Raw genomic sequence first — 57,671 nt, 5'->3', positions numbered from 1 at the left:
ATGATGTAAGCTGCATTCATAATTTCTAAAACCTCTGTATCATCAGCTTCTAATATTGCAATTGCATCTTCTTTCGTAATCATTTTCTCTTCTACTACGTCGTATGCAAGTTTTTTCCAATCCCTTTTTGTTTGTACTTGTTTCATTTCATCTCTTCCCCTCTTTTGTTATATACGTAAATAAAGCATGATATGTTGCCATTATCCCTTCTTTTCCCGTGAAGTCTCTTTCGTATATACGAAGCATCGTACGAAAGAGTGAAGGGCTTTGACAGTAAGACTCTTCATTACTATTGGTTGCCCCTACTTTTCGAATAGAATGTAGAAACTCCCTAACTTCTGTAAAGCTTTCTATGTAACACGTTTCAGAAACATGTACATTTCCTAATGGATTTTTGCATATATTCACTAACTGTTCTTTCGAAACGAATCGTTGTCCTATTGAAGTACAATTGTGTATCCCCTTTTCTTTCTTAGCACGCTGAAAAGACGTATGCAATTCTTGAAAAGTCGTATTACCAAACGTGGAAAATAATAATATTCCTTCTTCAGACAAATAGTTAAATAAATTTTTCACTGTCTCTTTTAAATCATTAAGCCATTGAAATGTAGCATTTGAAATGATGACATCATATGGATTTTCTAATTTTAATTGTTCAATATCTTCACATCGAAACATCACATTCCCCAAACTTTTTCTAGTTTTCGCGACTGCAATCATCTCATCAGCAAAATCCACAGCTGTAATATGAGCTTTCGGAAATAAATTTGATAATTGCTCTGTTACATATCCTGTCCCGCATCCAAGTTCTAAAATACGTATCGATGATGTTTCACTATATCGTTCCTTCAATGTAGAAAGTAACGAATGCGCCATCTTTTTTTGTACATTTGCATATTGATCGTAGGATACAGCCGCCCCGTTAAACCGTTTTTGCAGTAACGTTTTGTTGATCATGTCGTATCCCCTCTACAAATCGAATAATTTCATTTGCGCAATATTCAAAATTCGTTACACATAATGCATGCCCAGCACCGCTTACTACTTTTAGATTGGCATTCGTATTATTCGCCATACTATGGGCTGCAGACAATGGACATATTACATCCTGCTCTCCATGAAGGAGTAACAGCGGGGCTTTCATATCTATTACTTCATTTCTCATATCTGTTTCTATTAAATAATCTAAGCCTAATTGTAAAGACTGAATCGAGTCTCCTTTAAACTTCTGCGCAATCTCTTCAAAACTCGTATTCTCCCTCAGCTCACTTTTTATAAACATATTTTCATAGAAACGCTTCAAAGTATCTTCTTTTTTTCTCGTTAAATTCTTTTTCATACGTTCTACATGCAAGGAATTCCATCCACTTGTATAGTCACTTGTATTGGTAAATTTAGCGGTACCACCAATTAGTACCATACCTTGGGCCTTAATCTTTTTATAAGCTTGTACTGCCGCTAACGCTCCTAGTGACCATCCAACTAAAATTACATTTTCATCCTGCGCTACATCTATTATTCGCCCCGCAAATTCACTTTGTTCTTTCACGTTACGCCAATCTATACATTGAACAGAATATCCTTTAAAATACGGCAGAACCAAAGTCCAAACACCTTCTTCCATTCCCCATCCTGGAATAAAAATAAGCTTTAGCTCTTTCATACTAAAAACCCCTCTTCTTTGCCAATGCGTATAATATGCTGAATAGCCCATTTTAAATCGGCTATTGTATGTTGTGACGTAACTGCAAAACGGATTCGAGAACTACCAACTGGAACAGTCGGCGGACGAATTGCAATGGCTGCGATACCTACCTCTTGTAACCTTTCACTAAACCGTAAAGTATTTTCATTTGACCCAACTACAATCGGTACAATATGAGTTGAGCTATTTCCAATATCAAAACCAGCTTCTTGTAAATGCGTCCTGAAATATGCACCATTCTCTATAAGTCGCTCTCTTCTTTCGTTATCTTCTTTCACAATTTCAATTGCTTTTCGGATCGCCCCTAATGTTCCTGGTGGTAAAGCTGTAGTAAAAATCAAGCTTCTCATCATATTTTGTAAATACTCTATATAAATGGAATCACCCGTTAAATACGCACCATAACACCCTAAAGCCTTACTAAACGTCCCCATATGTATATCAATTTTTTGAGCAATATCTTTTTCTACATGAGATAATCCTGCTCCACCGATTCCATATATTCCACTTGCATGTGCTTCATCAACTATAATGATCGCCCCGTATTTCTCTTTCAGCTGAACTAAGCCTCTCAAATATGCAATATCTCCATCCATACTAAAAATCGTATCTGTTACGATTAATTTTCTCTTTTCTGGTGACGCTATTTGCAACATCTTTTCTAAATGATCCAAATCATTATGACGATATCTTTTATGCTCTGCTCCGCTTAATATAATTCCATCAACAATACTTGCGTGATTTAATTTATCACTAAAAACCATATCGTGACGACAGGCTAAAGCAGATATAGCACCTACATTTGCTATATACCCGCTATTTACGATTAATGCTCTTTCAGTACCTTTCCAATCACATATACTTCTCTCAACCTCTTCATACAGTGGATAATTTCCTACAACGAGACGAGATGCTGTCGCTCCAGTTCCGTATTTTCTTGTGCAGGCAATAGCAGCTTCTTTCAACCTTTCATCTCCAGCTAACCCTAAATAATTATTTGATGCTAAATTTAGCATCCTTTTCTCATTTCGAATAAGCCATGTCTCTTCCGCTTTCTCTGTTACATGTAAATTACGATACTGCCCTTGCTCCTTTAATTGTTCTACTTTAGATTGAAGATGCGTGCGCCACATTTGATTCATTTTGGATGAGCTCCTCTAATTTTGAAATCATAATATGTTCTTTTACCGATTCCAATAATTCTTCCCTTGTAAACTCACCTTCAAGGAATGGTAATAAACCTAAAACAGGTACTCCACTTAACTCCTCAATCATTTCTTTGTTTTCTTGCACTCTTTCTTTTTCACATTCTTTACAACCAGACAAAATTACACCCGCTACTGTTAAACCGTGTGCCTTTGCATAAGAAATTGTTAAGACAGTATGATTAACTGTCCCTAGTGTCGGACGCGCTACTACAATAAGAGGGAGCTCTAATTCTTTTGCAAAATCAATCACTAAAGCGTCTTCTGTATATGGGACGGCAAGCCCACCAGCTCCTTCTACCAATAGGCTATTAAACTCTTTTAGTAGTTCATTATAGTGAGCAGTAATTTCTTTTAACATTACCGTCCTTCCAGCTCTTTTCATAGCAAGTCTCGGAGCAAGTGGTTCTTCAATGGAATAAGGACAAATTTCATCTTCTTTTGTCGGTACACCCGATAATGCTTTTAATCTTGCTGCATCACCCTCAGGATTTGATGCAACATGTCCACTTTGCAACGGTTTATATACACCAACATTATGTCCACGCTCTCGAAATATACCTGCCAATGCTCCTGTCACTACCGTTTTGCCAACTTCTGTATCCGTTGCTGCTATAAAGAAACCACTCATTACTCTCCCTCCGTAACATCCGAGATTGCTTTATATAAAATGCGTAACATCTCATCAATCTCAGCCACCGTAGATGCAAGAGGAGGCATAAATACAATCGTATTACCGAGTGGTCGCAATATCATGCCCAGCTCTCTTGAACGTTTACATACTTGAACGCCGACTCTTTCTGTCCATTCAAACGATTCTTTCATTTCCTTATTCTTCACAAGTTCAATACCAACCATTAGCCCACACTGACGAATATCTCCTACGTGCTTATATTCATTAAGAGCTTCTAATTGTGCCGCTACATATTCTGCTTTATGCGCAACATCTTCTATTAAATTAGTTTTTTCATATAGTTCTAAATTTGCAATTGCTACGGCACACCCTAACGGATTCCCTGTATAACTATGACCATGGAAAAACGTTTTTTGTTCTTCATAGCCTCCTAAAAAGGCATTATAAATTTCATCTGTCGTTACCGTAATTGCCACCGGTAAATAACCACCTGTTAAACCTTTTCCGGCTGTTAAAATGTCTGGCGTCACATCCTCGTGTTCACATGCAAACATTTTCCCGGTACGCCCAAATCCAGTCGCTACCTCGTCTGTAATAAATAATACATTGTATTTTGTACATAAATCGCGAAGCCCTTTTAAGTATCCTTTTGGCATTGTAATCATCCCACCAGCACCTTGCATTAATGGCTCCACAATAATAGCTGCTACTTCTTCATGTTTTTCTTGTAGCATTTCTTCCATTTCTTCTAAATGTTTCTTTACAATTTGTTCCTTATTATCTCCATAAGGAGAACGATATGTATATGGATACGGCATTTTAATTGCCTCAAATAATAGTGAACTATACACTTGGTGAAACAAGTCTATTGCTCCTACTGAAACAGCACCTATCGTATCACCGTGATATGCTTCTTTTAATGTAACAAATCTTTGTTTTTTCGGTTTTCCTTTATGCTGCCAATATTGAAAGGCCATCTTAATTGCAATTTCAACGGCGCTAGAACCAGAGTCTGAATAGAATACTTTCTTCAAACCTTCTGGTACAACTTCAATTATTTTTTCTGCTAATAAAATAGATGGAACGTTAGCAAGTCCTAGCATAGTAGAATGAGCAATTTTATTTAATTGCTCGCGAATTGCCTCATCTAGTTCTGGTACTTGATGCCCATGAACATTTAACCAAATAGATGAAACACCGTCCCAATATTCATTTCCATTTACATCGTATAGCTTTCTTCCCTCTCCACGTTCAATAATGACAGGATCTTCTTCTAAATAATCTTTCATTTGTGTAAATGGGTGCCATACGTAATCTTTATTCTTCTTCGATAATTCTTCATATGTATAAGACGATTTTTCACTCGTGTTACTATTAACAGCCACAATTGTCACCCCTAATGTTAACTTATTTATAAATATAGTTAACATTAAAAACAAATGACTGTCAATTATTTTTAAATCAAACAGTTCTCAAAAAAGAACAACTTATCATACGATAAGTTGTTCTACTTTCCATGTTGTATCTTTCCAATTTCTAAAATAATCTCTTCATCTTTTTTTCCTTCTGTATCAATTCCAAGTTGCTTAGCATGCTCAATTAACAAATCATGGCGCTGCTCAAATCTAGCGGTATCTACTTCTTTTGTAACCTCTTCTTTTGTTTTCCCCTCAGTAGAAACTCCTAGTTTAGTAGCTGCTTTTTCCATCGATTTCTTCTCTTCAGTTTCTTTCACTTTCTTCACTTCTGACTGCTGTATTTGCTTTTGTTTCGACTGCTCTGATTCAGCTGCAAAAGCTGTGTAAATTCCAGCACTTCCGCCAACGACTAGTAAGGTGGTAAAAAGAATTATTTTTTTCTTCACTCTTTCCTCCCCTTTCAAATTCATTATAACGCACATTTTTACAGTATGAAAAACATTTCTCCTTTATTTCCCTAAAAAAATATCGAATGTTTTTATTGACATGTATGATGAATATATGATAAAAATTTAACTAACATCATATGAATCGGCGTTGATAGGATTTAGTAGTATTTCGTTTTCTGATTTCAGAGAGCTGGTGGTCGGTGCGAACCAGTACAGAGCGATTTATGAATTACCCCCTGGAGCTTCTTTTACGAAACGTGAGGAGTAGTGAAAGACGGTTTAGACCGTTATGTCTAAAGAGTGGTGAAATGAAACTGTTTCACAATTTAGGGTGGTACCGCGAATTTTTCGTCCCTGCATATATTGCAGGGGCGTTTTTATTTTATGAGCGCATATCATATGACCCTTTATTTTGTGATACACTCCTTTCACAAGCTAGGGTGGTACCGCGATTTCTTCGTCCCTGCATAATTATATGCAGGGGCGTTTTTTTATCCAATCATTTCCGTATCATATTGAGATGTTGACAATTACCGGTAATTTGTCACAAAATTCTAAATTTTAGAAGGAAATATACAATATTGGCGAATTTTATATAAAAAAGAGCTATTTTAAATTACTTAGGAGGGGAAAACAATGGTTTCAAAAATTGAATCTGTTCTTTTAACAATTTTTATTTTTTTCTGTATTGGCTTTAGTGTTATCAAATTAGAAGTTTCACCACACATCCCAATTTTATTTGGTATCGTTCTTTTATTAGCATTTGGATTTATGAAAAAAATCTCTTGGTCTACTATGGAAAAAGGAATGATAAGTAGTGTTTCAGCTGGTATTCCATCTATTTTTATTTTCTTACTTGTAGGCGTATTAATTAGTGTTTGGATCGCAGCTGGAACAATTCCAACTTTAATGGTATACGGATTCCAGCTTGTATCTCCTAAAATTTTCGTCCCAACTGTTTTTGTTGTTTGTGCAATTGTTGGAACGAGTATCGGTAGTGCATTTACAACTGCCGCAACTGTAGGACTTGCCTTTATGGGAATGGGTAGTGCTCTCGGATACGATCCAGCTCTGATCGCTGGTGCAATTATTTCTGGTGCATTCTTTGGAGATAAAATGTCTCCTTTATCTGATACAACAAACTTAGCTCCTGCTGTAACAGGTGTAGATTTATTTGAGCATATTCGCAACATGCTTTGGACAACAGTTCCTGCTTTCATTATTGCTTTTATCGCATTTTTCATTTTAGGAAGCGGTACTAGTGGAGACGTTGACTTCACAAACTTTATTAGCACGTTAGAAAAAAACACAACGATTTCTATCGTTACACTTATTCCAATTTTATTACTGTTCCTATTTGCATTTAAAAAGGTTCCAGCAGTTCCAACATTGCTTGCAGGAATTGTGGTAGGAATTATTATTCTCTTTATTTTTAAACCTAGCACTTCTTTAGCTGATTTAATGAAAATTATGCAAGACGGTTACGTTTCTAAAACTGGTATTAAAGACATTGATAGCTTACTATCTCGTGGTGGTCTACAAAGTATGATGATGTCGATTGCACTTATTTTCCTAGCTCTTTGTATGGGAGGATTACTACAAGGAATGGGCATTATCACGCAGCTGATGAATATCATCTCTAGCTTCGTAAAAAATAGCACACGCTTAATTATTTCTACTGCTTCAACTGCAATTGGTGTAAACTTCTTACTTGGCGAACAATACTTATCAATCGTTTTAACAGGACAAGCATTCGCTAACAAATACGATGAAGTCGGTTTAGAACGTCGTAATTTATCACGAGTATTAGAAGATGCAGGTACAGTTATTAACCCGCTCGTACCATGGGGAGTAAGTGGCGTATTCTTATCGAACGTCCTTGGCGTTCCGACATTTGATTACGTTCCATTCGCAATCTTCTGTTTAGCTTGCCCGGTCTTAACAATTATTGTTGGTTTCACTGGATTTGGTCTTTCATGGAAGAAAGAAAAAGCAGTACCAGTTTCATAATATAATAAAAAGGATTACCTTAATCGGTAATCCTTTTTATATTTCTCCGCTATCTATTCGCTTTCTTTCTTCTAAATAGCATAAGTAATCCCGCTCCAACAAACGCCAGACCTGCTCCAATTGTAGAAGCAACACTTGTACCTGTTTTCGGTAAATCACGTTCTTCTTTACCTTCACTTACTTTCGTTGTTTCTTTTTCATTTTGATTATCTGTTGTAGTTTGTCCAGATCCCACGTTGTTTCCATCTTGTTTTGGTTCATTAACAGTATTACCTTCATCCGTTGGTGGTGTCGTTGGATTTCCTCCGTTATTGCCTTCACCTGTTGGCGGTGCCGTTGGATTCTCTCCATTATTGCCTTCACCTGTTGGTGGTGTCGTTGGATTTTCTCCGTTATTGCCTTCACCTGTTGGCGGTGTTGTTGGATTCTCTCCACCAGTTTCCTTATCATCATTCTTCTTCGTTATATCAATTGCATATTTAGCAAATTCATTTTCAGATGGTCCAACATATGATATTTTCCCATCTTTCTTTATATGATTTTGTGCATTTGGTGAAGAATCAAATGTTGTATTTAATTTATCTGCAACAATCGGCTTAAACGTCCAATTTTGATCTGCTGCTGGATCAATAACTGGTGTTTCTTGCATATACTTCACAATGATTTGACGTGTTTCATCTTGTGATTGGTATACAACTTCCCCTTTACTTACACCTGGGAACGTTTGGCTACTTCCACGATAGTTATTTGTAGCGACGATGAACTCTTGATTATCAGCTACTGGCTTCCCTTCATACGTCATATTTATAATACGATTCGTATTTGCATTTACAACTTTTCCATCTTTATCGTATTTCGCCGGTTGTGTTACATCAATTTCGTATTTTAGACCATCTAAAATATCAAAATTATATGTAGGATAACCTATATTTACTAGTGGCTGCTCTTCTGTTTTCGCTGGATCAATTTTATTAAACTGACCAGCAGACATTTCAAGCCATTCTTTTACTTGTGCCCCGTTTACTTTTACAGCATATAACGTATTTGGATATACATATAAATCCGCTACGTTTTTAATTGCTAATGTCCCTGCTGGAATATCCGTATAATATGTAGCACCGTTTCGGCCACCCGCTTTAAATGGTGCTCCTGCAGATAAAACCGGAATACCTTTAAACTTTTCGTACTCTGGTTTTTTAAGTTCTTCTTCTACATACCATTTTTGTGCATTTGTCACAAGTTGTACAGAAGGATCATCTTGTACTAATGAGAAATAACTATTAATTGGCGCTGTCGTTTTTCCTACAGCTGTATTCACATAATCAATTGTCGCTTGATGATCATCCTTAATTTCATTAACTAATCTTTGATCAGATTGTACTAATGGGTTCCCTTTACTATCAGCAATTGGACGAAGTTGCGGCTTCGATTGCTCTTTTTGTACTTCCCATTTTCCGTTTACCTTTTTCAATTGCATATCAATAATACCCAGGTTACTTCCAAAGACACCAGGCATTACAACAGGAACACCATTAAATACATCCTTCACTTCAGTATGTGAATGTCCCATTAATACTGCATCTACACCAGGAACCTCTGTTAAATAATATGAAGCATTTTCCATTTTGGGGCTACGGCCGCTCTTATCGACACCTGAATGGGCTAATGCAACAATAACGTCCGCACCTTGCGCCTTCATTTCTGGAACTAACTTTTCCGCTGTATCAACAATATCTTTCGCTTTTACTTTTCCTTCTAAATTTGCTTTATCCCAGTTCATAACTTGAGGTGGAACAAATCCCATTACACCAATTTTCACCTTTTGTTTTTGACCAGATTCATCCTCTACTTCTTTTTCAAAAATATGATATGGTTTATCAAAGTAATGCTTGTCATTCTCATCATTACCATCATGATCATCTATATAAACATTTGAGTTAATAACAGGGAACTTAGTTTTTTTAATCACTGACTTTAAATAATCTAAACCGTAGTTAAATTCATGATTCCCAAGAGAGATGACGTCATACTTCATTAAATTCATTACACGATATAATGGATGAACATAGTTAGGATCAACAGAATTCTCCTTCTCCTGATCTTTTATTTTATTCGCTACATAATCTCCAAGCGGTGTCCCTTGTAATGCATCTCCATCATCAAATAGGACAGAGTTTTTCGCTTCTTCACGTGCTTTATTAACGAGTGTTGCAGTTTGCACGAGACCTACTTTATTATCTGTTTTCGTTTGATAATAATCGTAATTCATTAAGTTAACGTGAATATCTGATGTTTCTAAAATTCGTAAGTTAACTGTACTCTCCCCAGCTTTTTCCTCTGCTTGAGCTGTTGTTGGCAACACTTGCGGTGCTATAACGCCAATAGCAAGTGTTGCTCCAGCTAGCATTTTTTTTGACTTTTTCACAAAAAATCCCCCTTATACAATTACCCCAAAATAATGAAGTGAATCTCTATCAGTCTCTAACCACATACCTTTTTTCTTCTATTAGAGCGATAATCTTCACCTTATCTGACATTATCATATCTAAAGTACTTTCATACCGTCAATATTTTTTGACACACTTCTACAAATTTTCTGTAAAGTTTTCATAAATATATAATATGCCCTTACATTGCTTATACTGCTGAATATGATACAATTACCAATTACAAGGAGGATGAATTTATGAAAAAAATCATCTTAACAATTGTTTGTCTCCTCCTTCTAATCATTTCTTATTCTTATTCTGAAAAGAACGATGAGACAAAACAAAAAGAAATTGAAAGAAAAACAGAAAAAACATCTGCTCCCAGTTGGATTGATAAGCAAACGAATGATTCCTTTTATCACCTCGTATTAGGTGATTCACTTGCAAAAGGATATGGATCTACACAAGGGGGATTTGCCGAATTAGCTTCTAAACAATTAGAAGGACAAATTCATAAACCAATTACGGTAGAAAACCTCGGTGTAAATGGTCTCACTACAGATCGTCTCGTTAAAAAAGTCCAGTCAGAAGAAGTTCAACAAAAAATTAGGGAAGCAAATATAATTACTATTAATATTGGAGCAAATAATTTATTCCGCTTAAATCGTGATGTAGGTGTTATAGATGGTATTAAAATGTTAAATAAAGAAAAAGCCCGTTTTGAAACGGATGTAAAAAACATTGTAAAGACCGTTCGAGATCAAAATCCGAATGCTTTACTCATTCTATCTGAACTCTATAACCCTTTACAACTAGATGACTCCATCGCAAGTTATGCAGATATGTTTTTAGATGGTTGGAATGATTCTATTTATTCTATTTCAAAAGCACATCAACCGTCGATTGTTTTACCAATTCGCAAATTAATATCGAAGGATAAAAAAGATTTACTATTTGACCAAGTACACCCAAATGATAACGGTTATACGATTATTGCCGATACATTTACAAAGCAAGTGTTATCCTACAAATATTAAGGCTACCATGAAACAATTCTATTTTTATACCTTGTCTTTTTTGTTACAATGATAGTAGAAGGGGGCCGTTATATGGAATCACGCGAGTGGGAACGTATTGTTGATCATCTTCTTTCGCTAGTGCCTCTTTTTTATCGCAAATTTATGCTTCCTGGAGAGTTTTCTTCTCAAAGACATATGCCGCCATCACATACGCAAGTGTTACTGCTTTTGCATGAAAATGGTACATTAGCAGTTTCAGAAATTGGCAAGCGGCTAGCGATTTCACGGCCTAACATGACCCCTCTATTAAACAAACTTATTCAAGAAGAGCTAATAGAGCGTCATTATAGCGAAAAAGATCGAAGGGTCATTTTAATTTCCCTAACAACTGAAGGGAAAATGTTAGTAAGTCAGTATCAGCAATTCATTTTAGGAAAACTAAAAGAAAATTTTCAAACATTATCTGAGGAAGAGCGTGAAAAGCTCATTTATTCTCTTAAAACCATTCAAAATTTAATTTTGAAAACAAACGCATAAAGCTGCTTCTAAATAGAAGCAGCTTTATGATTCGTAATAATTACCATAGTATACATTTGAATACGGCCATGTCGTTAAATATGGTTTTTGTTCTTGCGTAGGCTGTTGTTGTGGTATTTGTGGTATTTGCTGTAATTGTCGTTGTCGATATAACTCGTATTGTCTACTCATATCATAAACCGGATAATAATTTACATATGGGTATACTTGCGGTACGTAATAATAATACATTCATTCTCTCCCCCTTTTTCTTAAACATATTCAAAGGAGAAAATGAATGTGACATTCTTTATATTTGAACAAGTGGTTCTCTCACTTGTTTCTTTCTTTTCTTCAAACGTAACTTACGATTCTTTTCATATAAATAATGCACAACGAAATATGAAATTACCCCAAACACAATTCCTATTATCGTCATACCAATTAATACATATACTTCACTCTGTAATAAGCTCTTTAACATCGTAAAAATATGGCTCGAAAACAAATCTGATATCGTAAATGGTTCATGATGTATTTTCTGTACATCAAATGGATAAATCATTTTCCCTAACGCATAAGCAAACGGAAATAAAAATACTGGGAGAAACGATATTTTCCCAATAATATTACCAATGACCGCGGCTGGAAAAGATCCTTTTGCTAACCTGACAATTGGATAAAATATTAAATATACGAGCGATGCCGTATAAATTACCAACATTTCTAAACCAAATCCAATCGCAAAACCTAACGACACTTTCTTTGCTCCTTCTGGTGATCGAAGCAACTTATAATATTGAAACTTTAATATTCTCCACATCCGCTGAAAAAACGAATATGTTTTCTTAGTTGTTTTCAAATTCATCATCTCTTTAACTATATTTTTTCTATCTAGTATGTCCTTACATGATATGAAAAACAAATGTAGTTTACTCTTTTTATTATAAATGATATAGAGATGGTTAACCAAATATACATACGACATTTCAATATAAAAAAGCACACCTCTAATTGTTATTCGTGTCTAAAAATTTGAGGTGCACTTTAGTTGGACGGCTTTTTTCTTATTTATTCCCCTAATGTTTGTCCCATGTCATTTATTTTTATATCAAGACGAAAAAAGCACTTGTTGCCTTTAATCGACAACCCAGTGCTTTAAGTTCATCTGTTTTTAAGTAGCATAGATTTCTAAGTTTTGTAGTAACAGTTTGACAGCCTTTATATGTTGTGACAACTACTACGTTAAAACTTACGAGTTTGTACGAGTTCATTAGTTTTATGTCCATTCCATGTGTTTATATTCATCATCCAGTAAAATGTCATCTCGCCTAAGCTCGTACTTCGTTTTTCTATTCTATCATTGCACACAGTACTCCATGATGGTACAACCATCATGGAGTATGTACTTTTTAATAGCTTATTCTTATTCTTTTTCTTTCCACTCCAATAATAAATTCTTTTCTGTTAGCTTGCCTTATGTGCTTATATATCGTTTCAACTTTAAACATTAGATGGTTAGATGCTCTTAATTACCTCATTAACAGATTCACTAAACATATCAGGGTCTTCATTTTTTATATCAATCAATAATTCTTTAATACTAATCGTAATTGATGGATCAAATCCCGAAAGTACTTTTCCATATGCTAATCTTACTTGAGGGTGATTAAGAATTCTATAATGTAAAATTTCTACCCATTCTTTAGCTGAGTTAATCATCTTTGGAAAAGCTTTAACAATACATACAAGTCCTTCTTCTATGTTATTTTTATATAAGCTCTCTATTCCATGAATCAAACCAAACATAACCTCAAATTGCTCAGTCTCATCATCCAGAACTAAACATAAATCTGTAATAACAGAGACGTCATTGTACTCTATTACTTCCATTAATGACTCATTAAAATCTCGTATCTCATTTTCATTTTCTAATAAACGATTATCATATAGTCTTTTTAAATGACTCTTAATATCCAAAGGTAATCATCCTTTCCATGTTTTATTTATCAAATAAATGCGGATACAGCTCTTTGTTTCTTTTAATAACTTCTCTTAAACCTTCTCTTATCTCAGCAGTATATAAACCATCTTTTATATAAATTTTTCGAGCATCCAAGATATCATGAGATAAGGCCTCACGAAAGCTAAGGTTTAAATACGCCTGCGATTTTTCTCCTGATAGACCATATGTATATGTTTCACGATGTCTCCCACCAGTTCCAGGATGAGGTTGTTCCATATTCATACTCACACCATCATTCCTTTTTATACCAGCTTGTTTCATTTTCTGTGCAGAAGGCATATGATGTGGAGTAATATTATCAAAAGCAGTTCCTTGTTTCACAAGTTGTTTATAGGTTCCAACTTTTCCTTCATTAGTCAATAGAGCTTTATCCGCACCATTAACTCCATTGACTTTCTCCACAGGTACTTTTTTAGCTTTATTCACAGCCTCAGTAGCCTTAGCAGTCATTTTAACTCCTTTTCCTACTTTAGCTATCTTTCCAAAGGGTGTAAGGCCGGCTACAGCCATGACACCTGCCCCAGCACGTTCCCACCCCGAAAGTTTTTCGCCAGTAGATGGATCAATACCATCCCAAACACGACGAACATCATACTCCCCACTTATTTCACCCGCTATATCCCTAGCTAGTTTTTTACCATCAAAACCCTCTTTTTCTGATGATAGTGGTCCACACATTGCACCTTTTTCCATTGTAACATCTTGATTATCTGTATTGCGGAATTTCTCAGCAATTCGTTTCAAATCTTCTTCTACTTTTACAAGTGAATGAATAGATTTAAAAGCTTTTGGTCGCGCATCATTGAACATTTGAATGAACTGTTGATTGGAGGCACCAATCCACTGAAAACACAATTGATCTATTTCATTACATAATTTATTATGTATAGATTCTAATGCGATTCGAGTATTACTTGCACGATTAGCAACTTCTTCTAGCATTTCAGGTGTTACTTTAATTTGAACCATTTTTTTCCTCCCTCTCCCAATTAAAATTATGAGATAAAAAGAAAAAATGTAAATACGGAAACTTCAGGCTAACCAAAAGTCTTTATATAACATAAAACCTGCTTAACAACAAATGAAGCCTATGTGTATGTGAAGTAAAGGAAAGAGCCTTCCTGGTGAACAGGGCCCAAAAGGTTAGATAAAAAATTAAGTAGCTATTTCTCTAATGGATATCCCTCGTCTATCCATATAATTAAGTACATTCAGTGTATACTGAAGGGAATATGTTTTTATTTCATTTACTTTTTCTTCTAGTAAGAATTTAACCATAAAAAAATACACCTCCAATTGTTATTCGTGTCTAACAATTGGGGTGCACATCATTTAGGAAGGCTCTTCTACATTTTTAAATAAACTTACTAATAATGCTTTTTGCGCATGTAATCGATTACCAGCTTGCTCAAATACGATAGACTGTGGTCCATCTATAATTTCTCCTGTTACCTCTTCTTCACGATGGGCAGGTAAACAGTGTAAGAAACGATATGTTTGCTTCGCATGCATAACAAGTTCTTTATTGATTTGGTAAGGTTGAAATAAAGTATATTTCTCTTCTTCTCCCTCTTGCCCCATGCTCATCCAAACGTCAGTATAAATGAAATCCGCTTCACTCACCGCTAGTTCAGGGTTATGCAAAATTTCAATTTCAGCTCCTGTTTCTTCAGCAATCGCTAACGCTTTTTTTACAATTTCCTCATTCGGTTCATACCCTACAGGCGTTGCAACAGTCATATTCATTCCGACTTTCGCACTCGCTAACAACAATGAATGACATACGTTATTCCCATCACCTACGTAAGCCAATTTAATTCCTTTAAATGTCTTCACTTCTTCATAAATCGTCATTAAATCTGCCAACGCTTGACATGGATGATGATCATCCGTTAATCCATTAATTACAGGTATGCTCGATTCTTTTGCAAGCTCTTCTACATCCGCATGTGAAAATGTACGTATCATAATCCCGTCAATGTAATGAGATAACACTTTCGCAGTATCTGAAACGCTCTCCCCTCTTCCAATTTGCATCTCTTTCCCACTTAAAAACATGCCATGTCCTCCGAGCTGTACCATTCCTGCTTCAAAAGATACGCGAGTACGAGTTGAATGTTTATCAAAAATGAGCCCTAATATTTTTCCTTGTAATAAAGGCTCCTGCTTATTCTTTTTTAAATATATAGCAAACTCAATTAAAGAAATGATTTCTTCTTGCGTCAATTCTTCTAGTGTTAAAAGATCTTTCGTATTTAATTTCGGTACTTGTACAGTTGACATGAAATTTCCCCCTTATATGATTGATGCATTTTTTGTACAAACCACTTTTTTTATCATATATACTGCCTGTTCTAGCTCTTCATTCGTTACAATAAGTGGTGGTAATAGTCTTATAACATTAGGCCCTGCTTGTAATACGAGAAGTCCTGCTTTTTCTAGTTGTTCTATGACATTTGCAACCTGATGCTTGCATTCGATTCCAATCATAAGTCCCTTACCACGAATATTTTGAACACATTCAACGTGTCGTAATTCTTCTTGCAATTTCTTTAATACGTACTCGCCCTTTTCCTGTACCTCTTTAAAAAACGATTGTTCCTTAATGAATTGCAATACTTCTTTCGCTGCAGTCATAGCAATATAATTCCCACCGAAAGTTGAACCGTGTGCCCCGGCAGTAAAAGAAGAACCTAGTTCTTTTCGGCCAATCATCGCTCCAACTGGAATACCATTCCCAAGCGCCTTTGCGATGGTAACGATATCAGGAACTATTCCCATTTGCTCATAAGCGAATAGTGTTCCTGTTCTGCCTATTCCAGTTTGTACTTCATCTATAATAAAAAGAGCATTGTACTGATTACATAGTTTTTCAATTTCCTTCAAAAAGGATGGATCAGCTAATATTACTCCTCCTTCTCCTTGAATAACTTCTACCATTACCGCCGCAACTTCTTCATTCATTACTTCCTCTAATGCTCGTATGTCGTTAAATGGTATATGTAAAAAAGACGGAAGTAATGGACCGAATCCTTCTTTCACTTTATCTTGCCCTGTTGCACTCATCGTTCCAAATGTTCTCCCGTGGAAAGATTGCTCACATGTTACTACGAGAGATTTTCCAGTATGCTTACGTGCTAGCTTTAAAGCCGCTTCATTTGCCTCCGCCCCGCTATTACAAAAAAACACATGATCTAATACTGTATCTTCTGTTAATAATGATGCGACCTCTTCTTGTAAGGAGTTCGTAAATAAGTTAGATATATGCCATATATTTCCAAGTTGCTTTTCTACCGCCTTTACAACCGTAGGATGACAATGTCCTAAGTTACATACTCCAATACCAGAAGTGAAATCTAAATATTGCTCACCACTTTTATCAATAACTTTCGCCCCATTGCCCTTTAGAAATTCAATTTCTCTTCTTCCATATGTTTGAAAAAGATGGCTTGTCATACGATACTCACTCCTTTCGTTACCGTCGTTCCAATACACTCTCCGGTAACTTCAGCAAAGTCTTTTGTACCATTCACGACACTTACCTTTTGCACTCCCATTTTTAATGACGCTAGTGCCGCCTGTACTTTCGGAATCATCCCGCCTGTAATAACCCCTTTTTCAATAAAAGTATCAATTTCAAATTCGTCCGTTTTCTTTACTAATTTTCCTTCATGTAATATTCCATCTACATCTGTAATAAAAATGAGTTCCTTTGCAGATAATGCTGCCGCAATTCCAGCTGCAGCATTATCCGCATTTATGTTATAAATCTCATTTTCATTTATCCCGATTGGAGCAATAACAGGAATATAATTCATATTTATTAACCCTTTTAGTAAGGCTGTTTCGACATAACTTACTTCTCCCACATATCCTATCTCCTTGCTGACAGGTTGAACTTGAAGTAAATTGCCGTCACATCCTGAACAACCTACCGCAAGTAAATTATGCTTTTGTAAATTCATTACGAGTTTTTTATTCGTACTTCCACATAGCACCATTTGAACAATATCCATAACTTCTCTTGGTGTTACTCGTAACCCATCTCTTTTCTCTACTTTGATGTTACAATCTTTTAATTTGGCATCAATTTCTGGACCACCACCATGAACAATCACTACCTTATACTTTTGTTGCAATTTCTTTATACAATCAAAAAACACATCATTTAATTGATCCAACATACTACCGCCGCATTTCACTACAATATAATCGCTCATCTTCCCTCTCCTTATGTACGATAACAAGCGTTTATTTTCACATATTCATAGCTTAAGTCACAGCCCCAAGCTGATCCGTTCTCTTCTCCTAAATGTAAATACACATCAATAATAATTTCATGTTCTTGTAATCTCTTTTTCATTTCCTCTTCAGAAAACATTTGAGGTTCACTATTTTTTAACACAGCGATAGATTGAAGAGTAATATCAATTGTATTCGGATTAATCTCTACTTCACTTTGTCCAATACTGCTAATAATTCGCCCCCAATTTGGGTCTTCACCATATATCGCTGTTTTCACAAGACTCGAACCGACTATTTGCTTTGCAATTTTCTTTGCTTCTTCATTTGTTCTAGCCCCTAACACATTTACTTCTATTAACTTCGTAGCACCTTCACCATCTTGTGCAATTTTTTTCGCTAAATCTTCACATACCTTTTGTAAAGCAACTAGGAAAGTTTCCCAGTCTTCATGTTCCATATTCATCGTTTTCGTTTCTGATAATCCACTTGCCATAACGATGACCATATCATTTGTAGAAGTATCTCCGTCCACCGTAATTTGATTAAACGTATGATTCGTAATTTGTGATAATGCTGTTTGCAATACTTCATGCTCTATATTGGCGTCTGTTGTAATAAAACTAAGCATCGTTGCCATATTCGGTTTGATCATCCCTGAACCTTTTGCGACCCCAGCAATGATCACTGCTTCCCCATCAATTATCATCTCATAGCAAGTTTCTTTCGTTATAAGATCTGTCGTTAAAATTGCTTCACAAAAAGAATAAGCTTCACTTACTTCCTTTGTTGGCACAAGAGATTCAATTCCCTTTCGAATGATATCCATCGGTAAAGGTACTCCAATTACACCTGTTGAAGCGACTGCGACGTACTTTTCTTTTACTCCAAAGTGTTCCGCTCCTAATGTTCGCATCTCATAAGCATCTTGCAATCCTTTCATCCCCGTACAAGCATTTGCATTGCCGCTATTTACAACAATTGCTTGTAATTTCCCTTCTGCTGCTATGCTCTCCTTCGTTACTTGCAACGGCGCTGCTTGTATTTGATTTGTTGTATACACAGCGGCACATGATGCTGGCACCTCACAAACGATTGCACCCAAATCCTTTTTCACCTTTTTCAGACCATTTGCAGTACCGATTGCCAAAAAGCCTTTTGGTGTAACAATTGAACCATTTGTTAATTTTGTAATAGACGATGCTTTAATCATAATTTCCCCCTTATGGATAAAGCGGCATATGCTGTAAACCCGTTGTCTCTTCTAGTCCCGCTAATAAATTTGCATTTTGAACTGCTTGCCCTGCCGCACCTTTCATCATATTGTCTATAACAGAAACGACCGTAACTCTTTCTGTTCTTTCATCGTAAGCTATCCCAATATCACAATAATTTGAGCCCCTTACTTCTTTCGGACTTGGAAATTCTCCTTGCGAGCGAACTCGAACGAAAGCTGAGTATTCATACGTTTCTTCATACAACTTTTGAAGTTGCTCTATTTTCATTTCCTCTTTCACTTTCGCATAAAGTGTAACCATAATCCCTCGTGATATCGGTATTAAATGTGTACTAAACGTGATTGGCTTCGTTTCACGATTCCACTCTGTAAGCATTTGCTCAATCTCAGGAACGTGCTGATGTTGATTAACTTTATAAATGTGTAAGTTATCGTATAACTCAGGAAAGTGAGTCATTGTTGTTGGCGTTTTGCCCGCTCCAGATACTCCTGATTTCGCATCAATAATAATCGAAGCTTCTTCAATTATGCCGCTACGTACTAACGGCGCTACCGCTAATAATGCAGCTGTAGCAAAACATCCTGGGTTTGCAATTAAATTTGCATTTTGGATCTCATGCCTTTTCCATTCACTTAATCCATATACTGCTTTCCTAAGAAGTTCTTCCTGTGCAGCTGGCCTTTTATACCACAATTCATATGACGAGGGATCTATCATACGAAAGTCTCCAGATAGGTCAATTACTTTTAAACCTACTGCCAATAATTTTGGTGTTAACTCTGCCGATACTCCCGCTGGGGTTGCTAAAAATACAATTTCAGCTTCCTTCTCTATTTTCTCCGCATCAATTTCTTGTAACGTATGGACAAGAACATTTCGAAAATGCGGGTATACATTTGTTATAAATTCACCGACTTGTGAAAAAGAATGGAGAGATGCTATCGAAAAATATGGATGTTGCTCTAATAACCGAATTAACTCAATACCTCCATATCCAGTTGCTCCAATAATTGCGACTTTCATAAGCTCCTCCTCATATCTATTCTTTAAATTAAGTTTGATTATAATATTGCATAATTATAAAGTCAATTAAATATTTATAATTTTAAAAAACTTCAAAATATTAATCTCGCTATAAAAGCAATATACACAAGTGGATTTTTATGCAAAATTAGTGCATAGTAGTATTTTCATTTCACTTCAAGTACAATAAAACAATACATGTATACATACAGGCGGGGAAAAACATGAATAAAAAATTAATTGAGAAAATGATTATAAAAAGTTTTCGGCAATATCAATGTAATCCTGTTTCAAAAGAGGATCAGGAAATGCTAATTAAACATATTCAAATGATAATTCATTTAAATACTGAAATTGATGTATACGAGGCTGTTGAGGATATCGTTTACGATTATGTGACTGGAAAATAAAAAATAGGAGATTTCCATATGGAAATCTCCTATTTTTTACTTAATGATTTGCCTGCAACGCGTTCAAATAAACCTGGGAATAATGCGTAGAGCTTTGGCCCCATTCCCATCCACTTCGGCAAGTTTACTTCACGTTTTTTCGTTTGCATCGCCTTTACGATTTGTTCTGCTACATATGTTGGTTTTAACATGTAACGTCCCATATTTTTCACATATGTACCTGATTGATCGGCTATTTCAAAAAAGTTCGTATCTATCGGTCCTGGGTTAATTGCTGTTACATATACATTTGTGTTAGATAACTCCATACGTAAACTATTCGTAAATCCTAATACAGCGTGTTTTGTTGCTGCATAAGCACTCGACTTCGGAGTTGCAATTTTTCCAGCCAATGAAGCAATATTAATAATTTGTCCTTCGTTCCTTTTTACCATATTAGGTAATACCGCTTTCGTACAAGCTACTAATCCAAATACATTTACTTGAAACATATCCTTTACTTCATCCATTGAAGCATCTTCAAACGTTTTAAAAATACCAAACCCAGCATTATTTACCAATATATCAATACGTCCTACTTCTTGTAATACCTTTGAAAAAACAGATTGTACTTTCGTTTCTTCACTTACATCTAATACATAGTAATAGCAAGGCGTATTATAAGTTACTTTAATTTTGTCTGCTAATGCTTGTAGCTTCTCTTCTGTTCGAGCCATTAATACCGGCGTCGCCCCTTGCTCTGCAACCTGCATTGCCACTTGCTCTCCAATTCCACTAGAAGCACCTGTAATGACGATTACTTTTTCTTGTAAACGTCCCGTCATTGCTGTCACCTACTTTGCATAATAAATCAATTGTTGTGAAGATTCATCAATCATCACCTGTTGATTATATGCTAAAAAGTCTAATTGTCCAACAGTTTCTGAGATAGTAAGTGGTAATTGCTCTTTATATAATACCGGAAATAGTTTTACACACACCTCAAATGCTGTCATTGGCTTTTCCTTTAATAATTCAAGCACTTTAAAAGCACGTGTCTCTTGCTTTTGTAATCTTGTTTCAATAAGTTGTTTCACATTCAGAACATCTTCCCCATGCCCTGATAAAATCCGTGAAATATTCATTTCACTTAAACGTTTTAACGTTTGATTGTACTGCAATAAAGGATGAGCTCTTTCTGTTTGCCCTTCATATGGTGGTTCTAATATTGGATTTGAAGAAATATGACTAATGAGAGCATCCCCACCAATTAATATTCCATCAGATTCTCTATATAATGAAATATGAGTGGAAGCATGACCCGGGGTTTCAATCACTGTAAATCCAGGTAAGGAATCTATACGATCTCCCTCTCTCACGGTATGTGTTAACGATCTATTACAAGAATATTTAAGTGTCTTCGTCGTCAATAACGCCTCACCATTCAGAAATACTGCTGGAACGCCGAACTGCAAGGCTGTCTCTTTAAAAAATTCATGATACCTCTTTAAAAATTCAGCATTCTGTGTAATCCACGGTTCATTCCAAGGATGTCCGATAATCTTTACTTTTTCAGAAAATGTATTTAAAAGTCCGCAATGATCCGCATGGTGATGCGTAATCACTACCGTTTCAATATCTTCTATCTTATATCCTAATGCACCTAATTGACTTTCTAGTGCTTTCTTTGCTTCTTCTGTATTTGTCCCTGTATCAATTAACGTTAATGTTTCTCCCTCAACTAAAAACACATTCACTGTCTCAACTGCAAATGGAACAGGAATCTCCATTCGATGAATCGCCGTCATGCTTAGCCCCCCCTGTCTTTTTCCGGTTCAAAAATGAATACCTCTTCAGTTTACAACTTCCCTATAAATTTGTCATTATTTTCAGATAAAAAGAGGTCTTTTCCATAAAAAAACGAATGTATGTACATTTATAAGTATTTCTAACCAAATTTAAAGGAGGCACATCATGTCTATGCAAAACATTTCCTTTCTCGGTGCAGGCTCTATTGCCGAAGCGATTATTGGTGGCTTATTAAACGCAAATGTTGTTAAGGGAGAACACGTCACTGTAAGTAATCGTTCTAACGAGACAAGATTACAGGAGTTACATAAAAAATACGGTGTCAAAGGTACACATAATAAAAAGGAATTACTTGCTGATGCAAATATTCTTTTTCTAGCTATGAAGCCAAAAGATGTCGCAGAAGCGGTTATTCCTCTTAAAGAATACATAAATAATGACTTGCTTATTATTTCATTATTAGCAGGTGTTTCTACTCATTCAATTAGAAACCTACTTCAAAAAGACGTTCCGATTATTCGTGCAATGCCAAATACATCTGCAGCCATTTTAAAATCCGCTACCGCTATCTCACCTTCAGAACACACAACGGAGGAACATATTCGCACTGCAACATCTTTATTTGAAACGATTGGTCTCGTCTCTGTTGTAGAAGAAGAAGATATGCATGCTATCACTGCATTATCTGGAAGTGGACCAGCTTATATTTATTACGTGGTAGAGGCACTGGAAGAGGCAGCAAAAAAAATTGGTTTAAAAGAAGATGTTGCAAAATCTCTTATTCTTCAGACGATGATTGGTTCTGCTGAAATGCTAAAAGCAAGCGAAAAACACCCTTCTATTTTGCGAAAAGAAATTACTTCTCCTGGCGGAACAACTGAAGCAGGTATTGAAGTATTAAAGGAGCATAATTTTCAACAAGCATTAATCTCATGTATTACACAAGCAACGAAACGATCACACGATCTTGGAAAAACATTAGAAGAAATAGCAAAAGAAAAATAAAAAACGGAGCTCAACTTTATTTGAGCTCCGTTTTTACTTTAATCATATGATATGCTTTTAGTTATTACTCTTACCAAAAATCTCTTCTTGCAAACGACGACCTGTCGGTGTTGCTGCAAGGCCACCTTCTGCTGTTTCACGAAGTGCTACTGGCATCGTTTGTCCAATTCTAAACATCGCCTCAATGACTTCATCACATGGAATTGTACTAGTTACACCAGCTAATGATAAATCAGCTGAAATCATGGCATTCGCAGCTCCTGCTGCATTACGTTTTACACAAGGTACTTCTACAAGCCCTGCAACAGGATCACATACTAAACCAAGCATATTCTTTAATGAAATCGCCATCGCTGTAGCTGCTTGATCTTGTGTTCCACCAGCCATCTCAACTGCTGCTGCAGCTGCCATTCCACTTGCTGAACCTACTTCAGCTTGGCAACCTCCTGCCGCGCCAGAAATACAAGCATTATTCGCAACAACCATACCGAAAGCTCCTGCTGTAAATAAAAATTCAATCATTTCTTCGCGTGTCGGCTGTAATTTTTCTTGCAGTGCAAACAGTACACCTGGCACTGTTCCAGCAGATCCTGCTGTTGGTGTTGCACAAATAATTCCCATCGCCGCATTTACTTCATTTGTCGCAACAGCTTTACTCACTGCGTCCAAAATCGTATCTCCAGATAAGCCTTTTCCACTCTGCATATACGCTTGGACTTTCACAGCATCCCCGCCAGTTAAACCAGTCGGTGATTTTACACCACGAATACCGCGTTCTACTGCTTGTTCCATCACGACTAAGTTCTTTTCCATTCCAGCAATTACTTCTTCACGTGAGATATTTCTTGTTTGCATTTCACATTGAATCATAATTTCTGCGATTTTTACATTTTGCTCTTTAGCTTGCGCCACTAGTTCCGCTGCGTTCCGAAACATGGTGTGTCCCCCCTGCAATTAATCCATAATAGTTACTTGACAAATATTTTGTTGCCCATTTATTTCCGCAATTACTTCATCTGCTAATAATTCATCTGTTTCAATGACCATAAGCGCTCTTCTTCCTTTTTCTTTACGAGAAACACTCATTGTACTTATGTTAATCTCATGCTTAGCAAGGATTGAAGCTACAGCTGCGATAGCACCAAAGCGATCGTTATTTACAATAAGTAGTGCTGGACTCGTGCCTGTTAATTGAAGATCGAATCCGTTTAATTCTACAACTTCAATTTTACCGCCACCAATTGAGCAAGCAACAACTTCAATTTCCTCTTCACCTTTATACAGACGAATTTTCGCTGTATTTGGATGCGGAGCATTTGCATCTTCTTCAATGAATTCCACTTCAATCCCGCGTTCTTTTGCAATATCTAACGCACTTGGAATACGTAAATCATCTGTTTCAAATCCTAGTATTCCACCGATTAGCGCTACATCCGTACCGTGACCACGGTATGTTTTTGCAAATGAACCATATAATGAAATGCTAACTCTCTCTGGTTCATGACGAAACAGCTGACGAGCAACTTGCCCCATTCTTGCCGCGCCTGCTGTATGTGAACTTGATGGACCAATCATAACCGGACCAATAATATCAAACACTGAGCGATACTTCATCATAACTCCCCCTAAACCTCTATGAAAAAATTATTTACTATTCTATTAAGCTACCGAATCGGTTGCTGTTCCAGTCGTACCACGAATTTGTTCCGCTGTAAGAATTGGATAGTTTTTGAATAACAGTGAAGCAATATATCCTGAAATAATACCAGTTATAATAATAAATAAGAAACTTAGCATTACCTGCATTTAAAAATAATATAAGATAGTCCACAATAAAGTCTGGTAGCAATCCAAAGTTTAACACAGAACCCCTTACAAGCATAGCATAAACAAGTGAAACTCCCATTGCTTTCATACCTTTTGATATTTTTAAGCTAAAAAGGGAAAAAAGACTTAGTACAAATAATAGTAATATCCTTCCTATTATAATTTCCATGTTGCTCTCTCACGATTTAGTCAACTTCACTTGTTATGACAAATGGCTAAAACGCATGTAGCCTACAATAAATTATAATCTGCCCTCATTATAGCTTGTTTTTAATAAAACGCTTACTTTTAATGAATTTTAAAAGTTCTGAATAAAAATCCATTTTCGCTACTTGTACCACTCGTATGTCGTCTGACTTATATAACAGTTTTTCTAAATAATCGGTATTATGTATTTTTATCCTATATCTTCACATCATTAAAACTTTCTGTGTCATCCTATATAAAAATAAAATGATAACAGTTTTATTTTTAATTTTTTTTAGAAATAAAAAAAATGGCAACCTATCGTCACCATTTTTTCACAACATTATTATCTTTCTACTGGAAATGATTTTAAATCCGTAGCTATTTCTGTATTAGAAAATAGCTCTCTTGCCTCTTTCAATAATTCCTTATATGTATCTCCTTGATAACGAGAACTAATATGAGTCAATATTAAGCGTTTTGCATTTGCCTGAAGTGCAATACTCGCAGCTTGCTTAGATGTGGAATGAAAATAATCATACGCTTGTTGTTCATCTTCTGCCGCAAAAGTCGCTTCATGAACAAGTACGTCAGCATCTTGCGCAAGCTCTCTACTCGCTTCGCAATATCGTGTATCGCCTAAAATTGTAATAACTCTTCCTTTTTGAGGTGGGCCAATAAAATCTTTTCCATCTAACACTGTGCCATTCTCTAATTCAACTACTTCACCATCTTTTAAGCGTTTAAAAACTGGACCAGGTTTCACACCCATTCCCAGTAACTTATCCACTAAAAGAGCTCCCTGTATATCTTTCTCTACAATTCGATATCCGAAGCATTCAATTCCATGTGATAACCTTTTTGTTTCTACACAAAATTCATTATCCTCAAACACAATACCTTCTTCCGTAATCTCAACGATTTCAAGTGGATATTTAACGTGTGTCGTACTTACTAATAATGCCACTTCAATAAATTGTTTAATTCCTTTTGGTCCGTACACTGTTAATTTTGTTGTTCCACCTTGAAACGAACGGCTACCCAATAAACCCGGCAATCCAAAAATATGATCGCCATGTAAATGCGTAATAAATATTTTTTCAATGCGGCGTGGACGTACAGACGTATGTAGTATTTGATGTTGCGTCGCCTCGCCACAGTCAAATAACCAAGTCTGTCCTCGTTCTTCTAACAACTGCAAAGCAATTGCTGAAACATTCCTTCCTTTTGAAGGAACACCTGCACCAGTCCCTAAAAATACAAATTCCACTTTCTTTCCTCCAGCTCTTTATATAATCTATCTTTCATCTTACGGAATGTTATTTCAAATGGCAAATTGAATTTGTATAACCAATCATCTAGACAACTATATAACACGAACATTATACTTAAAAAATTAGCTATCGTTCGTATTTTGTGGTAAAATGATTGTAATACATTTTAAGGGAGCGTTTTATTATGAAAGAAGTATTTCGTTTACAAACTGATTTTTCATCTTCATTTGATCGCTGGGTAAGTTCTTTCGTTTCTGATCACCCAGCACAATTAGAATGGACGACTTTAAAAGAATTAATCCATGAATATACAACATCACATACAAATGAGACGTTACCAACATATATTTCTTCAGCTTTAACATATTACGCACAACGCGTTTCAACAACAAGTAACTCAGAAATTGTTATTTTTGAAAATCCTACAATCTCATAATCTATAATAAAAAGCACTGGTTACAGTGCTTTTTTATTTATACTTACTTAACAAACAATCATCTTCTGTCCGAAAATCTGTATACATACTCCGATCAAATTCATCTAAAATTATCTTTCCACTTGATTTATTAAATAATCCTTTTGCTTGTAGCGCAATTGAAGCAACTATATTGTATTTTTTTTTGTAAATATCTTATTTTTATTTAATATCTATAAGTAAAACAGTTTTTATTGGTTGAAAAACTTTGTGTAATGATATTTTTTATAAGATATTTGTTAAAAAGTTATAGCTAATATTAAAGAAATATTAATATTATTAAATCTATATATTTCATTTTATTTAGTGTGCTATATTTTTTAAGGGCTTACAAGTAAAAGAATAGGAGGAGAAAAAATGAAAAAATAACAGTTCTAACTTTAACGGCAGGAATTGCCTTGTCAAGCTTTGCAGCATCAGCAGCAGCAAAATCTAATCATGAAGATAGACCCTGGTCAAATGTATATCGTGTTTACAGTCCTAATGATGAAACACCATCTCAACCTAAATATAATAAAACGGCTTATTATATGAGGGTAGACAACATGTCGGGATTAGATGGATATTTCAATGCCTGGGCTGCATTAAAAGATGGTACTGATGTTTCGGATGGTCATTCATACAAAATGCGTGATGGTCAAGAAGAATTCTTATACAATTTAGCAGTTGAGAAATATAATTCTGGTATCAAGGTTAAAATTGATACCAGAAGATGGGCTGAGGGTACAGCAAGCGGTGTTTGGAGCCCGGATAGTATTCGTAAATAATTATATAAAAAAATGAACTTATAAATATAATACTTTATATTCTTGTAAGCCTTTCCTCGTAACATTACATATTTTAAATGTTACGAGGAGTATATTTGAATTTTTAAGAGGTGAAACATGGGTACTTATTTTAATGAAAGAATGAATAATAGGAATTTTTATTTTTCGCTTATGTTAGGAATAGCCTTATCTTGTGTATATATATTATATTATGTAATTCCACTAGCCGATAAAAAGGATGTTATCTTCACTCCATATACAACTTGGATGGGAATTAATAGTATTGTAACACCTTCCTTTTTATTTTTCTTTATACTTCCAGTTATTGCAAGTTTACCTAGTTCATCGATCTTTCAGGAAGATAAAAAAAATGGATCTTTTTTGTTTGTAATTATAAGAAGTAATTATAAAATGTATTTTCTTAAGCTGTTTAGTAAAACCTTTTTTATCGGTGGCTTTGTTGTTATTATTCCATTGATTTTAAACATTTTTTTATCATTTATGTTTCTTCCAAATGTAAATCCTGACGAAGTTTTAAATTCCAATATAGGGATGTATGAGCGAGCGACCTTTTTTATTAACATTTATTTCACTCATCCTTTTATTCACATGATGTTATATACAGTTATTGCTTTTGTTTATGGAGGAGCATTTGCTTTGTTTTCTCTTAGTATGTCCTTTTATGCCAAGCATACTTTTGTAACTTTATTAAGTGCTTTTTTATTACAACTTTTTTTAATGATAATTAATTTATTTTATCCTATGTCCCTCGCTCCTATATATTTCTTATCTGAATCCCATATATATCATGGAGCCAATATTATTGTTTCTATTTTAGTGTTAATAGGGATTTTTATTTTATCGATAATTTTATTTTTAAGAGGAGTAAAAAGACATGTTATTTTATAACCTTTTAAAAATGTATTTATTAGAGTTGTTTCAAAAACGAGGGTTATTTGTGATTAATATTTTATTTCTTATAGTTGGTGTGTCTATTCACCTCATTAGATCATTTTACTTTTTATCTAATGATTCTTTGTTTTCATTTCTTAGTACTTCAAGAGATATGAAAATAGTGTTATTTAGTTATCTTCCATTATTGTTGCTTTTTTTCTATTCATTTAATTATACGGATAAGAATGTTTATATGTATTTTAGACATAACACTCGTCAATCATATTGTTTTCATTTAATCATAAAAATTGTAAGTCTAACAATCATCTATTCAAGTATCTATCTGTTAATTGTAGGAATTAATTTTTTTATTGTGAAAGAAAAAATAGTGATTTGGTTGCTCCCATCTTCAAATTGGTTAGTAATTACATATTTTATAGTATCGTTATGGCTAGTAACTGTAGCAATATGCATTTTTGCACAAATACTAGTTTTTTTCATTAAAAATAAAGCTATTTGTATTTTTACTATTTACTTCCTTATTACGATAGATCAGTTGTTAGAAAAAAAATATAATTTCTCTTTATTTTGGTCAAAAGGTTTGATTTTTCAAGAAAAAGATTGGTTTCTAATAGATATAATCTTGATGAAATTGGGTTTTATGTTAGGGATTATTAGTATTTCATTTGCTATATTGAATATTTGTTTACATCGGATGGACTTATATAACGGAAGTGATTAATTACGATGAAAAATAGTATTTTTTATAAATTGGTAAAAAGGGATTTAATATTAAGCATTCATATTATGAAATTAAGATTTATAATATCATTTATTATTTATAGTGTGTTGGTTTTGGGAGAGGTATTTTTATTAAAGCAATCAGCCCTGTATAGAGAACTGCCTTCAAATGCTATAACAATTCTTGATGTTTTATCTGAATTACTAAAAGGGATATCTTTTAAAGAAGTTGAAATGGGGCGATTCCAGCTTCCAGTAACATGGCTTATATTACAATTATCTTATTGTTTTATATTAGGTACTTATGTAAGAGCTGATTTTATACAACAGACACCGTATCTTTTAGCAAGGAAAGTGTCTAGGTATCAAGTATTGTTTAGCAAATTTATTAGTACAGGTATACTAACTATTTGTATAACTTTATTATTTTATATTGCCGTGTTCTTCTGGGGAGGTATTTTTTGTTCTTATCAATTTAACTGGGGGATATATACAGAAAATATTAATCCTAAAATTTATAATCATTTAAAAGAAACCATTTTTGTTATAAAAAGCTTTACTTTACAACTAATAACATCTTCCTTATTAGTTTGGGTTTATTTAATTGTGTCTACTAAATTCAAAAGTGTTATTTCATATATATTGATTATAGTGATTATTACCATAACTATATTTATACCGGTTATATGTAATCCATTCGATAGTATGTTAATCCGTAAGAGTTTATTTTACGTTAATAATGAACATTTTCTATATTCTATTTCCTATTTTCTTTTGTGCACTTTTTTTCTATGGATAAGTGGTTATTGGGTAGGGAAAACATTTGAATTTGTTAATAGAAAGGATGATTCTGATGATATACATTGAGGCCAAGCATGTTTCTAAAATGCTAAAAGGTAATATTATTTTAAATGATGTTAATTTTGAATTAGAAAAGGGAAAGATTTATGGTTTTAAAGGGAGAAATGGTTCAGGTAAAACAATGCTTTTTAGAGCTTTATTAGGATTGATGAAAATAGATAGTGGTGAAATATTAATAGATAAAAAAATAATTGGTATTGATCATCCGTTTCCTGAAAATACAGGCATTATCATTGAATATCCAGGATTCATTCCAGACTATACAGGATTTAAAAACTTAAAACTATTAGCTTCTATTCAAAATAAAATAACGGATAAAACAATTAGTGAAACAATGGAGCTCGTAGGATTAAATCCAGAAGATAAAAGAAAAGTAAAAAAATATTCACTTGGAATGAAACAAAGATTGGGTATAGCACAAGCAATTATGGAAGATCCTAAGTTATTAATTTTAGATGAGCCTACAAACGCTTTAGATGAAAATGGAATTAGGGATATAACTAAAATCTTATTAGATTTAAAGTCTACAGGTACAACTATATTAGTTGCGAGTCATGATAGTGAAACATTAAATTTAATTGCAGACAGAATATTCCTAGTTGAAAATGGTAAAGTATCACTATCTTCAGAGATGTAGAGGGAGAAAGATATGAATAAAAAACGATATGTTTTTATGATTATTTGTACATTTTTTATATTAGGGGCATGTTGGAGATATCAGGTAGTAAATAATTTAAATGAATCTTATATTGTGAAATCAGAGAATATTAATCTAGGTCAATCATTTAATACAGATATATTTAAATTTAGCATTAATTCTTTCAAGAAGAAACAAGTAATTGATGATAACGGAAATAAAGAAGTTCATTATGTTTTTGATATTGAGGCAACAAATAACACGCAAACGGAACAAACAATTTTTACAGATTTGCATATATTAGCACCTTTAAAAGGTGTTAACAAGACGAATGGAATGTTTAATGAGAGTACAAGGAAAACAATAGTTTCATGGGAGAGTTTACAAAATCATAAAGGCATTGTAACAATGAAAATGAGAGAAAGCTGGGGTGTTGCACTTAGTACACCGGTGAAGTTAGTATATCTAGGCGAAAAAAATGGTAAGAAAATAAAATACATATTAGATTTACCTAATAATTAAAAGCCTAATTTGCTTGTTGATTTCTGGAATGAGATGAAATCACCTTTTCCATCAGATGGTTTGTAATATATAACCTTGCTCTTACTATTAAACAAAGAAAATATTCCTACTGTGGTGCAAATATGAAAAATATACGTTATCAATCTACAAATGCCAATAGAGCCCCGAAAGAGGTTCTATTGGCATTTTAGATTTTAGCAAATCCTTTAAGGCAAAAAAGTATAAAAACACTTTTAAGATTCTCTTATGCACATGGTAAGTTCAGAAGGTATCGGTTTAAAGGAATTGTATAGTGAAGACGTTGATTCTAACCAAAAAGTATCTATACGAGCTACATTACATTGCAATACAAATACAGCCGTCTTAATTGAGAAAATAGTAAGTAGAATGTTATTAGAATCTGGCGTTACTGCCGCAGGTTGGAAGACTTCATTAGATTTGGAAGCGAGTTAAATATGAAAGGTGGCATGATATTTACTGCTTCATGCCACCTTCTACATAAACTTATTTTCTAATTTTTGCTGAAACGACTTTTCTTGCTTACGCAATAATTGACTACCTCTCTGTAAAAGAGGTGTTCCATACTTTTCATTAATTTGATCAATAACAGCAAGTAACGGCTCTTCTTTCGCATCTTCTTCGAATGAAAACAAATCTAACTGTTTCACTGATTCTGTCTTCCATTCTAATTCAGTAGCTGTAACACCTAACAGACGAACAGAATCACCATCCCAGTGTTGCTTCCATAAACGTGATGCTGCTTGGAAAATAACTCGTTCTTCCCATATTGCATTTTTCAATTGTTTACTCCGTGTTACCGTGCGACGATCATGGTATTTAATCATAATTTGAATGTTATAACTAACGAGAGTTCGTTTTTGTAGCCTTTTGCTTACTGATTTCGATAATCTTTCTAACATATCAAGTAATTCTTTTTCTTCGTCCATATCCTTTGAGAAAGTCATCGAATTTCCAACGCTTTTATGTTGTCCCATTTGATTCGGATCAACTTCCCTGTCATCCATACCTTTTGCACGTTTTTGTAAATCAACACCGTGCTTTCCAATTTTAGCGCGAATGATATGCTCGTCTCCTTTTGCTAACTGTTCAATTGTATGTATATGAATGTCTTTTAGTTTTTCAGCTGTTTTCTCTCCGATTCCATGCATCTCTGCAACTGATCGTGGCCAAATAATTTCTGGGATATCACGTTTTCGAAGTACTGTAATTCCAAGAGGTTTTTTCATATCTGAAGCAGTCTTTGCTAGGAAAAGGTTTGGGGCAATCCCAATGCTACATGGAAGCTGTAACTCTGTTAGTAACGCTTGTTGAATCATCTTCGCTATTTCAAGAGGCGAACCGAGCGCATAGCAATCTGTAATATCTAAATACCCTTCATCTATAGAAAACGGTTGTATTTTTTCTGTAAAACGGGAAAGAATTTGAAACATTTGAAATGAAGCTTCTCGATATAATGTAAAATTAGGGTGCCTCACAACTAATTGCGGGCATAATCGCTTCGCTTCCCATAGAGGCATCGTCGTACGTATTCCATATTCTCTCGCCTCATAACTACATGTTATGATAATCCCTTTTCTCTCTTTTTCATTCCCCGCAATCGCTAATGGCTTTCCTTGTAATGATGGGTCATGAGCAATTTCAACAGATGCGAAAAAACAATTCATATCTACATGTAAAATAACACGTCCATTTTTCGGATACATTTCTCGCATACTACTCACCCCTTAAAGAACATTTGTTCCTTCATTATATCAAATTTCTTTACGCGTTATAATAATTATTGGGTTTTCTCTATCTATTTTTTGCTATACTGCACGTAACAAATGGATATTATTGTAAAGGAGGTGAATCGTTATGAAACAACATAATAAACTCAATTATGTATTTATTATTATTATAGTAATCCTTGCGATTAATTATTTGTTACTTCCCCTTTTTAACATTAACATTTACGCTTTAGGAATCTTCTCTCATTTCATACGTTTTACAACAACTTATGTACTTCCGTGGGTCTTCTTATATTGGCTTATCCGCCTTGTGAAAGCAATTGAATCAAAATAAAAAAAGACGTGTAAACCATAATTGGTTCACACGTCTTTTTGACTTTATTACTTACTTCGCTACTTCTTCGATAATAGCTACAACTAATTCTGCTGTTTTCGCTAATTCTTCAACAGGAATTTTTTCATTTGTTGTATGAATTTCTTCATAACCAACTGCTAAGTTAACTGTTGGGATACCATGTCCTGCGATTACGTTCGCATCACTTCCGCCACCACTTTGGTGAAGAGAAGGCGTACGACCAATGTTTTCAGCTGCACGTTTCGCAACTTCTACAACGTGATCGCCAGCAGCAAACTTAAATCCTGGATACATAACGTTTACTTCAACGTCTGCATGACCACCCATTTCTTTTGCAGTTGTTTCAAATGCTTCTTTCATTTTTGCAACTTGTGCTTCCATTTTCTCATTTATTAAAGAACGAGCTTCTGCAAAGATTTGAACATGATCGCAAACGATATTTGTTTGTGTACCACCTTCAAAACGTCCAATATTTGCAGTTGTTTCAGAATCGATACGACCAAGTGGCATCTTTGCGATTGCTTTTGCTGCGATAGTAATTGCAGATACACCTTTTTCTGGTGCTACGCCAGCATGAGCTGTTTTCCCGCGAATAATCGCATTCACTTTCGCTTGTGTTGGCGCTGCAACTACAATTTCACCAACTTTTCCATCACTATCTAATGCATAACCATATTTTGCTGTAATGCGCTCACGATCTAACGCTTTTGCGCCAATAAGACCAGATTCTTCTCCAACTGTAATAATAAATTCAATTTTACCATGAGGAATGTTTTTCTCTTTTAAGACACGAATTGCTTCAAACATAGATGCTAATCCAGCTTTGTCATCGGCTCCTAAAATTGTAGTACCATCTGATACGATATATCCATCTTTAATAGAAGGCTTAATTCCATTACCAGGAACTACTGTATCCATATGAGAAGTGAAATAAATTGTATCAACACCGTCTTTTGTTGCTGGTAAAGTACAAATTAAGTTACCTGCACCATGGCCAGTCACACCCATCGTGTCATCCTCAAATACTTCTACACCTAAAGCAGTAAATTTCTCTGTTAACACTTTGCAAATTTCTGCTTCAAATTTTGTTTCAGAATCTACTTGTACTAACTCCATAAATTCATTTACTAAACGTTCTTGATTAATCATAAGACTGCGCCTCCTGCACTACCATTATGTATGTAACAACATTAATTATAACAGAATTTCGCAAAAGTTTCGAAATACAAGACAAAAAACAGATGGTTAACACATCTAGATACCCATCTGCCTTCTATTACTCGTTTAACAATACCCAGCGCATATGATCTTCCCAGATGCCATTTACCATTAGCATTTTTCGAGAGACACCTTCATATTGAAATCCTATCTTCGTCACTACTTGTATAGATGCTAAATTTCGTGGCATAATTGGTGCTTCTATACGGTGTAAATGAAATTCTTCAAAGGTAACTTGAATTGCTTTTCTAAGCGCTTCTGTTGTGTAACCTTTATTCAATTCTTCCTTATCTAATTTATAACCGAGTACACAAGATTGATAAATTCCGCGAACAATTAGATTAAATGAAATACATCCAATAATTTTTGTATCATCACCCTTTTTAAAAATCCAAAGCCTGATAATCTTGCCTTCCGCGAACTCTTTTCTATCCTTTTGTAACTTTTTCTTTTGATAATCTAACGTGAAAAACCCCTCCGGTCTATACTCTTCCCACGCTTTTAAAAATTCACGATTTTTGTCGTAATATTGAAGAACTTTTTCCGCATACGACTCATCAATTTCTCTTAAATGTAAACGATCTGTCTCGTATATTTTCATCATTGTATCTCCATTCTTCAGCTTGCATAACAAAAAATTAATAATCTATCTTTTAACATATTCTCTACGTATGCTCAAATTTCCTGTAATATTTTGCACCCCCTTCCCGAATTTTGTCCTTTCTCTCCCCTTGTCCACAATTTCATTTCTCGTTACAATGAAATTGTACTGATTTGCAAGGAGGTTTAACGATGCATAAAAAAGCTCAAAAAATTATGGTTTATATAATGCTAATTTCTATGCTTGTAACAACATTACTTACTGGCGCAAGTATGTTTTGGTAAAAAGGACGATTCACTCGTCCTTTTTTTACTGCTTACACATACAAAATAGACCATCTCGAAATCGAGATAGTCTATCTTGTAATGAACATTTTATTTTATATATATTACAATTGCTACAAGGCTAAAGGAAAAGGCCATTACAAGTGCTATTACAAAACTTGTATATTGTTTCTGCTGAAATGCCCCAATAACAAAAGTAAGATTGAGTAATGCCATAAATACAATCGCTACAACGTAAGAACATATATTAAAAGTTGCCAATATGAATGTAATAACAAATAGAAAACCAACACAAAACTGCATGTAAGAAATTTTTGGATTTAAATACATATGAGCAACCCCTTTACTCAATTATCTTTATATATTCTCATTAACGCATGGTTATGTACACATGTCAAGACAACTTATAATAAAAGAAAAAGCCAACCGTTTCGTTGACTTTTCCAAATACTATGGCCCCTTTTTCCTTCGCCAATTGCTGAAATGTTTTTTTCGATTTCACAATCGATACTTTCGTTCCAATTGGAATACGATCAAACAAATATTCCACATCATGTTTCTTCATTCTTATACATCCTTGCGAAATATATTTTCCAATTGAACTAGGTTGGTTTGTCCCGTGTATCCCATACTTACTTCCATCCGTGCCTCTTGCATTAAATCCCATCCATCTCGATCCAAGTGGATTTTTGGGAGAGCCCCCAGGAATATCCTTCGCAATATAATAGGGATCCTTCGCCTTCAATACAATGTCAAAGGTTCCTTCTGGGGTTAATTCATTTGTTTTTCCTGTCGCTACTGGAAAAACCTTTTGGATCTTCCCATCATCGATGTAAGCTAGTTTATTCGTTGCTTTATTTACAATTATAAAAGGATCTCCAGCACGTGGGTTATCACCAAGAGGCCAGATCGGTGATAGAGAAAGACATAATAATAAAGAAAGAAGATACGGCATATATAGTTCCTACCTTCTAAATAAGTTCTTTTATATTATCCTTTCCCTTAAAACGACTTTTAATGAGTAAATATTGCTCCATCTCATAAACAAGTTGAACAAGTTTTGCACGTATTTCAAATTCTTCTCGCGAGACTGGTAAAGGCATTTCTCTAAATACTTCTCGCATTTCTTGAAGTTGTCTTAACGAAATGACCCCTGTACTTTCAGGTCGAATAGAATTCCCTATATTTTCAATTACGTCTGCAATCATATCAGCTTGTTCATACGTCCAAGATAGTGATGCAGCTAATGGTATCATGCGCTCCAAAATTTCAAATTGTTGCATACGCATATCAAAATACCGATAATAATAGTCATCTTCACGCATAAATTCATTCTCAAGTTTTTTAAATGATAAATCTTTCGCTTCTTTCAGCATCATTTCTGTTTCAATTAATTCGGCCCCACTCCAATTACTATCTCGATTCCGTAAATAAACGACCATTTCAAACAAAATCGTTCTGAAATGCTCTTCTATTTTTCCTTGATACTCTTTCAGTTTATTCTCACTGCTTGGCATGTACATGTTTACTAATAAAGCGACACTAATTCCAATCGTTAATATAGCAATTTCATTACCAACTATAGACCATGTAATTTGCTTTAATGAATACAGATGCATAACGATAACCGAACTCGTGACAATCCCTTCTTGAATTTTGCACATAACTGCAGTTGGAATAAAGGTAAGCAGTAATACGCTAATCGCAAGTGGTGTATAACCAATCGTTTCAAAAATACAAAACGCGAATACCATCGATAATACACAAGCTAAAAAACGGTGCAACGATACTTGAACGGATTTTCGTTTCGTATTTTGCACACATAAAATGACTAAAATACCAGCTGAACTATAAAATTCTAATCCTAATAACTGAGCAATAAAAACTGCCGCTCCCGTTCCAAGCGCTGTTTTCACTGTTCTATATCCAATTTTAAACATATCATTACCCCTATATGTATAAACGTATTTACAGTTAGTATAAAAAAAGGATGACGCAATGTCATCCTTTTCTACCTATTATTCACGTACCCTTCACATATTACAATATCTTTTGCAAAAATTCTTTTGCACGGTCACTTTTTGGTGCTGTAAAAAACTCTTCCGGATTACTATCTTCTACGAGCTTTCCACCATCTAAAAAGAGAACACGGTCTGCTACTTCTTTTGCAAATCCCATTTCATGTGTAACGATTGCCATCGTCATTCCTGTCGTAACTAATGATTTCATAACCTCTAACACTTCTTTCACCATTTCTGGATCTAGCGCAGAGGTAGGTTCATCAAATAACATAACTTCCGGTTCCATCGCTAACGCTCTTGCAATTGCTACACGTTGCTTTTGTCCTCCTGAAAGACGATTTGGATATGCATCTTTCTTATCTAATAACCCCACTTTTTCTAGAAGTTTCTCAGCTTTTTTTTCAGCTTCTTGCTTCGTTACTTCTTTTACATTGATAGGAGCATACGTAATATTTTCTAATACAGTCATATGAGGGAATAAGTGAAAATGTTGAAATACCATTCCGACATTTTCACGAACGTGCATAATATTTGTTTTCGGATTCGTTACTTCTTCCGTTCCAATCCAAATGTGACCATCTGTCGGTGCTTCTAGCACATTCATACAACGTAAAAATGTTGATTTCCCTGATCCAGACGGTCCAATAATTGCTACTACTTCCCCTTTTTCAATCGTTGTTGTAATCCCTTTTAATACTTCGTTTTTTCCAAATGCTTTATGAAGGTTGTCAATTTTAATCACTTTTCTTCATTCTCCCTTCAATTGCCTTCCCGACTAATGTAAGAATAATGACTAGCATATAATAAATTAGTCCAACAAAAAGTAATGGTTCAAGATATTTAAACGTCTCACCGCCTACAATGTAAGCACGGCGCATTAAATCGGTCGCTCCTATTACTGTTACTACAGCCGATTCTTTCGTAAGTGTCGCAAACTCGTTCACAAGCGCTGGTAATATATTTTTTAATGCTTGAGGGAAAATAATATTTCGCATCATTTTCCCGTAAGGAATCCCTAAAGCCATCGCTGCTTCTGTTTGTCCTTTATCAACCGCTTGAATGCCGGCACGAATTACCTCTGACATATATGCACCTGAATTTAAGCTAAATGCTAATACAGCTGCTACGAATGCTGGTATTTCATAACCAATTATTTGCGGGACACCGAAATAAATAATCATTAATTGTAATACAAGTGGTGTACCACGGAAAATTGATGTATAAAAATCTGCCGCTATATTTAATGCTCGTATTCTAGCAATTTTGCAAAGCGCTAATAACGTTCCTAAAATAAACCCAACTAACGCTGATACTGCTACAATTTTTAAAGTAACTTCTAGGCCTTTTAGTATATATGGTATCGAAGGCGTAATCGCCGAAAAATCTAAGTTCATTCTTTTCATTCCCCTCACCGAAAAGTGAAAGGCAGCTTATTTTTCGCTGCCAAACCATTTCTTCACTAATTTATCCATTTCTCCATTTTCTTGCATTTTTTTAATTACTTTATTAAATTCTGCTGTTTTATCACTGTTTTTCGGAAGAGCAATTGCTGCTCCTACTTCTTCTGGTGCTTCTTTAATTTCAATTCCTTGTAATTCTTTCATTTTTTCTAAATAATTTTTAGCAACTGTGTCTTCTATAATTGCAGCGTCAAAACGACCAGCTTTAATTTCTTGTACGATTTCTGGTATACGGTCACGTCCCTCAACTTTGAAATCTACTTGTTTTTTAAATTCTGCTGCTTTCTCTTCTTGGATAGATCCTGTTTGTACCCCTACTTTTTTCCCTTTTAAATCCTCTACAGATTGAATATTAGAATCCTTTTTAGAAACGACCATGTTTTTAGCAACAAAATAAATATCTGTAAAATCAACATTATTTTTACGCTCTGCCGTTGGCGTCATACCTGCCATTACGAAATCAACTTTTCCTGAGCTAAGAGATGCTAATAAGCCACCAAAATCCATATCTTTCACTTTCACTTCATAACCAAGTTCTTTTCCGATATATTTAGCAACATCAACATCAAAGCCGATAATTTCATCACTTTTTGAGGCTTCTACGTATTCATATGGTTTATAATCTGCTGAAGTCCCCATAACGAGTACTTTTTTATTTTTTCCCGTAGCCTTTTCTTCCCCATTACTACAAGCACTGAACATACTTACAATTAAAATAAGTGCAAACGATATTGATAATAACTTCTTCATCTTTCTTCCCCCTAATAATGTATATTTAAAAGTTTAATAGAATATTTATTCGATGTTTGTATTGTATCAGCACTTTAATTTTTATGCAATATATAAAATAAAAATAAATATAAAAACAGTATTAAAGCTGTTGTTAATGCATAAAAACATGCATAAAATAACAACTTCCTGCATGTTTAATTATTTTAAAAACTAAATAAAAAAGGCGGTACACCCACTTGATTGTGGACGTACCGCCTTTTCTCTTCCTTATAGTTCTTCGCAATTATCTTCGAAATAAGATTGTAGTTTTGCAATTACTTGCATTGGTTCATGACCTTCAATTTCATGACGTTCTACCATCGTTACAATTTTTCCATCTTTCAATAACGCAAATGATGGAGATGAAGGTGGATATCCTTCAAAATATTCACGAGCTCTTGCTGTTGCTTCTTTATCTTGACCCGCAAATACCGTTACAAGGTGGTTAGGGCGTTTATCATAATGTACGGAATGTGCAGCAGCAGGACGAGCAATGCCACCTGCACAACCACATACAGAGTTTACCATTACAAGTGTTGTACCATTTCTTTTAAATGCTTCTTCGACTGCTTCTGGTGTCGTCAATTCTGTATATCCCGCAGAGACAATCTCTTCACGCGCTTGACGGACAACATCATTCATAAAAAAGTTAAAGTTAATCAATCTTTTCCCTCCTCTAATTCTACCTATTTGTATCTTACCAGTTAATGTTTATGAAATACAAGTAAGTTTACTTGTATTTAGGCATAGAAAAGGTGTTAGAGCCCTTGCTCTAACACCTTTTTGTCACTTTTCCATAATTTTCATATATTCCGCAATCATTTTTTTATGCGATCCTACAATATAATCAGGTAGCTCTGTTACCGGGAAGAATGTAAGCTGAACCGCTTCTTCTTTATTCATAACAAAATTCCCTTCGTATTCATCGGTATAATAGGCTGTCGTTACGGATTGAAACTCATCACCGTTTGTTAATTTTGAAAAATAGTTCGCTCCAGAAAATACATTGATTAATCGGAGGTTCTTTACTTCTATTCCTGTCTCTTCATGTACTTCACGGTAAGCTGTTTCTTCTGGTGATTCACCAAGCTCCATTAGCCCGCCAGGCAACCCCCATTTTCCGTACGGCTCTGTTCTTTGCTGTAATAATACATATCCACTTTCATTTATAACGAGTACAACAGCACCAACTAAAATTAAAGGGCGATGACCAACTATTTTTCGTAATTCTTCTACATATCCCATCGTATCGCCTCCTTTTTCGTTGTCCACACTATTGTATCATATGTATGAAACGACAAAATGCGTATATTTTTCATTTTTTTAACAAAATATTTATTTTATGTGCTTCATCTACTGTAGCTAACATAATGGATTCAATTTCTGCATTCTTCTCTAAAAACTCTTTCGCCCACTCTTCTGTTTTTCCTACTAAAGCGAGAACGTCCTGCTGAATTCTTCCATCCTTCACTAAAATAAAAGCAACTGGAGATTTTTTCCCCGCCACTTTAAGATCAAGCCGAGAAACTGCTTCATATTCTGGATACTGAAATATAGAAACAACACCACTTGCTTCCCATAATGCTAATTTAATCGTTTGAATATCGCTCACATTTCGCATGCGAAGTTCCGAAAATAAATATTCCGCCGTAATTCTCGCCTTTTTCAAATTGCTAAAATCAATGGCACCATTGTGTATAAGAATAATAGGTGCAGGCTCTAAAAAGCGTCTCCATCTATCCCATTTCAACATTAAAACAGAGCTTATAATATGAAGTACAACTAGTATAAAAGTTGTAATCATTGAACCGAGTAATCCGACCTTTTCATCAGATAGCGCATTAGAAATATTACCACCAAGTAATAACACTAATACAACATCTAAAAAGCGAAGTTGTGCGATGGATCTTTGTCCCATCGATTTCGCAACTAATATTAAAAATGTGTACGCTATAATAGCTCGAACAACCCATTCACCGTTAGAAAGATGCCGTGCTCCTTCAAAAATATGCATATGCATCACTTTGCACTCCTTACATCCCAAACTGCTAGTCTGTTTTAGTTTGCAACGTTTAAGAGCATATATGTAAAAAAGCTAGTTCGTTTTTACACGAACTAGCTTTTTTACTTAACTGAAAACATATATTTTTTATACGTTTTCCGTACGGACAATATGAGCCCCATCATAATCATATTCGAGAATAAGGAACTTCCCCCATACGATAAGAAAGGTAATGCAATCCCTTTTACAGGCATTAATCCGACGATCATACCAATATTTTGGAATATTTGAACTGTTAATATACCAATAGACCCAGCACATAATAATGTACCGAATAAATTATCAGCAGAATAACCGATAATAATTGTTCGATATAGCAGTAATAGGAACAAGAACACAACTAACGCGGCTACGATAAATCCACCTTCTTCGGCAATTGTAGCGAAAATAAAGTCAGTATGCTTCTCAGGGATATAGACGTTCCCTTCGCCAAATCCTTTCCCTTCCATACCACCACTACCTACAGCTAAAATCGATTGCTGTGTTTGATAACCTTGATCTGTATGTTCAAATGGATCTAACCAACCTAAAATACGTGATTGTTGGTGAGGTTTTAGTAACGTAACTAACTTATTAAAGAAGAAATCCTCATACCTTACGTAAATAAATATTAACGCCGATAATATGGTGACTGGAATAACTGTACATAACGCTATCAATTTCTTCTGAATACCTGACATAAATAAAATACATGCAATTGCAGCAGCATATAAGAACACCATCCCTGTATCCGGTTGGCTATATACAACAGCCATGGGCGGAAGGGATACAAGCACAATTTTACCTACTAATTGTAAATCCGTTTGGAATGTCCTTGCCATATACTGTGCATTATGTTTCACTGCTATACTTGCTACTACGAGAAGCAATGAAATTTTGAAAAACTCAGATGGTTGAATTTGTCCAACTAACGGAAATACAAACCATCTTTTTGCACCTAATTTTTCAGGTGTGAAAGTGGAAACCGGTAGTATTTTCAAAAGAATAAGTGAACCAAATCCGACGATATAAAGTGGCCAAGACAATTTTTGTAATTGATCTAAGTCGATGCTTGCAACAAGCAATAACAATACAACTCCAATTATGTAGTTCAAACCCTGTTTCATCGCAAAGTTTGCCTCTCCATATTGGCCAGTTTGCTGACTGCTATATATAGCAGCTATACTCGTAACACATAATGCTAACAAAATTAATATTAATTTTACATCTAAACTTTTTAGAAACTCGGTACTTCTTTTCATGACATCCTCCTGAAACATTGTTACAGCAAAATAAAAAACCAGGAGTCAACATTCTTCATGTTTTGACGACTGATTACACATTATCTATAAAACACTTATATAGAATAACTCTCTTTTTCATACAATACAATATATTATACTACAGTTTCGTCAGTAAGATTTGCCAAAAAAATTATTCTTTTCTTATTTTATATCTATATACCATATATCAGCAATGTATTTTCGTAAATTTCTAATACATACTCGTTCATTGTAAGATTGCTGGGAAAAGTGTTGTACATATAGTAGGATGCAAATGAAGAAATAAGATGATAAAAAGCTCGCATAAGCGAGCTTTTTATTAATATACAGATGTATTATTTTCTGACGTATTTTCTAAAATTTCTTTTACACGTCCTAAGAACTTACCACAAATTAAGCCATCTAGTACACGGTGATCAAGTGATAAACATAAGTTAACCATGTCGCGAGCACCGAACATACCATTATCCATAATTACTGGGCGTTTTACAATTGATTCAACTTGTAAAATAGCCGCTTGTGGGTAATTAATAATACCCATAGATTGAACAGAACCGAATGATCCTGTGTTATTAATTGTAAATGTTCCACCTTGCATTTCGTCCGCTTTTAACGATTTCGTACGTACTTTTCCTGCAAGCTCTGTAATTTCACGAGCGATACCTTTAATCGTCTTCTCATCCGCGTGTTTAATTACTGGTACAAATAGTTCGTCCTCTGTTGCAACAGCGATAGAAAGGTTAATATCTTTCTTCTGAACGATCTTATCGCCAGCCCACATTGAATTGATTTGAGGATACTCTTTTAACGCTTGTGCTACTGCTTTTACGAAGAAAGCAAAGAACGTTAAATTAAAACCTTCGCGCTTTTTGAAATCACCTTTAATTGAATTACGGTATGACACAAGGTTTGTCACATCTACTTCAATCATCATCCAAGCATGTGGCGCTTCGTGTTTACTACGTAACATGTTCGCTGCAATTGCTTTACGCACACCTGTTACTGGAATTTCGATATCGCCAGGCATTGTTGGTACAGAAACTGGTTTTGCAGCTTCTACTTTTTGTGCTACTGGCGCTGCTTTTGGTGCTTCTGGACGCGCTTCTACTACTGCTGCTGCTACCGCTACCGCTTCCTCTTTCTTCGCACCTGCTTGCGGAATATTTCCAGATTCCACTAGCTTTAAAATATCTTTACGAGTGATACGGCCATTTGCTCCCGTACCTTCTACTAAATCTAAATCAACATTATGCTCACCCGCAAGTTTTAAAACAGCTGGTGAAAAACGTGGTTTTCCATCAGTTGGTTGTTTTGCTTTCGGTGCTTTTTCAGGCGTAGTTATATCTGCCTTTGGTTCTTCTTTTGTTTTTTCCTCAACAGCTGTCGCTGCTACTTCATCTGCGCCTTCTACTTGAATAACACAAACTACTTCACCTACAGCTAACGTCTCACCTTCACCAGCGATTAATTCTTTCACAATACCAGTGAAAGAAGATGGTACTTCAGCATTTACTTTATCAGTCATTACTTCTGCAAGCGGATCATACTTGTTTACGTGATCGCCAACATTAACGAGCCATTTACTAATTGTACCCTCTGTAACGCTCTCCCCGAGCTGAGGCATTGTGATATTTTCTACAGCCATGTATAGTCCCCCCGATTAAAATTCCGCAAGTTCACGCATTGCTTTTTCAACTTTATCTGGATTTACCATAAAGAATTTTTCCATTGTTGGTGCATATGGCATTGCTGGAACGTCTGGACCTGCAAGACGTGCGATTGGCGCATCTAAATCAAACAGACAGTTTTCAGCAATAATTGCTGCCACTTCACTTATAATACTTCCTTCTTTATTGTCTTCTGTTACAAGAAGAACTTTACCTGTTTTAGAAGCCGCTTCAATAATCGCTTCTTTATCTAACGGATATACCGTTCTTAAATCAAGAATGTGTGCAGAGATTCCATCTTGTGCTAACTTCTCAGCTGCTTGAAGAGCAAAGTGAACACATAATCCGTAAGTGATAACAGTAATATCATCACCTTCGCGTTTTACATCTGCTTTTCCGATTGGTAATACATAGTCATCTTCTGGCACTTCACCTTTAATTAAGCGATATGCACGCTTATGCTCAAAGAATAATACTGGATCTTCATCACGAATTGCAGCTTTTAATAAGCCTTTTGCATCATATGGTGTAGAAGGGATAACAATTTTTAAACCTGGTTGGTTTGCAAACATCGCTTCTACAGATTGTGAATGATACAATGCACCGTGAACACCCCCGCCGAATGGCGCACGAATTGTAACTGGACAAGTCCAATCGTTGTTAGAACGATAACGAATTTTTGCTGCCTCAGAAACAATTTGGTTTACTGCTGGCATGATGAAATCAGCAAACTGCATTTCAGCGATTGGACGCATACCATACATTGCCGCACCAATTGCTACCCCAGCAATTGCAGATTCTGCAAGCGGTGCATCAAGCGCACGATCTTCACCAAATTGATCATACAAACCGTGTGTCGCTTTAAACACGCCACCCTTTTTACCAACATCTTCTCCTAAAACGAATACTTTCTCATCGCGTTCCATTTCTTCGCGCATTGCTAATGTAATAGCATCAATATAAGACATTACAGCCATGAAACGTTCCCCCCTATTCTGCGTATACGTGCTTCAATGCATCTTCAGGTGCTGCATACGGAGCATTTTCTGCATATTCTGTTGCTTCATTTACGATATGCATAATTTCGTCTAGCATTTGTTTTTCAAATTCCTCAGTTAACACACCAACTTCTTTTAAATAAGCTGCAAATGTTATAATTGAATCTTTTTTCTTCGCTTCTTCTACCTCTTCTTTATCACGATAAACACGATCATCGTCGTCACTAGAATGTGCTGTCAAACGATATGATACTGCTTCAATTAAAGTCGGACCTTCACCACGACGACCGCGGTCTGCTGCTTCTTTTACAGCTTTATATACTGCAAGCGGATCGTTTCCGTCTATTGTATATCCAGGCATGCCGTAACCAATTGCACGATCTGATACGTTTTTACATGCTAATTGTTTTTCAACTGGAATAGAGATTGCGTATTTATTATTTTCACACATGAAAATAACAGGTAGTTTGTGTACACCAGCAAAGTTTGCTCCTTCATGGAAGTCACCTTGGTTTGAAGAGCCTTCTCCGAATGTAACGAACGTTACTAAATCTTTCTTCTCCATTTTTCCAGCTAGTGCAATACCAACTGCATGTGGTACTTGCGTTGTTACTGGTGATGATCCTGTAACAATACGATTTTTCTTTTGACCGAAGTGACCAGGCATTTGACGACCACCAGAGTTTGGATCTCCAGCTTTTGCGAAAGCAGACAACATAAGCTCTTTAGCTGTCATACCAAACGCTAGTACAACACCCATATCACGGTAGTATGGTAATGCATAATCTTTCTCTCTATCAAGAGCGAACGCCGCTCCAACTTGTGCAGCCTCTTGTCCTTGACAAGAAATTACGAATGGAATTTTACCTGCACGGTTTAATAACCACATACGTTCGTCAATTTTACGTGCAAGTAACATCGTACGGAACATTTCTAATACTTGCTCATCACTTAAGCCAAGCTCTTCATGGCGCTTTTCTTTTACTTCTGCCATTTTTCATAACCTCCTAAATCCACATTTTTATGCGTGTAACGCTCTTCCATCTACAGCAAGTGCAGCTTCACCAATCGCCTCAGATAATGATGGATGCGGATGAATTGTATGCGCTACTTCCCAAGGTGTTGCATCAAGTACTCTTGCAAGACCAGCTTCAGAAATCATATCTGTTACATGTGGTCCGATCATATGAACACCGAGAATGTCATTTGTTTCTTCATCAACTACAAGTTTTACAAAACCGTCTGATTCTCCGTATACAAGTGCCTTTCCGATTGCACGGAATGAGAACTTACCGACTTTTAACTTATAGCCTTTTTCTTTTGCTTCTTGTTCTGTTAAGCCGACAGAAGCAACTTCTGGACTACTATATACGCATTTTGATACCATAGAATAATCAATTGGTGTAACTTCTTTACCAGCGATATGTTCTACTGCAACAATTCCTTCATGAGAAGCAACGTGAGCAAGTTGCAAGCCACCGATTACATCTCCAATTGCGTAAATATGAGATTCCTTCGTTTGATAAAACTCATTTGTTTGAATGTATCCTTTTTCCACAACAATATCTGTGTTCTCTAAGCCCATATTTTGCGTATTCGCTTGTCTTCCGACAGATACAAGCATTTTTTCTGCTTTAAATGCTTTGTTCTCACCGTTATGTTCAGCTTGAATTGTTACTCCATTATCTTTTACCAATGTTTCTGGTAATACTTTTGCACCAGTTACCACTTTAATACCTTTTTTCTTGAATAGACGTTGCATTTCTTTTGAAACGTCATTATCTTCTAGTGGTAATATGTTTTTCGCATATTCTAATACAGTAACTTCTACACCGAAGTCAGCAAGCATAGATGCCCACTCAATACCAATTACACCGCCACCAACGATAATGATTGAGCTAGGAAGCGTTTCCATTTTTAGGGCATGATCCGAAGACATTACATACTCTCCGTCTAACTCTAATCCTGGTAATGAATTTGGACGAGAACCTGTTGCAACAAGCACATTTTTTGGAATTAACATTTCATTCTCTTCTCCACTTGCAAGTTCAACTGAAATTGTACCTGGCATTGGAGAGAAAATAGATGGGCCAAGAATACGGCCAATACCTTCAAACACATCAATTTTACCTTGTTTCATTAAATGCTGAACGCCTTTATGAAGCTGCGTTACAATCTTCTCTTTACGCTCTTGTACTTTAGCAAAGTTTAGTTCTACATTACTTGCAATAACTCCGAACTCTTCTCCTTTTTTAGCAGTTGCGTATACTTCCGCACTACGTAAAAGAGCTTTACTAGGAATACATCCTTTGTGTAAACAAGTACCACCAAGATTTTCTTTTTCAACAAGTGCAGTTTTTAACCCTAGTTGTGATGCACGAATAGCAGCAACATATCCACCAGTACCGCCGCCAACGATGACTAAATCATATTCTCTTGCCATTATCTCAACCCCTAGCTACTGTTTGTTTTTCTCGTACAATATATTCTTTTGGAGCTTCTTCTTCACGTAATACACGAAGTGCTCCTTCTGCTAACGCTTGTAATTCATCTTCTCCTGGATGTACGATAACATCTGCAATCCAGTGAACACGTTCTTTTATTTCATCGACAAGAATTTTACTGTACGCAAGTCCACCAGTTAATACGATTGCATCGATTTTCCCGTGAAGTACAGCACTAGCTCCGCCAATCTCTTTTGCAACTTGATACGCCATTGCTTTATAAATAAGAGTTGCCTCAGGATCACCTTTTTCAACCATTTGTTCTACTTTAATTGCATCGTTTGTACCGATAAGGCTTACAAGTCCACCTTGTCCGACAAGTTTTTTAACCATTTCGTCTCGGTAATACTCACCAGAAAAACACATTTCAACTAATTGTCCTACTGGTACTGTACCAGCACGCTCTGGACTAAATGGTCCTTCTCCGTTTAAGCCATTATTCACATCGATAACTTTTCCTTTTTTATGAGCACCAACTGTAATACCGCCGCCCATATGTGTAACTAATAAATTTAAATCCTCATATTTGTGATTTAATTCATCTGCTACTTTACGAGCAACCGCTTTTTGGTTTAATGCATGGAAGATACTTTTGCGTTCCATACCAGCAATACCACTTATACGAGCAATTGGCTCCATCTCATCTACAACGACAGGATCCACAATGAATGCAGGAATGTTTAATCCAGAAGCAATTTCATATGCTAAAATGCCTCCAAGGTTTGAAGCGTGATGACCACTAAACCCATTTTTCAAATCTTCTAACATCGCATCGTTTACTGTATACGTACCGCCTTCGATTGGACGAAGTAATCCACCACGCCCACAAACAGCGTTTAATTTTGAAATGTTAATACCATGAGAATGTAGAACTTCTAAAATCGTTTCTTTACGAAACTCATATTGGTCGATAATTCGCTTATATTTTCCAATCTGTTCTACGTCATGACGAATAGTTTCTTCTAGAACGGGTCTTTCATTATCAAAAACACCAATCTTTGTGGATGTACTACCTGGGTTAATAACAAGAATTCGATTTACAGACAATGTTGCTACCTCCACTAATAAATTTAAAAGGAAGTGGGAACCTCATAAGAGGTAACCACACCTTTTGTAAAAGTTATATATGAATGATTAGCGACGGCTAATAATGTCGTGACCGTTGCGTAAGTATGTGCTACGAGAGTTTTTCAAGCTTGCAATGCGCTCTTCAGCTAGACGATCTGCTGCTACATAAGTTGCTATGCCATCGCGTTTTGAAATTTCGATTACTTTTGCAATTGTGTCATAAATAGACTCAACACGTTTTAATGCACGTTCTCTATTGTATCCATATAATTCGTCTGCTACGTTAATTACGCCACCTGCATTAATAACATAGTCTGGTGCGTATACAATACCCATTTCATGAATAAGGTCGCCGTGACGATCTTCTTTTAATTGGTTATTTGCAGAACCAGCGATTACTTTTGCTTTAAGTTGTGGAATAGTTTCATCATTAACTGTTGCGCCTAATGCACATGGTGCGTAAATATCACATTCAACACCGTAAATTTCATTTGGCTCAACTGCTGTTGCACCGAATTCTTCTACTGCACGTTGTACAGCTTCTTTATTAATATCTGTAACGATTAATTTTGCTCCTTCAGCGTGTAAATGTTTGCATAGGTGATACGCTACGTTACCAACACCTTGAATAGAAATTACTCTTCCTTCTAGGTTATCTGTACCAAATGCTTCTTTTGCAGCTGCTTTCATACCACGGTAAACACCGTATGCAGTTACTGGAGATGGGTTACCAGAAGAACCGAATGATGGTGAAATCCCTGTTACAAAATCAGTTTCCTCATGGATAATATCCATATCATCTACTGTTGTACCAACATCTTCAGCTGTAATGTAACGTCCGTTTAGTCCTTGAATGTAGCGTCCTAATGCACGGAACATCGCTTCGCTTTTATCTTTACGTGGATCACCGATAATTACTGTTTTTGCACCACCTAAATTTAAACCAGCTGCTGCATTTTTGTATGTCATCCCTTTTGCAAGACGCAATGCATCTTCAATCGCCGCTTCTTCAGAATCATATGTCCACATTCTTGTTCCACCAAGAGCTGGTCCAAGTGTTGTATCATGGATTGCAATGATTGCTTTTAAACCAGATTCTTTATCTTGACAAAATACCACTTGCTCATAATCATATTTTTCTAAGTATTCGAAGATTTCTAATGTCATTGTCGTTTCCCCCTAATTGTTTTACCCTATTTGGTTTATTTTGAAGCAGTCGCAACTGCCAATGCTAATGAATATACTTTTGTTTCTGCTGAATCAGCACGTGATGTTAAAACAATCGGTGCTTTAGCGCCAGCAATCATCGCTCCTACCTTTGCATTTGCAAAATAGACGAGTGATTTATATAGCACATTTCCAGCTTCAATCGTTGGGACGAGTAAAATGTCTGCCTTACCTGCTACATCACTTACTATGCCTTTATGTTCTGCTGCAATTTGTGATACTGCATTATCTAAAGCAAGTGGTCCATCAACGACACAATTTTTAATTTGTCCGCGGCGATTCATTTGAGTTAACATCGCTGCATCAATTGTCGCTTGCATCGCAGGATTAACAACCTCTACCGCTGCAATTGGCGCTACCTTTGGCAAATCAATTCCTATTGCCTGGGCAACTTCTACAGTATTTTGTATAATAGCAGCTTTTTGTGTTACATCAGGTGCAATGTTCATCGCTGCGTCTGTAACAAAAATAAGACGATCGTAATTTGGAACTTCAAACGCTGCAACATGTGAAAGCACGCTGCCCTTACGAAGTCCCCACTCTTTATTTAATACAGCTTTCAAAATATTTGCTGTTGGGATGTTCCCCTTCATTAGCACATCTGCTTCGCCATTGCTTACAGATTTAACAGAAAGTTCTGCAGCCTCAGCACTTGACGCTGCTGCAATCACTTCAATATGTTCTGAAGTTTGTAGCCCATGCTCTTGTAGCATCCCTATTATTTTCTCTTGATTTCCATATAGACGAAATTGAGCTAGCTGTAACTTGATTGCTTTCGCTACAGCTTCAATTACTTCATGATCTTCAGCTACTGCTACAGCCACAGTTTTTTTAGGCTGTCCTGCTGCTTGATCAATTAAGTGTTCTAACTTCATATTTTGTAATCAACCCTTTCCGTCGTCCCTCGTCTATTCATTAAGCAAATACCGTGCCAACTTTTAAAAGTGGTCTTACCAATAATGAAAACGCATTCAAAATGCAGTAAAATCAATACTTTGGAAAACAACGAAATATTCTGTCTCGTTTTGTCGCTTTTTGTATACCACGCAATAAATTGCACGGTACGCAATTTATTGCATGCTATTTTTTGCACAGTCATACTTTTCTAGCTTGTAATATAAGTTTCGAACTGAAATTCCTAACGCTTTTGCAGTCTTCGTTTTGTTCCCATCAAATTTCTCTAAATATTCACGGATAATATTCCCCTCAAATTCTGTCACTAGGTGTTCAAGGGCCTTCTCTTCTAATTCAGGTAATAAATTATTTTGTTTCGTCTCTACTTGTTCTTCTTTATGTAAAGGCGGTAAATGATGTACATCAATATATATCTCGTTATAATTCATAAAGATAATAGCTCGTCCTAAAATATTTTCAAGTTCCCTAACATTCCCTGGCCATTCATATGATTGTAAATACGAAACGGCTGAATCGGTGAGTCCTTCTACATTACGACCATAGTCTTGATTAATTTTTTGAATTAACCTTTCTGCAATCGCTGGTATATCTCCTTTACGCTGACGAAGGGAAGGAATTTGAATCGGGATTTTATTTAAACGATAATATAAGTCCTCTCTGAAATTCCCTTCTAAAATAGCTTTTTCTAAATTCACGTGCGTCGCAGCGATCACTCGAACATTAATAGGTATCGCTTTCGTTCCCCCTACTTTCACAATTTCCTTTTCTTGTAGCACACGAAGGAGCTTCGCTTGCGTATTTGCAGATAACTCTCCGATTTCATCTAAAAAAACACTTCCATTATTCGCTTCTTCAAAGAATCCTCGTTTCCCGCCTCTTTTCGCTCCAGAAAACGCACCTTCCTCATAACCGAATAATTCACTTTCTAATAAGGTCTCAGAAATAGCAGCACAGTTTACTCGTACAAACTTATTGTATTTTCGATTACTACTGTTATGAATAGCGTGTGCAAATAACTCTTTCCCCGTACCAGATTCCCCTCTAAGCAATACTGTTGCCGGTGTATTCGCTCCAAGTTTTGCTTGTTCAATAGCTGCCGTCGTTTCATCTGAATCACCAACAATATCATCAAATGAATATTTCGCTTCTAACGTTCGAATAATTTGTCTTGCCCTATTCAATTCATTTGTTAACTTTTGAATTTCTGATACATCGCGAATTACCCCGACGCTCCCTTTCAATATTCCATCGACAATAACCGGTGCTACGTTTACAATTACATCTCGCTTTTTTTGCCCAATCTTCATATGTATTCCTCGTACCGCTCGGCGCGTCCGAAGTACTTTCATATGCATACTTTCACCTTCCACAATATCAGTTGTAGCCGGCTTCCCAATAATTTCTTCTTCAGTCAAACCCGTTAACTTCGTATAAGCAGGGTTTATAACTAGTCCTCTTCCTTTCTCATCAACAACCGAAATTGCTTCCTCAGATGAGTTAATAATCGCCTCAAGTAGCGTTTGAATTTCTTTTAAGTCTGTAACTTCTTCCGCTAAATCTACAACTTCTGTAATGTCTTTAAAAATCGCAAATGCCCCTTGAACCTCTCCACCTTCTTTTAATATCGGAATACGCGTTGTAATAATCTTTTTTTCATTCTCTAACGTCAGTTCATGATTCACTTCTATTTTTTTCGTGCGTATAATACGAAGCAACTTACTCGTTGGAATAACTTCTAAAATATATTTCCCTATTGCTTCCTCTTTTTTATATCCAGTAATACGCTCTGCGCTTTTATTAAACAGACGAACTTGTCCCTCTTGGTCTATAACAATCATACCGTCATGCGTTGAATTTAAAATTAAATTCCCTTGTTGCGTCTGTTCTTCTAGCTTTCCAATTAAACTTTCCTTCTCATGCGCTAGTCTCGTAACAATTTTTGCAATATCCCCTGGTATAAGAAGGGTGTCTTTATGCTTGCTTCCCAATAAAACTTTATGTAAATCATAATCACCTGTCATATCAAACATTACATCAATATGCATAGAAAGAAACGGAGTTACACTATCACCAATCGGAGTCCCATATTCCTTTGCGATTTGTAATCCTTTCGCAATTGGATTACTATCAATAACTCCTATAATTTGAAATATATTCGAATTTTGCAACAGACTCAGCAGTGTACTCCCACCTTCACCTGCTCCAACAATTAACACATTTTGTTTCATACATTACACTTCCTCTCGAAGTATCTCTGCAAAATTTTTCACATTCTTATCTTACTCGTTCAGCAACCTCTTGACAAACCCCCATTCCATATAACATCATTAAAATACACAAAATAATCTGAAAAGGAGCGTTATGTATGCAGCGTTACCTCGCTCTATTATTAGCACTCATCCCCATTTCATTAGCCGTGCTTGGTATTAAACTGATGAGAGATACTGTATTTGGGATTTTGTTCTCCCCAATCCCTATATTATGGTTACAATTTTTAATCGGCGCTCTTTGCTTCGCACTCGGGTTTTATATCTTCGGCGGCTTCGTCTTACACAGAGATCGTAAGAGAAATAAAGTACAAGCACGCTTCAGAAGATAAAACAAAGTTTTCACATATCATAAATAAAAAATGAGACCATTATATTAGGTCTCATTTTTTTATCGGTAATAAAGTTCTTGCTGTTTCAGGATAATCAGTAATAATCGCTGATATATTCATATCAAAATATTTACGCATAAGCGTTTCTTCATTTATCGTGTAAGGACGAACCTCCACACCACTTCCCATCGTTAATTCAGCGATAGCATCTTGAAGATAACGATAATTCGGATGTACTGCAGTAGCACCCATCTTTTTTGCATATGCCCACGGGCTATGCAAACCTTCACGATACAAAATAGCTGTTTGAATATCAGGAGCCATCATATGACATCGCTTCATACTGTAGTGATTAAAAGAAGAAAACACAATCCGATCCTCTAGACTAAACTTACGTACAAGTGTTATAACCTCTTCTTCTAAACCTCTGTATGGGATTTTATTATTTTTCAGTTCAATATTGAGTAGCAATTTCGTTTTTGCGAGCCATTCTAACACCTCTTCTAGAAGAGGTATTTTGCAAAAACCTACTTTGTCACCGAATTTATAACTCGCATCCAACTTACATAAATCCTCATATAAATAATTTCGAACCGCACCTTTTCCATTTGTTGTCCGATCCACCGTTTCATCATGAATAACAACAACTTTTCCATCTTTCGTGAATTGAACATCGAGTTCAATTCCGTCTGCCCCGAAAGCCTCCGCCGCTTCAAATGAAATCATTGTATTTTCCGGATACGTTCCCGCCGCACCACGATGCGCAAATATAAGAGTCATCCTCACTCCCCCAATCTTATGCTATACTATACGAAAAAGGAGGTACTTCTATGAGACCATTACAAATTTCTCCAGACACTGCAGTCCGCCTATCAAAAGCGTTAGGTGTTCCACTTGAACAACTTATGCATATGCCACAGCATATTTTAATCCAAAAGTTAGTTGAATTAGAAAAACAAAATAAAGACGAAGAATAATATAGTCCTGTTTTGCAGGGCTTTTTATTATCATCTATTATATCATGGATGACTTCCCCGCTAAAATCCTTTAACAGATGTACTACGATGCGATTTAGCCTTTACTTCATCATTTAATAATGAATTATATATCTTCTTTTTTGTTACAAGTCATAAAGAAAGCAGAATATTTATTCACAAGTCACCATTGCCCCCTTAAAGCAAGGTAATAAAAAAACTAGAAGCCCTTCATATTATTTTTTATTGAACGTGCGGAGTATCCCCTGATTCGTATAGTTCTTTCGCTTTTTCCTCCCCGAATGTAGTTAAAATATAATGTTGCTCTTCTACCGCATCCATCGCTCTAGTGGCTTTACAAACATTACCCTCTTGAGCATCCGAGAAAAAATTGTGATCTTCTACAATTTTACTAAAATCTTTTTTCGCCCATCTATCAGCAATTGCTACAAGCTCATTTTTCTTCGCAAAACTACTCTTATTTATGATTTTTTTTAATTTTTCAGCGTTATTTTGAATCATTGGGATGGATCCCGATTTTCGTTCTGCCACTACTTTTTGATGAGTCATGTGATACATCGCTGTAATGACTTCGCTTTCAGTAGAATTTTCAGTAACATACACATCAACAAAGACTCCATCTACCTCTCTACCTACTATCGTTGGGTCTTCTTTTTTATCTATTTGAGCACTCACTTCTTTATCTACTGGATTATCGGCAAGCTCTAACATTCCAAATGTAACTGCAACAGCAAGAACTCCCATAGCTGCTACTATTCCTAGCCAAGTTAATATTTTGTTTTTCATTTCCCTTCTCCCTCTGTATACCTATTTAATTACCTTAAAAAACTCACTTATATGTAATATTACTAAAAACAGGTTTTATTTTCCATAATATCAAACAACCCTTTTTATCTACCCAAATAATTTTGATAAAATCGATATCACTTCTCCCTCTTTTTCTCAACAAAATAAAAAGACCAACGAATTCTAAAATTCATTGGTCATTAAATAAAAGTTTATTGGTTTTAAAATTGATATCGAGTATAAATTTCAAGAATTATTAAGCTCTACTAAAACTTAAATCCCTTACTACTCTTCCTCTCAGCTAGCCTTATGTTCAAGTCTTAGCTTATCCGCAACCATTGCGATGAACTCGGAATTCGTAGGTTTTACTTTTGACATGGATACAGTATAACCAAAGGCATTAAACGTTGATATGTAAGCATTTCTGAAGTTTTCATTTCGCCCAATAAATACGTTAAATTTCACGCCCTTTATTGGTTTAGTTTTTCTTAATTCATTGGTAACATTACATTACCAATATGTATAAGAATATAATACATAAACACAGGGACAAACGTCAATAGAATTAAATGATATCCATGTACTGTTTCATGTTACCCTCTATTCAACTTCTTAATTTACGACTATATCCTTATTCCTATAGTCTAAGTCGATACGTATTGGAAGCTTTCCCTTGTCCTACTGTAACAGATAGTAGCCCCTGTTCTTTCAATCCTTTTATTGCCTTTGACGTTGTATTGCGATTAGCACGTAAATAATCCTGTAACTGGTTATACGATAACTTCACGGGTGTTTTATCTAAGTTAGTGCGTTTGAATAACCCCAATAATAGACACCTTTCTTCCTTATTATATGTTTTAGTACTTACACTAATGACACCTAGCCTTCTATATAGCACAAATTAATTACTACAAAAACAATAAAGACTTCCTCTTAACTGTGGGGTAATATTAAAAAGACTTATGTGAATTACGCATAAGTCTTACTTTTGTTACTCATAATTAATTATTATTTGTCTTCGCAATCACATAAGCTAGAAAACAATTCTTAAAATAATGAACTAATAATGCCCGACTCTACAAAGTAGAATTGATATCCATTAAATATAATAGTCAGGATTTTCAACCATTTTATTTAAAAATTCTTCTAAAGAATCCGCTATTTTTGTAGAATCCGAGTAAATAGGACATTGACCTAATTCATTTTCTTCTTTGAATTTAATTGTTAAAAAATTCAATTCTGTTACTTCAAAGAAAACTAGCGATTCTTCATCATCTACATCATCTAGGTTTGGATTATATTCATAAATATCTTGCCTTAAACGGAAATCTGCAACTGAAATCGGGTCCATAAATCTATTGAAAAAAGTTCTTTTGTCAGACTCTAAAAAACCGCAACCAATTTCTTGATAAAAACATTTTAATTCTTTCGGAAGTTCCATTTGTAATAAGCTTTCTGCCTCATCTATCTCATCTTGATATATAGGATAGAAAATAGGTTTTTGTTTAGAACGGACACTTCTGTCTGCTACAACATATTCTTTCAAAAAATTAAACATAATTTTTAATACCCCCTATTAAAGAAGGGCTGCTTTCAATGCTTCCTCAAGCATTGTGTTGCAATCATTATATGTATTCATCACTGTACCAGATGGTTTATCAAGTTCTAAATAAATACCATCAGATAAGTTTTTACAGAACCATGCTATATTTGAATCTCCAAGGAAAAGATACTCTTTTTGAAATTCATTTTCATACCAAATCTCATTGGTTTCTATAAGCCCGCAAATTGATTCGTCCCTTTCTGTATCTAACAAATAAGAGTCAACT

At 35.4% G+C, this 57,671-nt stretch carries 64 protein-coding genes, 2 pseudogenes and 1 other annotated feature (2 of these 67 cut by a window edge); of the genes and pseudogenes, 16 read left to right on the top strand and 50 right to left on the bottom strand.

The genetic code is table 11. The features are described 5' to 3' along the window. The 7 genes from bioB to MKX66_RS26675 all read right to left on the bottom strand — a co-directional run. Positions 1-146, bottom strand: the 5' portion of a protein-coding gene (gene bioB, locus MKX66_RS26705; protein ID WP_002014986.1) for a biotin synthase. It extends 853 nt beyond the left edge of the window; only the first 146 of its 999 coding nucleotides appear in the window; it begins with the start codon at positions 144-146; the stop codon falls past the left edge of the window. Between the two features lies 1 nt (position 147). Then, the gene (gene bioC, locus MKX66_RS26700) at positions 148-957 is read right to left on the bottom strand and encodes a malonyl-ACP O-methyltransferase BioC (RefSeq protein ID WP_012261666.1); all 810 of its coding nucleotides are present in this window, start codon (positions 955-957) and stop codon (positions 148-150) included. Then, positions 923-1,663: an alpha/beta fold hydrolase gene (locus MKX66_RS26695; RefSeq protein ID WP_326996593.1), complete on the bottom strand. Its 741-nt coding sequence runs from the start codon at positions 1,661-1,663 to the stop codon at positions 923-925. Before MKX66_RS26695 ends, bioC begins: the two co-directional genes overlap by 35 nt. After that, the gene (bioF, locus tag MKX66_RS26690) at positions 1,660-2,847 is read right to left on the bottom strand and encodes an 8-amino-7-oxononanoate synthase (protein ID WP_215590155.1); all 1,188 of its coding nucleotides are present in this window, start codon (positions 2,845-2,847) and stop codon (positions 1,660-1,662) included. The genes MKX66_RS26695 and bioF overlap by 4 nt, the downstream gene beginning before the upstream one ends. Then, the gene (gene bioD / locus MKX66_RS26685) at positions 2,813-3,541 is read right to left on the bottom strand and encodes a dethiobiotin synthase (RefSeq protein WP_088292618.1); all 729 of its coding nucleotides are present in this window, start codon (positions 3,539-3,541) and stop codon (positions 2,813-2,815) included. The genes bioF and bioD overlap by 35 nt, the downstream gene beginning before the upstream one ends. Next, on the bottom strand, positions 3,541-4,974 hold the full coding sequence (gene bioA, locus MKX66_RS26680) for an adenosylmethionine--8-amino-7-oxononanoate transaminase (protein WP_002033857.1): 1,434 nt from the start codon (positions 4,972-4,974) through the stop codon (positions 3,541-3,543). The genes bioD and bioA overlap by 1 nt, the downstream gene beginning before the upstream one ends. Positions 4,975-5,051: 77 nt before the next feature. Further along, entirely contained in the window at positions 5,052-5,408 is a 357-nt protein-coding gene (locus MKX66_RS26675) for a hypothetical protein (protein ID WP_002128995.1), read from the bottom strand. 142 nt (positions 5,409-5,550) lie between these two features. Continuing rightward, positions 5,551-5,770, top strand: a binding site (T-box leader). Between the two features lie 277 nt (positions 5,771-6,047). On the opposite strand from MKX66_RS26675, the gene nhaC reads away from it, so the two are divergent. Further along, positions 6,048-7,421, top strand: a complete 1,374-nt coding sequence (nhaC, locus tag MKX66_RS26670; RefSeq protein ID WP_215590158.1) for a Na+/H+ antiporter NhaC — start codon at positions 6,048-6,050, stop codon at positions 7,419-7,421. A 49-nt stretch (positions 7,422-7,470) separates the two neighbouring features. On the opposite strand, the gene cpdB is transcribed toward nhaC, so the two are convergent. Then, on the bottom strand, positions 7,471-9,846 hold the full coding sequence (gene cpdB / locus MKX66_RS26665) for a bifunctional 2',3'-cyclic-nucleotide 2'-phosphodiesterase/3'-nucleotidase (protein ID WP_341087468.1): 2,376 nt from the start codon (positions 9,844-9,846) through the stop codon (positions 7,471-7,473). A gap of 261 nt (positions 9,847-10,107) precedes the next feature. Here cpdB and MKX66_RS26660 point away from each other — a divergent pair, with 261 nt between their 5' ends. Together MKX66_RS26660 and MKX66_RS26655 are read left to right on the top strand one after the other, a co-directional pair. Further along, positions 10,108-10,887 (top strand): GDSL-type esterase/lipase family protein, encoded by a 780-nt coding sequence (locus MKX66_RS26660; protein WP_326996597.1) that lies wholly within the window; start codon positions 10,108-10,110, stop codon positions 10,885-10,887. A 72-nt stretch (positions 10,888-10,959) separates the two neighbouring features. Continuing rightward, positions 10,960-11,406, top strand: a complete 447-nt coding sequence (locus tag MKX66_RS26655; protein WP_002088507.1) for a MarR family winged helix-turn-helix transcriptional regulator — start codon at positions 10,960-10,962, stop codon at positions 11,404-11,406. Positions 11,407-11,430: 24 nt separating this feature from the next. On the opposite strand, the gene MKX66_RS26650 is transcribed toward MKX66_RS26655, so the two are convergent. The 9 genes from MKX66_RS26650 to argC all read right to left on the bottom strand — a co-directional run bounded on the left by MKX66_RS26650 (position 11,431) and on the right by argC (position 19,914). Then, the gene (locus tag MKX66_RS26650) at positions 11,431-11,637 is read right to left on the bottom strand and encodes a hypothetical protein (RefSeq protein ID WP_326996598.1); all 207 of its coding nucleotides are present in this window, start codon (positions 11,635-11,637) and stop codon (positions 11,431-11,433) included. Between the two features lie 58 nt (positions 11,638-11,695). Further along, positions 11,696-12,247: a DUF2062 domain-containing protein gene (locus tag MKX66_RS26645; RefSeq protein ID WP_000858888.1), complete on the bottom strand. Its 552-nt coding sequence runs from the start codon at positions 12,245-12,247 to the stop codon at positions 11,696-11,698. A 656-nt stretch (positions 12,248-12,903) separates the two neighbouring features. Next, positions 12,904-13,365, bottom strand: coding sequence for an Imm30 family immunity protein (locus MKX66_RS26640; protein WP_002190613.1), 462 nt, complete (start codon positions 13,363-13,365; stop codon positions 12,904-12,906). A 22-nt stretch (positions 13,366-13,387) separates the two neighbouring features. Continuing rightward, a complete protein-coding gene (locus tag MKX66_RS26635) occupies positions 13,388-14,380 on the bottom strand; it encodes a WXG100 family type VII secretion target (protein WP_326996599.1) in 993 nt (330 codons plus the stop codon). Positions 14,381-14,743: 363 nt separating this feature from the next. Beyond that, complete coding sequence (argF, locus tag MKX66_RS26630; RefSeq protein WP_061674752.1) at positions 14,744-15,694, bottom strand: ornithine carbamoyltransferase; 951 nt, start codon at positions 15,692-15,694, stop codon at positions 14,744-14,746. Between the two features lie 12 nt (positions 15,695-15,706). Continuing rightward, complete coding sequence (locus MKX66_RS26625) at positions 15,707-16,867, bottom strand: acetylornithine transaminase (RefSeq protein WP_341087465.1); 1,161 nt, start codon at positions 16,865-16,867, stop codon at positions 15,707-15,709. Next, positions 16,864-17,631, bottom strand: coding sequence for an acetylglutamate kinase (gene argB / locus MKX66_RS26620; RefSeq protein WP_001286776.1), 768 nt, complete (start codon positions 17,629-17,631; stop codon positions 16,864-16,866). The genes MKX66_RS26625 and argB overlap by 4 nt, the downstream gene beginning before the upstream one ends. A gap of 11 nt (positions 17,632-17,642) precedes the next feature. Beyond that, on the bottom strand, positions 17,643-18,866 hold the full coding sequence (gene argJ / locus MKX66_RS26615) for a bifunctional glutamate N-acetyltransferase/amino-acid acetyltransferase ArgJ (protein ID WP_326996601.1): 1,224 nt from the start codon (positions 18,864-18,866) through the stop codon (positions 17,643-17,645). 10 nt (positions 18,867-18,876) lie between these two features. Beyond that, positions 18,877-19,914 (bottom strand): N-acetyl-gamma-glutamyl-phosphate reductase, encoded by a 1,038-nt coding sequence (argC, locus tag MKX66_RS26610; RefSeq protein WP_215590164.1) that lies wholly within the window; start codon positions 19,912-19,914, stop codon positions 18,877-18,879. Positions 19,915-20,138: 224 nt separating this feature from the next. Here argC and MKX66_RS26605 point away from each other — a divergent pair, with 224 nt between their 5' ends. Then, the gene (locus tag MKX66_RS26605; RefSeq protein WP_002033845.1) at positions 20,139-20,324 is read left to right on the top strand and encodes a YqzH family protein; all 186 of its coding nucleotides are present in this window, start codon (positions 20,139-20,141) and stop codon (positions 20,322-20,324) included. A 29-nt stretch (positions 20,325-20,353) separates the two neighbouring features. Here MKX66_RS26605 and MKX66_RS26600 read toward each other — a convergent pair whose 3' ends face one another. Both MKX66_RS26600 and MKX66_RS26595 read right to left on the bottom strand, forming a co-directional pair. Further along, positions 20,354-21,148: an SDR family oxidoreductase gene (locus MKX66_RS26600; RefSeq protein ID WP_002143077.1), complete on the bottom strand. Its 795-nt coding sequence runs from the start codon at positions 21,146-21,148 to the stop codon at positions 20,354-20,356. A 9-nt stretch (positions 21,149-21,157) separates the two neighbouring features. Continuing rightward, a complete protein-coding gene (locus tag MKX66_RS26595; protein ID WP_002014957.1) occupies positions 21,158-22,111 on the bottom strand; it encodes an MBL fold metallo-hydrolase in 954 nt (317 codons plus the stop codon). A 166-nt stretch (positions 22,112-22,277) separates the two neighbouring features. Between MKX66_RS26595 and proI the strand changes: the two genes are divergently transcribed. Then, positions 22,278-23,117: a pyrroline-5-carboxylate reductase ProI gene (proI, locus tag MKX66_RS26590; RefSeq protein WP_002066991.1), complete on the top strand. Its 840-nt coding sequence runs from the start codon at positions 22,278-22,280 to the stop codon at positions 23,115-23,117. Between the two features lie 57 nt (positions 23,118-23,174). Here proI and sdaAA read toward each other — a convergent pair whose 3' ends face one another. From sdaAA to rnz, 4 genes are all read right to left on the bottom strand, one after another. Then, on the bottom strand, positions 23,175-24,053 hold the full coding sequence (gene sdaAA / locus MKX66_RS26585; RefSeq protein ID WP_002033842.1) for an L-serine ammonia-lyase, iron-sulfur-dependent, subunit alpha: 879 nt from the start codon (positions 24,051-24,053) through the stop codon (positions 23,175-23,177). Positions 24,054-24,071: 18 nt separating this feature from the next. After that, positions 24,072-24,731 carry an L-serine ammonia-lyase, iron-sulfur-dependent subunit beta gene (sdaAB, locus tag MKX66_RS26580; protein ID WP_002088527.1) on the bottom strand — a complete coding sequence of 220 codons (660 nt, stop codon included), beginning with the start codon at positions 24,729-24,731 and terminating at the stop codon, positions 24,072-24,074. Between the two features lie 45 nt (positions 24,732-24,776). After that, entirely contained in the window at positions 24,777-24,923 is a 147-nt protein-coding gene (locus MKX66_RS26575; RefSeq protein ID WP_158080567.1) for a hypothetical protein, read from the bottom strand. A 553-nt stretch (positions 24,924-25,476) separates the two neighbouring features. Further along, entirely contained in the window at positions 25,477-26,400 is a 924-nt protein-coding gene (rnz, locus tag MKX66_RS26570; protein ID WP_002014952.1) for a ribonuclease Z, read from the bottom strand. Positions 26,401-26,588: 188 nt separating this feature from the next. On the opposite strand from rnz, the gene MKX66_RS26565 reads away from it, so the two are divergent. From MKX66_RS26565 to MKX66_RS26535, 7 genes and pseudogenes are all read left to right on the top strand, one after another. Continuing rightward, positions 26,589-26,840 carry a DUF3932 family protein gene (locus MKX66_RS26565; protein ID WP_000665712.1) on the top strand — a complete coding sequence of 84 codons (252 nt, stop codon included), beginning with the start codon at positions 26,589-26,591 and terminating at the stop codon, positions 26,838-26,840. Positions 26,841-27,277: 437 nt separating this feature from the next. After that, positions 27,278-27,646, top strand: a complete 369-nt coding sequence (locus MKX66_RS26560; RefSeq protein ID WP_341087463.1) for a hypothetical protein — start codon at positions 27,278-27,280, stop codon at positions 27,644-27,646. Between the two features lie 117 nt (positions 27,647-27,763). Further along, the gene (locus MKX66_RS26555; RefSeq protein ID WP_341087462.1) at positions 27,764-28,555 is read left to right on the top strand and encodes a hypothetical protein; all 792 of its coding nucleotides are present in this window, start codon (positions 27,764-27,766) and stop codon (positions 28,553-28,555) included. A gap of 732 nt (positions 28,556-29,287) precedes the next feature. Further along, a complete protein-coding gene (locus MKX66_RS26550) occupies positions 29,288-30,148 on the top strand; it encodes a hypothetical protein (RefSeq protein WP_341087461.1) in 861 nt (286 codons plus the stop codon). Next, positions 30,135-30,779, top strand: coding sequence for an ATP-binding cassette domain-containing protein (locus MKX66_RS26545; RefSeq protein WP_002143084.1), 645 nt, complete (start codon positions 30,135-30,137; stop codon positions 30,777-30,779). Before MKX66_RS26550 ends, MKX66_RS26545 begins: the two co-directional genes overlap by 14 nt. A 12-nt stretch (positions 30,780-30,791) precedes the next feature. After that, positions 30,792-31,301 (top strand): hypothetical protein, encoded by a 510-nt coding sequence (locus MKX66_RS26540; RefSeq protein ID WP_113769827.1) that lies wholly within the window; start codon positions 30,792-30,794, stop codon positions 31,299-31,301. A 243-nt stretch (positions 31,302-31,544) separates the two neighbouring features. Then, positions 31,545-31,754: pseudogene (locus tag MKX66_RS26535) on the top strand (MgtC/SapB family protein); the annotation flags it as partial. A 41-nt stretch (positions 31,755-31,795) separates the two neighbouring features. Here the strand turns inward: MKX66_RS26535 and MKX66_RS26530 are convergent. Continuing rightward, positions 31,796-33,034, bottom strand: a complete 1,239-nt coding sequence (locus MKX66_RS26530) for a DNA polymerase IV (RefSeq protein ID WP_002088539.1) — start codon at positions 33,032-33,034, stop codon at positions 31,796-31,798. 142 nt (positions 33,035-33,176) lie between these two features. Between MKX66_RS26530 and MKX66_RS26525 the strand changes: the two genes are divergently transcribed. Beyond that, the gene (locus MKX66_RS26525; protein WP_000809197.1) at positions 33,177-33,383 is read left to right on the top strand and encodes a hypothetical protein; all 207 of its coding nucleotides are present in this window, start codon (positions 33,177-33,179) and stop codon (positions 33,381-33,383) included. A gap of 51 nt (positions 33,384-33,434) precedes the next feature. Here the strand turns inward: MKX66_RS26525 and MKX66_RS26520 are convergent, their stop codons facing one another. Both MKX66_RS26520 and MKX66_RS26515 read right to left on the bottom strand, forming a co-directional pair. Then, complete coding sequence (locus MKX66_RS26520; protein WP_002015107.1) at positions 33,435-34,553, bottom strand: tripeptidase T; 1,119 nt, start codon at positions 34,551-34,553, stop codon at positions 33,435-33,437. A gap of 127 nt (positions 34,554-34,680) precedes the next feature. Continuing rightward, the gene (locus tag MKX66_RS26515) at positions 34,681-35,226 is read right to left on the bottom strand and encodes a GNAT family N-acetyltransferase (RefSeq protein WP_002015105.1); all 546 of its coding nucleotides are present in this window, start codon (positions 35,224-35,226) and stop codon (positions 34,681-34,683) included. Positions 35,227-35,414: 188 nt separating this feature from the next. On the opposite strand from MKX66_RS26515, the gene prli42 reads away from it, so the two are divergent. Continuing rightward, positions 35,415-35,507, top strand: a complete 93-nt coding sequence (prli42, locus tag MKX66_RS26510; protein ID WP_000549036.1) for a stressosome-associated protein Prli42 — start codon at positions 35,415-35,417, stop codon at positions 35,505-35,507. Positions 35,508-35,597: 90 nt separating this feature from the next. Here the strand turns inward: prli42 and MKX66_RS26505 are convergent, their stop codons facing one another. The 18 genes from MKX66_RS26505 to MKX66_RS26420 form a co-directional block, all read right to left on the bottom strand. After that, entirely contained in the window at positions 35,598-35,837 is a 240-nt protein-coding gene (locus MKX66_RS26505; RefSeq protein ID WP_341087459.1) for a DUF3894 domain-containing protein, read from the bottom strand. Between the two features lie 64 nt (positions 35,838-35,901). Further along, positions 35,902-36,462: a L,D-transpeptidase gene (locus tag MKX66_RS26500; protein WP_002015103.1), complete on the bottom strand. Its 561-nt coding sequence runs from the start codon at positions 36,460-36,462 to the stop codon at positions 35,902-35,904. Between the two features lie 16 nt (positions 36,463-36,478). Further along, positions 36,479-37,447: an aromatic acid exporter family protein gene (locus MKX66_RS26495; protein WP_002033971.1), complete on the bottom strand. Its 969-nt coding sequence runs from the start codon at positions 37,445-37,447 to the stop codon at positions 36,479-36,481. Between the two features lie 100 nt (positions 37,448-37,547). Further along, positions 37,548-38,270 (bottom strand): amino acid ABC transporter ATP-binding protein, encoded by a 723-nt coding sequence (locus tag MKX66_RS26490; protein WP_215590170.1) that lies wholly within the window; start codon positions 38,268-38,270, stop codon positions 37,548-37,550. Continuing rightward, the gene (locus MKX66_RS26485; RefSeq protein WP_001046922.1) at positions 38,263-38,922 is read right to left on the bottom strand and encodes an amino acid ABC transporter permease; all 660 of its coding nucleotides are present in this window, start codon (positions 38,920-38,922) and stop codon (positions 38,263-38,265) included. Before MKX66_RS26485 ends, MKX66_RS26490 begins: the two co-directional genes overlap by 8 nt. Positions 38,923-38,958: 36 nt before the next feature. After that, positions 38,959-39,738 (bottom strand): transporter substrate-binding domain-containing protein, encoded by a 780-nt coding sequence (locus tag MKX66_RS26480; protein WP_000735475.1) that lies wholly within the window; start codon positions 39,736-39,738, stop codon positions 38,959-38,961. Positions 39,739-39,987: 249 nt separating this feature from the next. Then, positions 39,988-40,401 carry a BrxA/BrxB family bacilliredoxin gene (locus MKX66_RS26475; RefSeq protein ID WP_002015097.1) on the bottom strand — a complete coding sequence of 138 codons (414 nt, stop codon included), beginning with the start codon at positions 40,399-40,401 and terminating at the stop codon, positions 39,988-39,990. 144 nt (positions 40,402-40,545) lie between these two features. Next, positions 40,546-41,004 carry an NUDIX hydrolase gene (locus MKX66_RS26470; RefSeq protein ID WP_341087456.1) on the bottom strand — a complete coding sequence of 153 codons (459 nt, stop codon included), beginning with the start codon at positions 41,002-41,004 and terminating at the stop codon, positions 40,546-40,548. 70 nt (positions 41,005-41,074) lie between these two features. Then, positions 41,075-41,779 (bottom strand): DUF421 domain-containing protein, encoded by a 705-nt coding sequence (locus tag MKX66_RS26465; RefSeq protein ID WP_002033965.1) that lies wholly within the window; start codon positions 41,777-41,779, stop codon positions 41,075-41,077. Positions 41,780-41,883: 104 nt separating this feature from the next. Next, positions 41,884-43,062 (bottom strand): FtsW/RodA/SpoVE family cell cycle protein, encoded by a 1,179-nt coding sequence (locus MKX66_RS26460; RefSeq protein WP_000831201.1) that lies wholly within the window; start codon positions 43,060-43,062, stop codon positions 41,884-41,886. 340 nt (positions 43,063-43,402) lie between these two features. Next, complete coding sequence (locus MKX66_RS26455; RefSeq protein WP_340813200.1) at positions 43,403-44,728, bottom strand: dihydrolipoamide acetyltransferase family protein; 1,326 nt, start codon at positions 44,726-44,728, stop codon at positions 43,403-43,405. A 15-nt stretch (positions 44,729-44,743) separates the two neighbouring features. Next, positions 44,744-45,727 (bottom strand): 3-methyl-2-oxobutanoate dehydrogenase subunit beta, encoded by a 984-nt coding sequence (bfmBAB, locus tag MKX66_RS26450; RefSeq protein ID WP_000290070.1) that lies wholly within the window; start codon positions 45,725-45,727, stop codon positions 44,744-44,746. A gap of 13 nt (positions 45,728-45,740) precedes the next feature. After that, entirely contained in the window at positions 45,741-46,742 is a 1,002-nt protein-coding gene (gene bfmBAA, locus MKX66_RS26445; RefSeq protein ID WP_002033961.1) for a 3-methyl-2-oxobutanoate dehydrogenase subunit alpha, read from the bottom strand. A 27-nt stretch (positions 46,743-46,769) separates the two neighbouring features. After that, positions 46,770-48,191, bottom strand: coding sequence for a dihydrolipoyl dehydrogenase (gene lpdA, locus MKX66_RS26440; protein ID WP_002033960.1), 1,422 nt, complete (start codon positions 48,189-48,191; stop codon positions 46,770-46,772). Between the two features lie 4 nt (positions 48,192-48,195). Then, positions 48,196-49,299, bottom strand: coding sequence for a butyrate kinase (gene buk / locus MKX66_RS26435; protein ID WP_002088555.1), 1,104 nt, complete (start codon positions 49,297-49,299; stop codon positions 48,196-48,198). 87 nt (positions 49,300-49,386) lie between these two features. Further along, positions 49,387-50,487, bottom strand: coding sequence for a leucine dehydrogenase (locus MKX66_RS26430; protein ID WP_002015088.1), 1,101 nt, complete (start codon positions 50,485-50,487; stop codon positions 49,387-49,389). Between the two features lie 35 nt (positions 50,488-50,522). Further along, a complete protein-coding gene (yqiS, locus tag MKX66_RS26425) occupies positions 50,523-51,422 on the bottom strand; it encodes a phosphate butyryltransferase (protein WP_002033959.1) in 900 nt (299 codons plus the stop codon). 195 nt (positions 51,423-51,617) lie between these two features. Further along, positions 51,618-53,690, bottom strand: coding sequence for a sigma-54 interaction domain-containing protein (locus MKX66_RS26420; RefSeq protein ID WP_044442647.1), 2,073 nt, complete (start codon positions 53,688-53,690; stop codon positions 51,618-51,620). 137 nt (positions 53,691-53,827) lie between these two features. Between MKX66_RS26420 and MKX66_RS26415 the strand changes: the two genes are divergently transcribed. Beyond that, positions 53,828-54,061, top strand: coding sequence for a DUF2627 domain-containing protein (locus MKX66_RS26415; protein WP_001190193.1), 234 nt, complete (start codon positions 53,828-53,830; stop codon positions 54,059-54,061). 51 nt (positions 54,062-54,112) lie between these two features. On the opposite strand, the gene MKX66_RS26410 is transcribed toward MKX66_RS26415, so the two are convergent. Then, complete coding sequence (locus MKX66_RS26410) at positions 54,113-54,841, bottom strand: glycerophosphodiester phosphodiesterase (protein WP_002033957.1); 729 nt, start codon at positions 54,839-54,841, stop codon at positions 54,113-54,115. A gap of 50 nt (positions 54,842-54,891) precedes the next feature. Between MKX66_RS26410 and MKX66_RS26405 the strand changes: the two genes are divergently transcribed. Continuing rightward, positions 54,892-55,038, top strand: coding sequence for a YycC family protein (locus MKX66_RS26405; RefSeq protein ID WP_001247671.1), 147 nt, complete (start codon positions 54,892-54,894; stop codon positions 55,036-55,038). A 240-nt stretch (positions 55,039-55,278) separates the two neighbouring features. Here the strand turns inward: MKX66_RS26405 and MKX66_RS26400 are convergent, their stop codons facing one another. From MKX66_RS26400 to MKX66_RS26380, 5 genes and pseudogenes are all read right to left on the bottom strand, one after another. Beyond that, complete coding sequence (locus MKX66_RS26400; RefSeq protein ID WP_002033955.1) at positions 55,279-55,842, bottom strand: PRK06770 family protein; 564 nt, start codon at positions 55,840-55,842, stop codon at positions 55,279-55,281. Between the two features lie 297 nt (positions 55,843-56,139). Continuing rightward, positions 56,140-56,253 (bottom strand): annotated as a pseudogene (locus tag MKX66_RS26395) (sporulation initiation factor Spo0A C-terminal domain-containing protein); the annotation flags it as partial. Between the two features lie 226 nt (positions 56,254-56,479). Beyond that, positions 56,480-56,668 (bottom strand): GntR family transcriptional regulator, encoded by a 189-nt coding sequence (locus MKX66_RS26390; protein WP_341087452.1) that lies wholly within the window; start codon positions 56,666-56,668, stop codon positions 56,480-56,482. 273 nt (positions 56,669-56,941) lie between these two features. Beyond that, the gene (locus tag MKX66_RS26385) at positions 56,942-57,400 is read right to left on the bottom strand and encodes an SMI1/KNR4 family protein (RefSeq protein WP_098431324.1); all 459 of its coding nucleotides are present in this window, start codon (positions 57,398-57,400) and stop codon (positions 56,942-56,944) included. 18 nt (positions 57,401-57,418) lie between these two features. Further along, positions 57,419-57,671, bottom strand: the 3' portion of a protein-coding gene (locus MKX66_RS26380; RefSeq protein ID WP_002033951.1) for a YrhA family protein. 200 nt of this gene lie beyond the right edge of the window; only the last 253 of its 453 coding nucleotides appear in the window; the start codon falls outside the window, past its right edge; it ends in the stop codon at positions 57,419-57,421.

The sequence above is a fragment of the Bacillus sp. FSL R9-9530 genome (assembly GCF_038008145.1).
Taxonomy (GTDB): domain Bacteria; phylum Bacillota; class Bacilli; order Bacillales; family Bacillaceae_G; genus Bacillus_A; species Bacillus_A mycoides.
This window is presented reverse-complemented; position numbering and strand designations above follow the sequence as displayed.

What these genes read in the sequence shown, in the direction of transcription:
- MKX66_RS26385 (WP_098431324.1), bottom strand. Translation starts at nt 57,400, where the DNA reads ATGTTTAATTTTTTGAAAGAATATGTTGTAGCAGACAGAAGTGTCCGT.
- sdaAB (WP_002088527.1), bottom strand. Translation starts at nt 24,731, where the DNA reads ATGAAGTATCGCTCAGTGTTTGATATTATTGGTCCGGTTATGATTGGT.
- yqiS (WP_002033959.1), bottom strand. Translation starts at nt 51,422, where the DNA reads ATGAAGTTAGAACACTTAATTGATCAAGCAGCAGGACAGCCTAAAAAA.
- MKX66_RS26625 (WP_341087465.1), bottom strand. Translation starts at nt 16,867, where the DNA reads ATGACAAGCCATCTTTTTCAAACATATGGAAGAAGAGAAATTGAATTT.
- MKX66_RS26515 (WP_002015105.1), bottom strand. Translation starts at nt 35,226, where the DNA reads ATGATGAAAATATACGAGACAGATCGTTTACATTTAAGAGAAATTGAT.
- argB (WP_001286776.1), bottom strand. Translation starts at nt 17,631, where the DNA reads ATGAGCGATTATATTGTAGTGAAATGCGGCGGTAGTATGTTGGATCAA.
- MKX66_RS26530 (WP_002088539.1), bottom strand. Translation starts at nt 33,034, where the DNA reads ATGCGAGAAATGTATCCGAAAAATGGACGTGTTATTTTACATGTAGAT.
- MKX66_RS26410 (WP_002033957.1), bottom strand. Translation starts at nt 54,841, where the DNA reads ATGACTCTTATATTTGCGCATCGTGGTGCGGCGGGAACGTATCCGGAA.
- MKX66_RS26550 (WP_341087461.1), top strand. Translation starts at nt 29,288, where the DNA reads ATGAAAAATAGTATTTTTTATAAATTGGTAAAAAGGGATTTAATATTA.
- MKX66_RS26495 (WP_002033971.1), bottom strand. Translation starts at nt 37,447, where the DNA reads ATGTTTAAAATTGGATATAGAACAGTGAAAACAGCGCTTGGAACGGGA.
- MKX66_RS26500 (WP_002015103.1), bottom strand. Translation starts at nt 36,462, where the DNA reads ATGCCGTATCTTCTTTCTTTATTATTATGTCTTTCTCTATCACCGATC.
- MKX66_RS26565 (WP_000665712.1), top strand. Translation starts at nt 26,589, where the DNA reads ATGAAAGAAGTATTTCGTTTACAAACTGATTTTTCATCTTCATTTGAT.
- argF (WP_061674752.1), bottom strand. Translation starts at nt 15,694, where the DNA reads ATGTCAACTGTACAAGTACCGAAATTAAATACGAAAGATCTTTTAACA.
- MKX66_RS26635 (WP_326996599.1), bottom strand. Translation starts at nt 14,380, where the DNA reads ATGGTTCAAATTAAAGTAACACCTGAAATGCTAGAAGAAGTTGCTAAT.
- bfmBAB (WP_000290070.1), bottom strand. Translation starts at nt 45,727, where the DNA reads ATGGCTGTAATGTCTTATATTGATGCTATTACATTAGCAATGCGCGAA.
- MKX66_RS26545 (WP_002143084.1), top strand. Translation starts at nt 30,135, where the DNA reads ATGATATACATTGAGGCCAAGCATGTTTCTAAAATGCTAAAAGGTAAT.
- bfmBAA (WP_002033961.1), bottom strand. Translation starts at nt 46,742, where the DNA reads ATGGCAGAAGTAAAAGAAAAGCGCCATGAAGAGCTTGGCTTAAGTGAT.
- MKX66_RS26575 (WP_158080567.1), bottom strand. Translation starts at nt 24,923, where the DNA reads ATGCAGGTAATGCTAAGTTTCTTATTTATTATTATAACTGGTATTATT.
- MKX66_RS26455 (WP_340813200.1), bottom strand. Translation starts at nt 44,728, where the DNA reads ATGGCTGTAGAAAATATCACAATGCCTCAGCTCGGGGAGAGCGTTACA.
- prli42 (WP_000549036.1), top strand. Translation starts at nt 35,415, where the DNA reads ATGCATAAAAAAGCTCAAAAAATTATGGTTTATATAATGCTAATTTCT.
- bioF (WP_215590155.1), bottom strand. Translation starts at nt 2,847, where the DNA reads ATGAATCAAATGTGGCGCACGCATCTTCAATCTAAAGTAGAACAATTA.
- MKX66_RS26520 (WP_002015107.1), bottom strand. Translation starts at nt 34,553, where the DNA reads ATGATTAATCAAGAACGTTTAGTAAATGAATTTATGGAGTTAGTACAA.
- MKX66_RS26415 (WP_001190193.1), top strand. Translation starts at nt 53,828, where the DNA reads ATGCAGCGTTACCTCGCTCTATTATTAGCACTCATCCCCATTTCATTA.
- MKX66_RS26480 (WP_000735475.1), bottom strand. Translation starts at nt 39,738, where the DNA reads ATGAAGAAGTTATTATCAATATCGTTTGCACTTATTTTAATTGTAAGT.
- nhaC (WP_215590158.1), top strand. Translation starts at nt 6,048, where the DNA reads ATGGTTTCAAAAATTGAATCTGTTCTTTTAACAATTTTTATTTTTTTC.
- argJ (WP_326996601.1), bottom strand. Translation starts at nt 18,866, where the DNA reads ATGATTAAAGCATCGTCTATTACAAAATTAACAAATGGTTCAATTGTT.
- MKX66_RS26485 (WP_001046922.1), bottom strand. Translation starts at nt 38,922, where the DNA reads ATGAACTTAGATTTTTCGGCGATTACGCCTTCGATACCATATATACTA.
- argC (WP_215590164.1), bottom strand. Translation starts at nt 19,914, where the DNA reads ATGAAAGTCGCAATTATTGGAGCAACTGGATATGGAGGTATTGAGTTA.
- MKX66_RS26655 (WP_002088507.1), top strand. Translation starts at nt 10,960, where the DNA reads ATGGAATCACGCGAGTGGGAACGTATTGTTGATCATCTTCTTTCGCTA.
- bioC (WP_012261666.1), bottom strand. Translation starts at nt 957, where the DNA reads ATGATCAACAAAACGTTACTGCAAAAACGGTTTAACGGGGCGGCTGTA.
- MKX66_RS26470 (WP_341087456.1), bottom strand. Translation starts at nt 41,004, where the DNA reads ATGGGATATGTAGAAGAATTACGAAAAATAGTTGGTCATCGCCCTTTA.
- sdaAA (WP_002033842.1), bottom strand. Translation starts at nt 24,053, where the DNA reads ATGTTTCGGAACGCAGCGGAACTAGTGGCGCAAGCTAAAGAGCAAAAT.
- bioD (WP_088292618.1), bottom strand. Translation starts at nt 3,541, where the DNA reads ATGAGTGGTTTCTTTATAGCAGCAACGGATACAGAAGTTGGCAAAACG.
- MKX66_RS26465 (WP_002033965.1), bottom strand. Translation starts at nt 41,779, where the DNA reads ATGCATATGCATATTTTTGAAGGAGCACGGCATCTTTCTAACGGTGAA.
- MKX66_RS26420 (WP_044442647.1), bottom strand. Translation starts at nt 53,690, where the DNA reads ATGAAACAAAATGTGTTAATTGTTGGAGCAGGTGAAGGTGGGAGTACA.
- MKX66_RS26600 (WP_002143077.1), bottom strand. Translation starts at nt 21,148, where the DNA reads ATGACGGGACGTTTACAAGAAAAAGTAATCGTCATTACAGGTGCTTCT.
- MKX66_RS26540 (WP_113769827.1), top strand. Translation starts at nt 30,792, where the DNA reads ATGAATAAAAAACGATATGTTTTTATGATTATTTGTACATTTTTTATA.
- MKX66_RS26460 (WP_000831201.1), bottom strand. Translation starts at nt 43,062, where the DNA reads ATGAAAAGAAGTACCGAGTTTCTAAAAAGTTTAGATGTAAAATTAATA.
- MKX66_RS26400 (WP_002033955.1), bottom strand. Translation starts at nt 55,842, where the DNA reads ATGAAAAACAAAATATTAACTTGGCTAGGAATAGTAGCAGCTATGGGA.
- MKX66_RS26525 (WP_000809197.1), top strand. Translation starts at nt 33,177, where the DNA reads ATGAAACAACATAATAAACTCAATTATGTATTTATTATTATTATAGTA.
- MKX66_RS26505 (WP_341087459.1), bottom strand. Translation starts at nt 35,837, where the DNA reads ATGTATTTAAATCCAAAAATTTCTTACATGCAGTTTTGTGTTGGTTTT.
- MKX66_RS26595 (WP_002014957.1), bottom strand. Translation starts at nt 22,111, where the DNA reads ATGACGGCGATTCATCGAATGGAGATTCCTGTTCCATTTGCAGTTGAG.
- MKX66_RS26430 (WP_002015088.1), bottom strand. Translation starts at nt 50,487, where the DNA reads ATGACATTAGAAATCTTCGAATACTTAGAAAAATATGATTATGAGCAA.
- MKX66_RS26405 (WP_001247671.1), top strand. Translation starts at nt 54,892, where the DNA reads ATGAGACCATTACAAATTTCTCCAGACACTGCAGTCCGCCTATCAAAA.
- bioA (WP_002033857.1), bottom strand. Translation starts at nt 4,974, where the DNA reads ATGTTAACTATATTTATAAATAAGTTAACATTAGGGGTGACAATTGTG.
- lpdA (WP_002033960.1), bottom strand. Translation starts at nt 48,191, where the DNA reads ATGGCAAGAGAATATGATTTAGTCATCGTTGGCGGCGGTACTGGTGGA.
- MKX66_RS26650 (WP_326996598.1), bottom strand. Translation starts at nt 11,637, where the DNA reads ATGTATTATTATTACGTACCGCAAGTATACCCATATGTAAATTATTAT.
- MKX66_RS26555 (WP_341087462.1), top strand. Translation starts at nt 27,764, where the DNA reads ATGGGTACTTATTTTAATGAAAGAATGAATAATAGGAATTTTTATTTT.
- proI (WP_002066991.1), top strand. Translation starts at nt 22,278, where the DNA reads ATGTCTATGCAAAACATTTCCTTTCTCGGTGCAGGCTCTATTGCCGAA.
- MKX66_RS26475 (WP_002015097.1), bottom strand. Translation starts at nt 40,401, where the DNA reads ATGAATGATGTTGTCCGTCAAGCGCGTGAAGAGATTGTCTCTGCGGGA.
- MKX66_RS26605 (WP_002033845.1), top strand. Translation starts at nt 20,139, where the DNA reads ATGAATAAAAAATTAATTGAGAAAATGATTATAAAAAGTTTTCGGCAA.
- MKX66_RS26695 (WP_326996593.1), bottom strand. Translation starts at nt 1,663, where the DNA reads ATGAAAGAGCTAAAGCTTATTTTTATTCCAGGATGGGGAATGGAAGAA.
- MKX66_RS26660 (WP_326996597.1), top strand. Translation starts at nt 10,108, where the DNA reads ATGAAAAAAATCATCTTAACAATTGTTTGTCTCCTCCTTCTAATCATT.